Origin of the sequence: Paenisporosarcina macmurdoensis (assembly GCF_042658845.1) — a bacterium.
GTDB classification, from domain to species: domain Bacteria; phylum Bacillota; class Bacilli; order Bacillales_A; family Planococcaceae; genus Paenisporosarcina; species Paenisporosarcina macmurdoensis.
In genome coordinates, this window is the sequence record NZ_JBHSRI010000006.1 from 1 (window position 1) to 57671 (window position 57671).

The following is a 57671-nucleotide window of genomic DNA, read 5'->3' on the forward strand; positions in this document are numbered from 1 at the left end:
TCAAAATGGAGATCTATCTTTTGAACTAAAGGAAGTTATATCTATAGCAAAAGAAACATTAGAAACAATTTCTCCTTTCATAAGGGACTTTAATTTAACTGATTGAAGTGCTTTTCTTATTCAACTAAGAAATATAAGCTTATTTTGCACCTCACTGATCTTCAACTCAAGCACCCGTTAGCCATCCATGTAGCTCAAAAATAATATCTACACCACAGATTATGAAAGAATATTACGTTCTTTCATGGGAGTTGAATAAGCATTAGGAATCTTTTCACAAAAAATAACTTTTATATTAAGCTTTTTCTTGGAGTAAAGCACCTACAAATAAATAGCTTTTCTCATCCAAATTCTAAGTAAATCCCATTTCTTAAATTTTCTTTGCCTTCTTTGAGTATTTCTCTAAGGAAATTATTAAGGTCATCGTATGATTTAATAACTTTTTTTGTTTTAAAATCCATTTCTAATATATTTCCATCAATATCAATAACGTAATATGCATTTTTCACAATGGAATCACCAAAAATAAAATGAGTCTGTGGTGTTCGTTTTCTTCGGTATAAATCTTGCATATTATCAAGTTCTATAGGTGTCATTATTTGTTCTTCTATGCTAAAACCTTTATATGTATCGGGGCTTTTTCCTGCTATCCTTAATAAATCAAATAAATAGCAACCATTGTAAAAGTTTAAAAATTCTTTGTATTGAGGAGGAAACTCTTGCTTTAGCTCTACTTCAAAGTGAGCAATTAATTCTTTGGATAATGGAGGTTGTAAGTGGGTATGCCATCTACCTACACCTAAATCACCCAATAAAATCGTATTAGTACGTAATTTCTTCTTATCATCTCTGTATATTTCACTAAGTTCCTGACCTATAAAATCGAACATTAAAAACACAACCTTCGTTTGTTATTGTGAGATCTTGTTCAAGTAATCAGCCGCGTTAGTTCAACAAGCACAAGGCTTCACCCCTAAATGAAGTAAAGCACCCTTTATTAAAGTTTATCTAAGATGATTTAGGAAAAGAAAGATAAAATAGGGAACAAAACAAGTAATACCACTATACTTAGAATCAAAGTTGATAAAATATCTTTTTTCCAAGTGTTATTTTGTGGATAACGGTTGTTCAATCTTTGGAAACCGAGTAGAAAACCCCACCAAATCAATAAACTTAATAAAAATTGACTAATGTTATCATAAAGCAACAAAACTCTTCCTCCTTTAAAACTAACCTACAATTTTACTTTAATACGTTCGCAAGATAAAACGGTTCCAATTTTATATAAATTTTCCATCCTAAATAAACAAAAATCTATTATGCTTGTACAACTAAACTGCCGCTTTAGTTGAAGAACTCTCAAATTACTTATGTTGTTTAAAGAAAATTATCTCTGGATCTCTTTCGTCTAAATTTTCAACAAATCCACTTTGTATAAATCCATTTGCTTTAAATACTTCTTGCATTCTTTTATTTGATTTATTGGTAGAAGAGAATATTTTCTTAGTTGGCGATATGCTTATAAAAGATTCTATAAGGGAAGTTGCATATCCTTTTCTTCTTTCAGCCGGTTTAACTATTATCAAAGATATAAAGCTACAATCAAAGAAATTAGTATCAAAAATTAAAAATCCTACCAATGTAAACTCATTTTTAAAAGCAATACATCGTCCTTCCTCAATTGCTTTTTTTATGTAATTTCGTCTGCTATCACTACCTATTACTTCTCTATCAATATTCACTAATTCATCTAAATCGTTTAATCGAGATTTAACCATAGATTCCATATTAAAGTGCCCCTTATTGAAAATTCGACTTTATTAAACCATTTTCTTCTTCAACTAACCTGCTTACGTTAGTTCAATAAGAAAAAGAGCTACCTAGGGCAGTTCAATGATCTTCGACTAAAGTACCCGTTTGTCCGTTAGATATAAATCTAACTGGGTAAATACTTCATCTATTTTTTCTTTATTTAATTCTATTCCCTCCACTTTTTTATCCAAGTTTTCAAAAATATCTTCCCAATCCTTTTTTGTCTTTATTTCCACAAATAATTGCCCTCTATCATTTATAAATCTTATCAATCCCTTAGTGTAGTTAAATTTATACAATAACAAGAAATTGCCAAATGCTTTTTCATCATAACTTTCGTCTATTAATACCAGTTCGTATTTTTTCTCGTCCCTAACTTTCTCCTTTATTAACTCATAAAAATCTTTCATTAGCTGACCCCATTTTTATAAATAAAGAATTATGTAAATCTCTTATTGAACTAACCTGCCCCTTTAGTTTCAGAAGAAAAAGAGGCTTATTCTTGAAATAGCATATTACTACGAAGCCTTATTTTTTCCTAGCTTTTGTGCGATATAAATTAGTAAAGTAATAATTGCCACGTTTTGGATACTGACAACAATAATAGCCACCATATCTTCTTCGTTTGTAGTTGCACCAGTTATAAGCCCTACTAAATTAAAAACAATGAATGACAAAATAAAAAGTCCAATAAAGATGCCCGTATATTTCACTCTAATCCCCCCTAATTTAAATTCATAACTAACCTGCTGCGTTACGAGTCCTATTAAAGGCCAACTTCCACCTATTTTATTTTTTGTGATAGCTACACATTAAACGGTTCTTGAATATGCTAGGTAAGAATGTAAATTAATAATCGAAATTGGAAAGAGGTATAGTATGATTCAACTATCGGGGATGCCCTTTCAACAAGGTGACCTGTGGCCGTCTGGTAGTATGGAACGGATGATTATTCAACGGATGATTGAAGATACAGTCGTTTACTCGTATCAATTCAAAGATGAATTATCTTTTGAGCTTAAGTTACGAAAAAATATTATCGTAAGTGCAAGAGCTATGAGTCAAAGCGATGTGCGGTTTGAAAGGTTTTTAAGTTCCCGTTGTAATCCTCAATACTGGCAATTGACGAGTACCGGCGGATTTTTGCTGCGGCAGGGAGTAAAGCCATCTGACGCGATTCAGGATATCTACATGAACAGTTCACAATATGCGTTTGAATGTGCCACTGCAATGCTCATTATCTATTACCATGCGGTCCTAAACGTTTTAGGCGAATCCTTATTTAATCAATATTTTCAAAATATCTATTTATACGGCTGGCATGCTGATCCCGACCTTGGAAAAACCGTCATTTATACAACTCATTTTCTGCCTGGAGATGTCGTCTATTTTGAAAATCCAGACTTCCATCCACAAACCCCTTATTGGAGAGGAGAAAATGCAGTTGTTCTAGGAGATGGTACGTATTTTGGGCATGGGATAGGAATAAAGACGGCTGAACAAATGATTGATACGCTGAATCAAACGAGAATGCCAGGGGCAAATCAATCAGCCTATCTGACAAATACAGTAGCAAGACCGTCATTCAACCATTTGGCGGAACTTTCGCTAGGGCAACTTGGGTATTCGGTTCATCAATACCAATATATCGTCCACCATAACGAAAGTTCGGTTCCAATTGATCGATATGTGTTCTAAATATTTTAACATTAATATCCAATAAATCTTCTTAAAATCAACACTTCTATTAGCATCGAAGTTCACATGCCAAATTTGCACACTGACAATAACTTCTGTCAACCTGTTAAAAGGGGTGCTAATTTACCCTTAATTCGGTTTAAAACCCTTACAAATCAACAAAAAAGGGCAGTCCAATTCAGGTGCGAATTGGGCTGCTAATTGGTGTGATAATTTAGTTTTTGTACTGGAAAACAGACCCCCTTACAAGTTTAGCTGCTTTTTCTTTTGAAATAGTTCTACTAATAATGCGTGTTGAACTTTACATAAAGAGTCTATTTTTAAGTAATGTTATGTTTTACAATGACAATATTATCTCTACTGTAGCGAGGATACTATTAGAAGTTGTGGTCCTGATTAACCTAATAGCTGTCTCCTTAAAGCTTTAATATGATAGGGGACAATGAAGAAAAGAATGAATTAAAAAAGGCATGCCAAATTACTTGGACATGCCTTTTTTGTTTGAAATTACTCAATTTCAAACGTGTACGTTGCTTGGAACTTGAAAGAACCAGTGTAAACTTGACCAAAACCGAAAACTGAAACGCGTGTTACATCGTCATAAATAAACGACAAAGAAGAGTTTGCTAAAATTGTTCGCGTAACGTTGCCAGAACTTCTTTCAAAGATGACGTTAATTCCATCATTGCTGAAGTTTTCAATCGTACCAGCTAAAACAACTGGTATTGAATTTGGTTCTACATCAAAAATAATGTTAGCCACAGTGTTAGACACACCTGCGAAAGGAACACAATTTTCGAAAGTCAATGTTTTCAAGCGATCATTTTCTGGTCTATTTGGGCACTTACATTCACAGCGGCTGATAAAACCTAAAGGTTGAGAGTGGTTATTTTTACAAGACATCTATTTTCACCTCCTTTATTAATAGAGTATGAGATTCGAACAGATATTCTTGGGCTTCTTGTAAAAAATAGAGGAACAAAACTCACAACTAGATTTCAATCTATAAATAAGTAAAGGAATGGTAGTGATGGGCGATTGATACTTTAAAATTTTCCCCAACAAAAAAAGCCCTTTCCAGGACTCTTTATTACTTGGTGAGGCGCTTACACGTTATTAAATTCTTAAATCTCCAATTTTCTCTATAAGTACCCTCCATGTATCTTTTGTTCTTTTACATCTGAGAAACTCATCGATACACCAGAAAAGACTAGAAGAAAGAACGGCGGTAATAAAAAAGATATTGTCTAACAAACTTTTGATGTTAGAAAATAATAGATCGCTTTCCAACTGAGAAAAAAACAAAATTTGCATTAAAACAAATGAAACGGCTAAGAAGAGATGAATGAATAATGTTGACATCCATCTAATCGGCCCTTTTAATTTTTTGGTAACTACATCAGACAGTATTGAAGATGGTAATCCATAAAACAAAAGAATAGGGAGTAAATACATACCCATGAAGAGGACAAAGCCTGATTGTTCAATAGAGAAATAAATGATCATAACAAAGACACAAGACACGATAGCAGAAATGATTTTTCTAATGATCAATAGCCTCGCCCCAATCATTATTTGTTTAACGAACCTTGCCAATTAATGAAAAAGTGATGTCTAAGTAACTTACTAATATCTTGAACTCTAGCAACATTAGGTCTTGGTAATAATTGCACTCACAAAACAAACGTAGATACACTATACCAACATGGATTCACCTGTTATTCTTAGAAAAGATACCATCAAAATTCGGGTCAATTAGACTATTCTTAGATATACTATGAATAAAAGCTAGACTGGATAATGGGTCTTTAAATTTCTTGGAGGTGAAATATGGACACTCTTTACAAAACAGAACTAGAGAAAATCACTAAGGGACATATTTTTTATCGATTCCAGGATGAAGAAGCTTACTTAAAGAACTTAATTTCTTTTATATTGGCTGGTATTGAAAACAAGGAACAAATATTAATTATAGAGAATATGAGAAATCTCCCTAAAATAAAAGATAAGATTGATATGTTGATTAGTGATGAACAACAAACGTCTATCCGCTTAGTAAATAATTTTGAGTATTATTTATCAAAGGGTGATTTTCATACACCCACGATTCTTAATTTTTTCCAAAAAGATCTCTCTGCTCTAAAGAATCTTAATACCTCGATTCGTACATGGGCTCATGTCGAATGGACATCATCTGAGCCAGATACTGAGTTACTAAAGGAATTTGAATCCACAGCAGATAAATTTGTATTAAAAGAAGATATGCTATCAGTTTGTGCATATTCATCTAGTCATCTAACTTCAACTATGAATATCGCTCTTGAACAGCTTCACAAATATGTTCTGACTGATGGCTCACTATCAGTATCGTCTTTGTATAATAGATAAGCTTTCAACATACAATAATATAAAGTCAGGGGGTTAATTTACTTCCTGACTTTTTGGTATGTAGTTGAAGTAATCTTTCAGTCTTGGCGTGGTAATACATCTTCCCAAAAGTCTATTGCTTCCTGGATATCATAGGTTTTTAAAACGATCCCTTTATGGTCAAAGATAATAAAAACAGGCGTTTTTTCAATATCTAATTTCGGATATTTAGTTTGAGTATAGATCAACTCATAATATATATGCTTTTTTGTTATCCTACTATTGTTAAATGATTCCGGCCATTCAATATAATACGATCCGTTTTCTTCTTTTCCTGCATCTTCACCCCATATAAGAAAAAGTGAATACTCACCTTTGTTGTCTGGCAATAGATTATGATAAGTAGCAGATTTGGCAGTGAAAAAAACAATGAGGATTATTGAACAAAAGAACATGACTAATAAAAAAGATTTAGGAATAACAGACACCCCCCAATTATCTATGAATCCATTCATCTTTTAAGACACCAAAAGTGGTTCTATCAAGGTATTCACCATGTAAGATTTCATGGTTTCGTATTCTTCCTTCTTCCTTAAAACCCAATCGTTCAGGAATTGCTTTGCTCTTAATATTAGTAGTCGCCATGTTTATTTCTACTTTATTTAGGTGTAAATCGGTAAGTGCGTGTTCGGTGAATACTTGACATGCCTTAGTCGCTAATCCGTATCCTTCAAAGTCTTTTCCTAGCCAATAGCCAATCTCAGTTTTGTGATTGCCCCGATCAACATACAAATAGCCGATTGAACCTGCAAGTTTCCCTTTATACCAGATGCCTGCCCAAAAACCATTACTAGAAGCAAATCTATTTAGAGACTTTTGAATAAACATTTCTGTATGTTGAACTTCAGTTGTGAATGCAGGGAAGGCAAGCCACTTTCCGATACTCTCTCGATTTGCATCGATTAAGTTAAATAATTCTTCCGCGTGTCTAGTTTCTAAAATAGATACGTAAGTATTTGAATCAATAATAGCTTTAAACATGTTAGCCCCCAGAGTCAACGTAACCTTGCAAGATTTCATTTATTTTTTCTGTGCTTGTTAATATTTCAATAGATGTTTCCTTTTCAACAAATCTATTGGAGCCACCACTATTAACTATTTTTGATAATCTAATTAATTCATTTGATGTTTCTTCGTTTAGGACTAAACCATTTTCACGTATTTCTCTGAGTAATAACTTGACGTTCGAAATGAGTTCCGCAAGTGGATCACGCAATTCTGGATTCAACAAGTTTTCATAGATTTCATCAGTCATATTGGATTTAGTGAAGACAGCTTCACTAGCGGGATTTTGTCTGAGTAGAAAGCCATCGATTCTCCCAGCAACATATTGTTCATTACGTTTCTTGCTATTTATCTCATCTAGAATGGTGGTGAATTCAGACATAAACATGGTCATTTCTGAACGAAAAGCATTATCGTGTGCCGCAGTTAACCAATTTTTATATTCATCGACTGAGTTAGCTTCTTTGGTTTCTTTGTCAAAAGAACACCCCGCTATTAAAATACTTAAAAGGAATATAAGAAGCAATGAACTGATTTTTTTCATATTTTTCACCATCCATTTTAATTAGGATATCATCGATAAAATAGCAACAATCCATTCAGGTGTGTATGGGAAAGTCATGTCTTCCTGAATTGTGTTACTGTGGCTGTTTTGCTACATATAAATAATCAGTTGATGTAAGAATGTCGACCTTCATCCCATTTTTCTCAAATGTGATGGTTGAGTCTGATTCTTGATCGGTCGCATCTTTCCATCCATATAGTCGAATGACAGCCAAATACCTCTTGGGTATGCCATCTTCTTCTGATGCAGCGCTCCAGGTAAACTCTTCTACTTTTGAATTCGCTATATTCTTCGTATGAATTGCATTTCCCGGTACCGGAAAGTTATTGAAATGAATTAATTCTTTGTAAGAATGGACGTAAAAATAACTCGCGACGTATGTAAGAAAGAGGGATCCTATTAGAACACTCCATTTTATTCTTTTTTTCATAGTAGGCAAAACCTCTCTCAGTAAAAATGTCTATACCATATATTCGCTAGTCAACTTGTCGTTCCCTTCAAAAAAAGGGGTTTTGTGTAAAAGAAACGAATAGGTAATATAAGCAGAAATTTGAAATGGGGGATGAGGGTGATAGGAAAAGAGAGCTCTGCATTCGAAATGTTTTCAAGTGCACATTTGGCAGTAATAATAGCGCTATTCTTTGTTATCATTCTCCTATTTCTTTCGAGAAAGAAATGGTCGTTTAAGCCTCAAAACATAAGGCGCACGGAACGCTTATTTGCATGTTCCTTATTAGTTATGGATATTTTTTATCATATTTGGTTGTTTCAAGCAGGACGATGGAGTTTTAGCAATTCGCTGCCGTTGGAATTATGCAGTATTAGTTTAGTGATGACGATCATTCTTCTTTGGACGAGTAATAAACATGTATACGATTTTGTTTTCTATGCGGGAATCGGGGGAGCCATCCAAGCAGTGGCTACACCCGTACTGGATATGGGTTTCCCACACTTCAGGTTTTTCCACTTTTTCTATACGCATATCGGCATTGTCATAACAGCGCTTTATTTTACTTGGGTAAAAGGGTATCGACCTACTTTTAAAGGCATTATCAAAACAATGGTCGCATTAAATGTCTTGTTGCCAATTGTCTTTGCTATCAATATATTCTTTCAAGGAAACTATATGTTTTTACGAACGAAACCAACGAATGGAAGTCTGCTTGATTTCTTAGGTCCGTATCCGTGGTACATCCTATCGCTTGAAGGTGTCACATTCTTTATTTTCGTCGTCTTATGGTTGGTTTTTAGGAAAAAGGTAGTGTCAGCAAATACATAAACGCTCTAATAATTAGGTTTTGTTAAAATATACTGTTGATTTCCGTTGCAGGCGGACGCTTTCCGCGGGCAGTGATTCAATTAAATTCAACTTCAAAATAGAGTTCGTATTTATTAAATAATAATTAAGGAGATACAAAGGATGCGTAAAAAATTGGATTTAGCCATTAATTTACGAAATGCAGGAAGGAAAAAAGAATCAAATGAATTACTTGTGAAATTGGTGGAGAAATTTCCTGGTGATGCATTCATTAACTACCAATGTGCATGGAGTTTTGATCTTTTAGGCGATGAGTCAGCGGCCGTGCCCTTTTATGAAAATGCCATCAATTTGGGTCTCTCTGGAAAAGATCTCGAGGGAGCATTAGTAGGATTAGGAAGCACATATAGAACATTGGGGGAGTATGAGAAATCTAAACAAGTGTTGCTAAAAGGAATGGATTTATTTCCAAACAATAAAGCAATACAAGTATTTTATTCGTTGACTCTATATAATTTGAAAGACCATGATTATGCGATGGAGTTACTACTGACATGTTTAATTGATACGTCTTCAGATAAAGAGATTTTGAGTTATAAAAAAGCACTCAATTTCTATTCAGATAAATTAAATGAAATATGGAATTAGTTGTGGTTTTGGGGAGTGAAAATGGATGGTGGTTACATTAGAAAAGGCTGTAGAAAAAGACGCAAACGCCATTTTTAGTATGCAAGTAAATGCATTTAAGCCACTACTAGAAAAGTATCAGGATTTTAACACAAACCCAGCAAATGAAACCATTGATCGAGTGGTTACCAGAATAAACAACCCATCTGGAGATTTTTATAAAATTCTCGTAGATGAAATTCTGGTAGGAGCTATTTATATATTTTGGAAAGAGCAAACACAGTTTTGGATCAGTCCAATGTTTATCTTGTCTAAATACCAAGGCCAAGGACTAGCTCAGGAAGCCATTACATTAGTAGAAAAATTGTTTCCACATGCAACTAGCTGGGAATTAGCAACGATAATAGAAGAAGAACGTAATTGTTATCTATATGAAAAATCGGGATACATCAAGACCGGTGTAATAAAGAAAATAAATGACAACACAACGCTTGGTTTTTATAAAAAGATCATGCGGAACTAAGTTGTTAACACATAAAGAGGCGTTCATATGGCGATAAACCTACCTAACTTTAAAATAATTGAAGTCTCAAAAAATGAAAAAGGAAGGTATATGAAACTGGAGATTCAACTGCCAGATGGGCTATCAATCATACGTTGGGATTTAGACCAATTTACGTATATACGAATTAAAGAGTTGGTCTCAAAAAAACACTTTGATTCACTTGCGACAGACTATACATACGAGCTGCTATCGTACGCTGGTAGTCATCAAGAGAAGGCAAATTGCATTCCGACGTTTGTTGGAATTATTAGATGCTTACAAGGTAATCGGGCGATACGAATTGAATTTACTTGTTCGGAGAGATTTGCAGGGAATATGGCTTGGTTTCGAAATGAAATTCAAAATAAAGATGATCTAAAACACTTAATATGGCAAGAACTGTCTTAGGGTGAATCACTACTAAATTATTTCATAAAATCATGTTAAAAGTATTCAGAATTTTACATGCATTGAAATAATGGTGTGTTATAATTTGGATATAATAGTTAAGAAGGTGCAAGAATTGAAGAAGTATAAAATTTTTGATATTAGTCTGTTTGCGACAAGCGTAGTTGTGGCCATATTATTTGCACCCTTAGAAGTAGAATGGACAAAATTTTTACTCGTGAGTGCCATTTATGTTGTTTTTTCTACTATCTATTCCAGTCTAAGAATTCAATATGGTAGTGGATCTGGAAGTTATGATTATGGTGTTTCCTATACTCAATCTTTGGCCCTATTCGCCGGACCATTTGGGCTTTTAATTTTTGAAACAGTACATCGTTTTGTTATATTTTTCCAACGAAAATATATGAAAACCGCTGATGAAGATGAATTTACAGATACGTTATATAACATCGGTTCATTCACGTTATACCATACTGTAGGGTATCTCTTCTTCTTTGCGTTATTCCCATATGCAGAAATGGTTCCATTTGGATACTTCCTTCTCTTCTTTGTGAGTGCAGTGATTATAAGCTGGCAATCAGATATTCTTCTTGTAGTCGCTTTTTATATAAGTGGAAATGTCCGTACCTGGTCGGAAGTAGTGAAGTTTTTTAATAAAAGGAGCATTTTAGATACCGGTAAAGTTGCTATAACAAATGGACTATTATTTTATTTCGTTATGGAAAGCCAATGGGAAATGTTAATTGTTTTCTTCATCATGAATTACATTGTGAGCAAGTCATTCCTTTCCAAACATGAAACCATTCAAAATGAGTTAGAGCGGGACCGCTTCCGTGAAATGGCCTATACAGATTTCATGACAGGGTTGTCTAATCGGGCAATGATGGATAAGAAAATGGAGGAGATCAATGGCACGAATGAAGTGCTTGCCATTGTGGTTGCTGACATAGATAAGTTTAAATCGATCAACGATTCATATAATCATGCAATCGGAGATCGTGTGATTCAACACTTTGCTGGAATCTTAAAATCTCATGCTAGTAATGACGATTGCGTGTTTCGAAGTGGTGGAGAAGAATTCACATTGTTCTTGCGAGGTCGTAGTTACGCAGAATGTTTGGAAGTACTTGAATTGGTGAGAAGTTATGTAAGTGCTCATCCCGTTCATGTCGAACATAATGGCGCAGAAACAGCCATCGATTATACCGCGTCATATGGTTTGTATTTCAACAAGATGACCGAAGAATTGCCGATGGAGCGAGCGTATATTTACGCAGATCAGCTATTACTTGAGGCAAAAGATCTCGGGCGTAATCGAGTGAATGTAAGTGATGGCCAACGAATTGTGATCCATAGTTAGAAGTAAGGAACTGTCCCCAAAGTCATAAAATATGACTGAGGGCAGTTCCTTTTTTATATTTAGTTAGAGGTTGATTTCCGTTGCAGCGCACTTCCATACACCTCTTCGCACTCTGCACATCCTCGTTTGACTTTTTTTAGTTTACCCCCTAAACTAAAAAATATCGGTTTAGGGGGTAAACTAGTATGGATAAGAGAATAAAAGAAGCTGTTTCTCTGTTTGAAGAAGTCTTGATTTACGGAACAGAACGGGTGATTCGAAGTGTGGATGATCCACTTTGGAGAGAATATTCACCTGAACAAATTCAAGTGTTGAAACTGATTCACAAAGAAGGCGAGGTCACTTCTGGTAGACTCGCAGTTTTGCAAGGCGTACATAAAAGTGCCATTTCAAACCGACTGAAAAAACTAAAAGAAAAAGAGTTAGTAGACACTAAACCTTCAGGTGATAAACGAGAAAAGATTCTTGTGTTAACTCAACTGGGCGAATCGGTTATTAAAAGATCAGACGAAGTATTGCATGAATACATTGGAAAATTGATGTCTAATCAAGTAGATGATCAAGAAATAGATCAGTTTTTAGTGATGTTTCGCAAGATAAGTAAAATTATGAAAATGAATGGAGTCTAACGAATGAACACGATATTGAGATGGAAATGGCCAATCACCATTGGCATACTAGCAATTACGGTCGTGTTGTTTCTACTTGCACCAAATTTAACGGAGCAAGCTGAAAAAGCGGGATCCTTCCAGTTGTCTAAAGATGCCTCTTCACAACAAGCAGCCCAAATGCTTGAAGAGGCGGGGGAAAGTGACCAAACGATTTCCGTTGTGGTTGAACTTAATGAAGCTTTAACAGATGATATGCGAAGCCAATTGAGCACAATGGCGGACGAAATCGCAGCTCTTGGGGACACGGTGACAAGTGTATTAAACCCCGTTGAAAGCGATGAGCTAGAAAGTCAGCTCGTTTCTGAAAATAAAAAGACTGTGCTTATTCCCATTACGGTCGATGGTACAGATGAAGAAGTGAATCAAGTTGCAGAAGACATTCGGGAGACTGTTATTCCGTCTGACATGACGGCTTATGTAACAGGATTATCGATCATAAATAACGATGTAAATATAAGTTCCCAAGAAGGCTTGAAACGTACAGAAATCATTACGGTCATCTTGATTTTCGGTTTATTACTTGCCGTATTCCGTTCTATTGTCACACCATTCGTTCCTTTAGTGGCAGTCGGGATTACTTATTTATTGAGTCAATCATTGGTCGCATTTTTCATTGATTGGTTTGGCTTCCCTGTTTCGAACTACACTCAAATATTCTTAGTAGCCATTTTATTTGGTATTGGAACGGACTACTGTATTTTACTGTTGAGTCGTTACAAAGAAGAACTATCAGCAGGACACGAAGTGAAACAAGCGATTGTCAATACTTACAAAACTGCGGGACGGACTTTGCTCATTAGTGGAGTAGCTGTCTTTATTGGATTCTTTGCAATTGGCTTTGCAGAATTCCCTATTTTTAAATCAGCAGTAGCTGTAGCGGTGGGAATTGCCGTCTTATTACTCGTGCTATTTACCGTCGTACCAGTGTTAATGTTGGTTTTGAAAGAAAAACTATTTTGGCCATCTAAAAAATCGGCATCTCATAAAGACAGCAAACTTTGGGCAACGATGAGCAAACTATCGGTCAATCGTCCAGTAGTATCTATACTGGTAGTAGCCATTTTAACGGTTCCATTATTACTGACTTACGATAATTCATTATCGTTTAACACAGTGGATGAGATCGGTGATGACTACGAATCAGTCAAAGGATTACGTGCCATTGAAAATGGTTTTGGAAAAGGCGATTCCTTGCCTGTTCAAGTAATCATTGAATCAGATGAAAAGCTTGCAAACGAAGAAATGATTCCATACGTAGAGCGTTTAAGTCAGCGTTTTGAACAAATAGAAGGCGTTGAAAAAATTCGTACCGTGACGCGTCCAACGGGTGAAATGATTGAGGATTTGTATGTGGATCAGCAACTGGGTCTACTAGCAGACGGATTAACTGATGCTCGCGAAGGGTTAAGTGAAATCAGTGAAGGTCTTAGTCAAATTCAAAGTGGATTAGCTGGTGGAGGAAACGACAGTGGGGGACTCGGCGAAGTTGCCAAAGGTATCGCTCAGTTAAATGAGCAATTAACACTGACAACTCAAGGATTGCAGCAAACTGGTAACGTTCAACAAACCGTCGGTGCTTTGACAGCGATAAGTAGTCAACTGGGTCAAATCCAACAAGGACTTGCAAGTGCAGGTGGCGATGGAGCAGGGATGTCTCAGTTAACAGAAGGTCTTGCAGCATCGAACGAAGGCCTTACTCAAATCACAGATGGCTTGACTGAAGTCAGCGGCATGATGAAAGCGATGAGTGAAAGTGATAGTGTGCGTGAAACAGGATTGTACATTCCTGCAGGCACATTGGAAAACGAAGAGTTTGCTCAAGTATTAGAACGTTATACATTTGCAGACGGCAACGGTATTAAAATGGAAGTCGTTCTTTCCGATGATCCATATTCACCGGAAGCAATTGCCACTGTACATCGATTGAAAGAAGCGGTCGCATCTGAAGTAAAAGGGACACCTTTTGAAGATGTCGATATTGCATTTGGTGGAATTTCTAGTGTGAACAGTGATTTAGCGGACATCTCTTCAAGCGATTTCTCAAACACGGTCATCATCATGTTAATTAGTTTGTTTGTGGTGCTATCCATTATGTTCCGTTCAATGATTATGCCATTATTCATGATTGGCTCATTGTTGTTAACGTACTTTACATCCATCGCAATAGCAGAGTTGATTTTTGAGAATATATTAGGCTTTGACGGCATTAGCTGGGCAGTACCATTCTTTGGCTTTGTCATGTTAGTGGCACTCGGGGTCGACTATTCCATCTTCTTACTGGATCGTTTCCGTGAAGAAGCGGAACGTGGCATAACAGTTCGCGAGGCGATGCGCTTATCCATGACGAAGATGGGAACTGTCATTATCACAGCTGCCATTATTTTAGCCGGAACATTTGGAGCGATGATGCCTTCAGGCGTCTTGAGCTTAATGCAAATTGCTTCCATCGTAGTGATTGGATTACTGCTCTATGGCTTAATTGTCTTGCCATTACTAATTCCAGCAATCACGGTATCGTTTGACCGTGGTGTATGGTGGCCATTCGGAATGAAAAAGAAAAAATAATCAAACGGAAAGGAGCTGTCCAAAAAGTCATAGAATATGACTTAGGACAGCTCCTATTTATATTTAGTAGAGGTGCTTTCCGTTGCAGGCGGACGCTTTCCGCGGGCATGGTCTCAGCCTCCTCGACGAGCAAGAAAGAGACTGCTCCTGCATCGCTGCGCTAGCTTCGTCGCAAACGAGTAGTGCAAATTTTTTTGCACTACTCGTTGCCTGCGGGGTCTTCACCTCATGCTAATCCCGCTGGAGTCGCCGCCTTTCACTCCAATCAACTGCAAGTTTATCAGTACAAAACAGATAATTATAACCGTTTACAATGTTTGAATGTAGGTGCAGATAAAAGACTCATTTTTCTCCACTTACTTTATATTAGAGACTTATTAGACAGCCCTTTTCGTTATTCACATAAATTGTTTACAGTCCAAGCGGCAATTGAAACAAAAGATAGTTGCTTGTCCATTCATGACATTTGATTACTATTTTTTCGTCATCTTTTTTAAAGAAATAATTTAATTCGTTTTGCTCGACAAATTCCCAACCGTTCCGAGTCATTCGTTTTTTCAATGATTGCTCCGCCAGATCTTGCGAGTCATCAGTTACAAACCATAAATATCCGTCTTGTTGGGTTATTTTCGAAAGGGGTAAGTCAGACGTTGTGGCTAGATTGGCCACTTCATACTTTGTTTTGTTTTCAAATGGAAGTTCTGGGTAATGGAATTTCGTTGAAAGTAAAGCATTGACGGAAACAATAAGCAATATAACAATCGGCAGTATCCATTTTTTCATATCACGACTCACCCCATTCCGCCCCGATTTTTTAACTTATTCATTAGACTCTTTAAACCTGTGGAAAGTTCCAATATTTCAATGAATTCCCAAAAATAAATTTATTGAAACTTCTTTTCTTGTATTTCGTAATACTGAGCAAGGGAGTGATCAGCATGTGGTCAACATTGCAACAACGACAATCAGAACTTCAACTAATAATTAATGAACAGGAACGGTTACTGCGAAAGCAGGCTTCTCTTCAAGTAGATGTAGTAAAACAAACGCATAAACGCGATGAACTCAAGAGTGAACTAACACAAGAACAGTTGGATGTATCCAAGTTAGATGGTTTTTCTTTTTCCAATATGGTGAGGAAATGGAAAGGTACTCAAGAAGAAATTCGTGACCACGAACAGGCAGAAGCTGCTGCGGTTGAATTGAAATGGAATGAAGCGGTAAAGATGGTGCGTGATTTGGAAGTGGAATTAACGACAGTGCGTAAAGAATTAGTGGATGAAAAATATCATCTTGTGCATGCCCAATGGCAACGTTTAATGAACGAAAAAGAGGGATGGCTACGAGATCATTCACCTGAAAATCAAGCAGTTATGGAAGAGTTGTATTCCCGAAAAACAGTTGTCCAAACGATGTTGAAAGAAATAGAAGAAGCACAGAGCGCTGGCACTACTGCGAAGACACTGTTATCAACTGCCATTAACCAACTCGCTTCTGCAAAAAGTTTCTCCACTTGGGATACGTTTTTAGGTGGCGGCATGATTGTAACTGCCATGAAACATAATAAAATGGATGAATCAGAAGACACCATTCACCAAGCGCAAATGGCGCTCCATCGATTCCAGACCGAAGTAAAAGATGTGCAAGCGTTAGAAATTGGGTCATTTGTTGTCGAGCGTGGTGGCTTTATTAAAATGGCTGATTACTTTTTCGACGATATCTTTAGTGAATGGACCATACACTCACGCATTAAGAAGTCACAAGAGCACTTACAAAACACAATGAACGATGTTGGTAAAGTACTGTATTCATTACAAGGGAAAAAGCATGTGTTAGACGGAGAATTCAAAGATATTGAAGAAAGAAGGAAACGACTAATCGAAGAATGAAGAAGGGATTTCACAACTTCTAGAGAAAGTTACTAAGGACAAATTAAAGGAGGAACATGATGTACCATACAATGGATGAATTTTTAGCTGAATGGACATACGAAAGTGACTCTACCCAAAAAATAGTAGACTTATTAAACGACGATTCATTATCAACACGTGTCAGTGAAGGAGAGCGTTCTTTAGGTTTCTTAGCATGGCATATCGTCCTATCTGTGCATGAAATGATGTCCCGTGTGGGTCTAGAATTCAACGCACCACAGCACGATGCAGCATTACCAGCGACAGCTAGCCAAATCGCTCAAGGCTACCGGCAAGCAAATCAGGCTTTCAAAGAAGCCATTCGAGCGCAATGGACAGATGCTGAGCTTTCTTTAGAACACGATATGTATGGCGAAATGTGGTCAAATGCAACTACGCTCAATGTATTAGTCAAACATCAAATTCATCATCGTGGTCAATTAACGATATTGATGAGACAAGCGGGTCTTTCCATGATCGGCGTATACGGTCCGTCGCGTGAAGAATGGGCTTCCTATGGTGGAGAAGTTCCAGAATAATAACGCTGAAAAACAACTTCAAAAAAGAAGTTGTTTTTTTGTTGCAAAAATTCAAAATATGGCATATAGTACATTACAACAGTAATGCACTAGAAAAAGGTAAAGAAGGGAGGCGCTTATGTGAAGTTCTATGAAGACTCAGATCTCCCCATCTATGTCCAAGTGGCAGAATGGCTTGAAAATGAAATTCTCCGCGGCCAGTTTCAGCCAGATGACAAAATGTATTCTCAATATCAACTCGCAGACGTATTCACGATTAACCCAGCAACTGCTGGAAAAGGTCTTTCAATCTTATTGGACAATGACATTTTATATAAGAAAAGAGGACTGGGCATGTTCGTTACTTCAAATGCGAGAACCATCATTTTAGCCAAGCGAAAAAGCGAAAAATTATCGATTTTGGTAAAAGGCATCGTCGATGAAGCTGATCATTTAGAAGTGCCTTTTGAGGAATTAATCGACATGTTAAAGAGGGAGAAATTGAATAATGAACGGGGGAAAGTTTAGTGATTAAATGCGAGAATTTATCGAAAAAATATCGTTCTACGCATGCGTTGTCGAACTTAAGTTGCGTCATTAAAGAAAATACAATTACAGGTGTAATTGGAAGAAACGGTGCTGGCAAGACGACCTTTCTAAAATTAATTGCCGGATATTTAAAGAAAACGACTGGAGAACTTCGTGTTATGGATGAAAATCCTTTCAACAGTTTAAAAGTATCGGCAAATACGATTTTTATTGATGATCAAATGAACTTGCCTACTTCGCTGGATTTAGAAGAATTGCTCGATTCATTCTCCATGTTTTATCGGAATTGGAATGACTCATTAGCAAAAGAATTAATGGCGTACTTCCAACTGCCGCAAAAGGCGTATGTGCAAAATCTATCAAAAGGTATGTTAAGCACGTTCCATGCCATTATCGGCTTTGCCGCAAGATGTCCGCTGACTATTTACGATGAACCAACAACCGGAATGGATGCAGCTGTTCGAAAAGATTTTTATCGAGCTTTACTAAAAGATTACTTGGCATTCCCGAGAACGATTTTACTATCGAGTCATCACTTAGATGAAATCGAGAACTTACTCGAAGATGTGCTGATTATTCATCAACAACATGCATTTTTGCACACTTCCGTCTCTGAATTAAAAGAAAGTGTGATAGGAGTTAAAGGGGAAAAAGGGGCAGTTGACCGGTTTATATTGATGCATGAAAAACTTTCATATACCGAAACGATGCCTGGGTTTGTGATGGCCGTCGTCAAAATGAGCGGGAATGTTTTCCAAAGTAAACACCCAGACTTAACGTTTACGAATCTTTCAGCAAACGAAGCTTTCGTGTACGTAACTGCTCCAACAGAAGGAGGAATTGATCGTGTCTTTACAGGAAGTTAGGTTGTATGAAGTAGTAAAGAAGCAGGTTATTTATAAAGTTAAATCGTATACGGGCATACTCCAGACGTTAATGGTCCTTCAACTAATCGGTTTATTTATAGCTGCGAGCGGAAGCTCTGGCATGGTGGGTGGAAGTTCAATGTCATTAAACTATTCGTTTACTTTTTTTAGTGGAACAGCACTCGCGGTGATGACCATTTTGTGGATTATAACGAATAGCGTTTTAATCTCAACAACAGCATATAAAAATGATGATTTTACATTCGTGTCTACTAGATGGAGTAGACATTTGGCAAATGGCGTTTATATCGGATTTCTTGCAATCTTAGGAACTTTGACTTCTTATATGGGAATTAATGTATTAAAAATCGTTTACCAAATACTTCAAGTAGAAGCTATTTATGATGTTAATTTATCTTATATGGACCAATTCGCTAGCATAATTAATATATTTGGATATGTTCTATTGTCGGGCATTTTAGCTTACTTTATTGGTTCTGTTCTACAATTTAATAAGTTATTTACTGTCTTCGGAATAATAGCAATCGTAGCTTTCATTGCGGTATTTAATAGTTTCAGTCAAGTGAATCTTTATTATTCTATAGGAAAATTTATATTCGCAGAAGAATCCATTTCTATTTTTATTATAAAAATAATTAGCATTTGTCTACTTGCCTTTAGTGCATCTTGGTTCTTCAATAAAAATCAGGAGGTGCATTCATGATTCTTGTAGCGTTAATGCCGATTTTAATCATAGTATCCATTGTTATCGCCATTCTACGTTTTAATCGTCCAAACGTAAAAACCAGTAAAACTAAACTTTCATCAAGAGTGAATATTCGGTTACTGATGGTTTATGTTGTAGTTTTATTAGCCTCAACAGTTTGGACGTGGGCTTTCCCGGTTTCCTCTGAAAGTGTCACGGCGTTAACGAGCAAAGAAGTGAATGAGAAGAAACAAAACTATCGTTTACTTACTGCAGGTAGTGCTGAAGAAATGGATGATAGCAGTATCATTGAAACATGGTCACATCCAGTAAATGATGGTGTATTTAAAATTACTACAAAAAGTTTTGAAGAAATGCCACTGAGTCTCGTCATTAAAAGAACCGATAATAATGAATCGGTCGTTAAAGCTTCTCTCTATAAAAGCATGGTGCTATATAATCAATATGAAATTGAGACGAACTTAGATCAAGTTAAAATAGAGTGGAAAAATGATACGTTGGAAATAGGAGTTCAGTCATCAGTAACGAACCTTAATCTGTTGTTTTATGATTACGAGCCAATTAATCGTAAATTCCAATTAGAACACAATTACGGCGAGTTTAGTGAATATTTGCCAGTCTTATATGTGGAAGTTCCAAAATCAATCAAACTGTATGTGGATCAAAAGCTTGTGACTAATATTAGTGATTAAATTGCTTTATTGAGACAAGGCGAGTTGTAGAACACTACTTGAAGAATGAACCATCGTTCTATTTATTCGTATTATTCGTATGATAATAATGAATAGAAGCAATGGGAGGAGAATAGTTGAAAGCAATTGTCTACACAAAGTACGGTCCCCCCGACGTTCTGCAACTGAAAGAGGTAGAAAAACCTACTCCTAAGAATAATGAAATACTAATAAAAATAAAAGCGACAACCGTAACAGTAGCAGATATTCGGTCACGAAGTTTTACAGTTCCTCCCGCTTTTTGGCTACCTGCTCGAATCGCACTTGGTTTCAGACAACCCAAAAAAGAGATATTGGGGATGGAGTTAGCTGGTGAAGTGGAGTCTGTAGGTAAAGATGTCAAGCTGTTTAAGAAAGGTGATCAGGTTTATGCTGCTTCCCTAGTGGGTTTTGGTGCCTATGCCGAATATAAGTGTCTGCCTGAAGAAGGACCAGTCAGTCTTAAACCCTCCAATCTCACTTTTGAGGAAGCAGCTGCCATTCCCATCGGCGCACGAACAGCCTTGCATTTTCTTAGAAAAGCTAATATTCAAAGTGGTCAAAAGGTTCTTGTTTATGGAGCTTCAGGAAGTGTTGGAACTTATGCTGTGCAGATTGCAAAGTTCTTCGGAGCAAACGTAACAGGGGTTTGCAGTACCACGAATTTAGAATTGGTAAAATCTCTGGGGGCAGATCGGGTAATTGATTACACGGCAGAAGATTTTTCGAGTACAGGGGAAACGTATGATGTGATTTTTGAAGCGGTAGACAAGAGTTCGTTTACAGCTTGTATGAAATCGCTAAAAAAGGACGGAACCTATATAAATACCACTACACCGTTACCAGATCCTCCAATGCTATGGACGAAATTAACAACTAACAAAAAACTAGTCTTGAGTCAAAATTCACCTGAAAGTTCCGAAGCTCTAAACTTCCTCAAAGAACTTGTTGAGGTGGGGAAGTTAAAAGTGGTTATTGACAGGTGCTATACGTTTGAAGAAATAGTTGAAGCTCATAGATATGTCGAGAAAGGACACAAGAAGGGAAATGTCGTCATAACTGTGGGAACTTAAAAGCATTTGGCAATGTCGTTCAATAAAAGAGGATAACTACTAAATATGACCCGCTTCATGTAAAGAACTCTTTACATGAAGCGGGCTTTTATTTACTATATATGTAAAGAACTCTTTACATAAGGAGGGCGAACTTTGCCAGTAGTAAATCGAATAAAAGACATACGAACTGCCCGTGGAATTACGCAAGTTCAAATGGCGATGGACTTACAAATTACGCGTCAAACTATCACAGCCATTGAAAATAACAAATACAATCCGAGTTTGGAATTGGCACTAAAGCTAGTGAACTACTTTCAAGTATCCATCGATGAAATTTTTGAGTTGAAGGAGGCAGACAAATGAACAACACGAAATTTAAAGTGTGGAGCTTTATTTCAGTAATGGTGGGAGCAGCGATTGGAATTGGCATCACCTATTCGATTCAAGGAATGCCAGTTTTGCCGGTGTTAATTGGTTACATCGTTTATGGTGTCATATTAGCGATTTTCTTATTTTTCTTGGGCCGGTCAAAAATTCCTGATACGGATGAACGAACGAGTGTCAATGTTCGGAATTTCTTTGCCTACGGATCAACCATGTTAATCATTACACTATTTTTCATCATTTTTGTTTATCATATGTTCGGCAACGAATCGATTGAAATCAGCACACTCGTTATCTTTTTCTCTGTTGCTTTTGCGATATTAACACTGGGCTCATTTATTACGAGGAAGCTCTAGAAGGAGTGGATGAATTTGATGAATATCCTAATTCTCACAAAGGTTCCGCTCGAAGGACAAGGATTAAAGTGGATCATCACTTCACAACTCCGAGATATCAAAGTGGAAGTTGTGGAAGATGTGGAACAGTTCTCAAAACATGTGAAAGAATACGCTGTTGATTTCTTAATTGTGGATCTTGATTTGTGGGAATCACAACAACCCTCTTTCTTACCTCCACAAGTGCAGTGGCTTGGGATTTCTTCTGAGCGAACATTCCAAACAGCGTATCGAGCACTTAAACATAAAGCGGAAGATTTGTTATTCCGACCGTTTCAACCCGAACACTTGATTAAACATGTTCAACAAGCCCGTTTTCGTTTGCGCAATGAACGAGAGGTGTCTCCTCAACTTAAATCAGCTTCCGAATTGAACCTGACATATGAGGATTTATTAGTAACTGAAACTTACCCAAATACGCCTGTATTAATGAGTGCGATAGTCCCTTCAACTGTTGAAGTAGGTTCTCAATTAGTAAGAACATTAGAAGGATTTTCGTTTCCTACAACTTTTCATGTTTTCCCGTTCTCGGATTTTATTCTCGTCATCCATCAATTGGTCGAACATGAAGAACTTCAAGATAGCTACCGTGCTTTTTTTGCTTCATGGAAAAGTCAGTCTGAAACGTTACTCTCTATTTATCTGTACGAATCGTCTGAAGGAAAAAGCACGCGTGACTTATACCAAAAAATGCGCCGTTTTCAAGAACGTATTTTTTATGACGGCTACGATATTTTATCAGTAGAGTTGTCCGACTTAAAATGGAGAGACCTTGATCCATTTTTGTCTCCTTTGGAACAGCGAACATGGATTGAGATGCTAGAAAAGAAGAAATTAAAAGCGATTCGTGAGTGGTTAGAGCAAGATTTTCTAACACTTGAATCACCGTATCCAGACCCAGAAATGGTACGTATCCGTTTAACAAGTGTATTGGCACAAATGCGAAGATATATGATTGCAAAGTCGATAAACAATGAAACAATCGAAAAACAATATCATCGTTTATTTCAAGACATTGTTCGGGAGCCTGTTATGTATCACATTATTCAAAAACTAGGCGATTTCATTTCTAAATTAATGAATGAGACAAGTTTCCCTGATGAAGGCATCTCCAATTTCTCTGAAAAGGTTCGCGCGATGATGGAATCAAATTATTGGGATTCAAATTGGAACTTAGCCACTTGTGCAGAGGCACTCCATTTAAATAAAAGTACGTTGAGTCGAAAATTTTCTCAAAGCACCGGAAAGAAATTTCGAGACACGTTGCATGAAATTCGCATAAGAGAAGCCAAACGCTTATTAAAAGAAACGAAAGCACCACTTGAAGAAGTAGCAAGATTAGCTGGTTACACACACCAAACGTATTTCAATGCCAAATTTAAAGCGGCAACCGGCAAAACGCCATCTGCGTATAGATTTGATTAAACAGGGAATCAATAATGATGAGTGATTTTCTATGTGACGAATAAAAGATGATTACTTACATATATTTATTTAAAGTGAGAATGTTTAGAATTATTCATATTGGTTATACAATAGATATACAAATATTGTACGAAAGGAGATAGAACCATGAAAAGTTTAAATTCAATTGCACTATTATTAGTTATTATTGGTGGGTTAAACTGGTTGTTGTTTGGTTTATTCCAATGGGATTTGGTAGGCGGACTATTTGGCGGCATGGATAGTGTCTTCGCACGAGTTGTTTACGTATTAGTTGGTATCGCTGCCCTTTATTGTTTAACATTATTCAAAAAAATAAAGTAAGAATTTTATTTTAATAAGTACCAGGTTTCTTAATAGGAGCAAAAAAATGACTACCAATTCGCATATGAATTGGTAGTCATTTTTAGTTTTATTAAAGCTTTCCTTATATGAATATGTAAGTAAAGGAAAAGATGGAATAATGAAACTTTTCAGTTTTTACAACGTATTACAATGAACAAAGTGATGATTTGAACAAAACACAAATTATCAGGGAGGTTACTATGTATAATAAACAACTAAAAATAGCCGGCATCTTTCTCTTGATTAGCTCTTGTTTTCTTTTTGCGTTCTTTTCGATAGAACAGACTGAACAGCAAAAAGAAGTGGTTGCTTCAACAGCAGATAAAAATAAAGAAGCAGTTCGTGCTGTTGTTGAATCGGAATTAACGGTTCCTAATAAAGAATATATTCTAATCCAAAAAAGCATCGATAAAAAAATGGATGAAATAAGAGAAAGCTTACCAGAAGGAAGTAGCTTCGGAATGCCAGAGGACTCTGCTGAATGGATTGCCTACGAGAAATTAGTGAAAAAAACATATGGACCCTACTTTATGGACTATGCTTATGATGACCTTATTCCTACAAATCAGGCTTTCCAGTTCCACTTTAGAACGGAAGAGGAGCAAGTACGTTATCAAATGAAAGTTAGCGATATACAAGTAACTCAAAGTGAAAACGAGTCATCACCTAAGAATTATGACTTTATCGCTCAGGTAGACTATACAAACAACGATGGGAAAGTTACGCAACACGAAATAAAAGGAATGGCGATTCTTTCAGAAGTAGGAAAAATCGGGAAATATTCAATCCGCGATGTCGGTGGTCTAATGGAGAAAATATCTGAGGACAATGGATCTACAGAATTTAATAATCAACAAACAGTTCGTACTGTTCTTGAATCGGAATTTACAGTTCCTAATGAAGAATACTTGCTCATTGTCAAAAATATCGATAAAAAAATGACTGAAATTCGTCAAAGCTCCCCTGAAGTGGGCTTTCTACTTGAGGACTCACCTGAATGGCTTGCCTACGAGGACTTAGTGAAAAGAACATATGGAACTTACTTCATGGACTATGCTTATGATACCCTTATTTCTAATTCTATTGCTTTTCGTTATCACTATGGATATTTAGGCTATGACGAAAATGATCGGTATGCAATGAAAATTAGTGATATACAAGTGACTCAAAGTGAAAACGAGTCGTCACCTAAGAATTATGACTTTACTGCACAAGTAGACTATACAAACAACGCCGGGAAAGTTTCACAACATGTGATAAAAGGTATGGCAATCCTTTCAGAACCGGGGAAAATTGGGAAGTATGTGCTGCGTGAAGACGGCGGTTTAAGGGACAAAATAGATGAAGACAGAGGAAATAATTAAAATCAATTGGCGCTGCATTCCTGTGGTGCTTTTTTAATTCTTATAAATCGGGTGTGTGCATCGCCACCATATAATGTGTTTTAATGTCATGTTCGCCTACTTTTCCATATACCTAATGTAAGACATTCTTCGGGAGATGGGACCATTACTATTTGGATTGATGTTTCAGTAAGTAAACGTCAGCTTAAGCTTTATGATGCAAGTGTATTATTGAAGATGTATCCGATAGCTATCGGAAAAGTGTTGACACCAACGCCAACTGGTAATTACATGATTGTTAATAAAGAATATAATCCGGGAGGGCCTTTTGGGGTTCTCTGGATGGGTTTGTCTAAGCCGCATTACGGAATTCACGGAACAAACGATCCATCATCAATAGGTAAAGAGGTTTCGCATGGGTGTATAAGAATGTTTAATGATGACGTAACTGAACTCTCATCCTTGGTGACAATAGGAACAAATGTATATATACATCGTTGATCAGTTGAGTTGTACAAGGAGGATTTATAAGTGGGACACCAAAAAAGGAACATATATATAAGAGAATTCACTACAGATGATGCCGAGTCCTTATTAGAATTAAACCTAGCCAATCGAAAGATATTTGAAGCGATTACACCTGTATCAAAAGAGGATACGTTTTATACACTTGATGCTCATTTGAAATTAATTGAAGGTTGGGAGCAGGCAAAGAAACAAGGCAGCCGTTACGACTTTGGCATATTTGAAATCCACACTAACAAGCTCATAGGCATGATCGGTCTGTATAAATTGGGTGCAGCTGAAAAATGTATATTGGGCTATTCATTGGATAAGGCGCATTATGGGAAAGGATATGCTACTGAGGCTGTCAGATTAATACTTGATAAGGCGTTTAAGGAATTAGGATTTCATCGGGTTGAAGCGGGTGTTATGCCAAGAAATATAGGATCAGCACGAGTGTTGGAAAAAGTGGGTTTTGTTCTAGAAGGGCTAGCTAGAGATTATATTAAAATCAATGGAATTTGGGAGGATCACTATATATTCTCGATCCTTGAAAATGATTCTTATTAAATCAAAGACTGTTCAGTAATATGGACGAAGCTCTTAATATAATAAAAAAGCCCTCATAGGTAAATTAACTCCCATGAAAATTCAATTATGTTCCTCATTTTCATACACTGTGGTGTAGCGCTAGTTTTGGCTACATGTATGGCTAACGGGGCAGTTTAGTGAAGAAATAATGGTTTGAGGTGATAATATTGGACAAATTTTTACTTATTTTTGGCATACTTGTTTTTATCTATAGTTTCATATTTTTTGTAATGAATTTTATTGGTGAATTTAATGATACAACAATGATTAGTTCTATATTCGCAATGCTTAATGCAAGTATTGCAATAGGAGTTTCAGAGATATTAAGTAGGACAAAAAACTTAGAATAATTTACCTTTAAAATTTCTTATTCACTAGCTGGTGCTTTAGTTGAAGGTCTTCGGTCTGCTTAAGTAACTCTTTTTCTTATTGAACTAACGATGCAGGTTTGTTGAAGAGAAAAAGGTGCAATTTAGATAAAAATAAAGTTTGAGGTGATCTTATGGAATTCCTAGTAGTTGCAATCTTAGTGGTGTATTTGTTTGACTTCACAAAATTAAGAAGCAAAATCTCACAATAATTGAACAAAATGAAAAGGTCATTAATCTATTGGAAGAAATTAAAAATAAATAGTTTTTTCTTCTTCAACTACGGGTGCTTTTGTGAAAAAGACATGAAAAAATGAGCTTGGAAATGCATTTCCAGGCTCATTTTTCTATAATCAATTGTATTTACATTTCAGCCAAGATTTAAAATTTAAGATTTAGCAAAATAGTTAAGACTTCAGCTAGAGTGCACATGCTCAAACGATTTTCCTCACAAAGAGGGCAACTACATTTGATTTATAACTTCTGTTTTAACTTGTTGATTTTTTTCGGATTGATCGACAACTGCAGCTCCCACCAAATCACCCACCACATTTGAAGCTGTACCAGCCATTCCTATCAGCACATCCACACCTGCAATTAAAGCTACAATTTCCAGGGGAAGATTAAACATGGTTAATACGGCGGTAAGTGTTACGAGCCCTGCTGCGGGTATTCCGGCAGTACCAATTGAAAGTAATGTACCAATGAATACGATGGTTAAAAAATTCCATAGGAGAAAAATTAGCACCAGCAATGTTGGCTGCAAAAACAATAGAGGCGCCCATTCGTAATGCTCCCCCGTCGGAATTAAACACTGCACCTAAAGGTAAACTGAAATTGACCATTTTCTCCGAAATACCGGCTTTTTTCCCATTCTCCATGGCAATAGGAAGTGTCGCAATACTACTTGAAGTGAAAAATGCAGAAGTATAGGCGTCTCTAGTGTTTCTAAAGAAGTTTCGAACGGGAATTTTATAAATTTTAAGGATACCGCAATATACGACGAGCCAAAGGATAGCTACTCCTAGATAAAATACGGCTGTAAACTTTAATAATGAGGTAATGGTATCCCAACCCTGCGTTCCAAAAGAAGTGGCTCCAATGGCGAAAATACCAATTGGGGCATAAAGTAAAATTCCTTTAAGGATGCGGAAGAAGAGTACATTCGCTGCGTCAAGTAAGGATTGCAAATCATTTCCGTATTTTTGAAGCTTTTCATCCGTTGAAAAACGCATTCCTGAAAGAGTAATGCCAATAATAATAGCTAAAAATAGGATGGCCATTAAATTACCTGTAGAAAAGGCTGTAAACAAATTGTCAGGAACGATATTTAAAAGGACATTTGAAAGAGATAAGGTTTCCGGTTGATCCACTTCCACGTTCGGAAGAGATAAGGACTCGCCAGGGTTAATCCATAAAGAAAGACCGAGTCCAATGAAAACTGCTGCAGCGGTGGTTAAAGCATAATAGAGAATTAATTTGCCGCCTGTTCTTCCTAATTGTGAGGGATTCATTTGGATGACTGCAAGGACAACGGTGAGAAATACAACCGGCGTAGCAATGAGGCTAAGCATTTTTATCAATAACGTGCCTAATGGTTTAAATACTTGGGCATCTGGTCCCCATACGACCCCAACTAAAATGCCAAGTATGAAACCAATTGTCATTTTTAAAAAGAATGAAGAATTTTTATATGTAGTCCATATAATCAAGTAAACTACCTCCAATTTTGTAGGTTTTCCTACAAATATATATATTACAGCTATATGGTTATATAGTCTGTATATAATACTCTATAAATTAAGCATCTTTTTATTCAGAGAAACCTTTCACGGAAGACAATTTCTTAGATAATTAATAAAAGCACATCACCTTTGAAGGTTAACGGGTTCTGTTTTCGAGTACAAAAAGTAAATTATCACATCAATTCGCACTCCAATCCAGATGCGAATTGGAGTGTCCTTTTTTTGTTAATTTGTAAGGGTTTTAAACCGAATTGAGGGTAAATTAGCACCCTAATTGGCATCCCTTTTAAAAGGATGACAGAAGTTATTGTCAGTTGAATTTGTATGCTAATAGAGGTTCTAATTTCAAGAAGGTTTATTGGGTATTTATGTTAAAATAAACTTTAAAATTATTAACTAACGAAGCAGTTTAGTACAATAAGATAAAAAATAAATCAATCATTTTGAAAAGGTGAAGAAATTGAAATGTTTAAATTGTGATGGTTTTAATGAGAAAATATCAATAACATCGCTTTACGAATACTTTAATCTTTTAGAACAACTTAAATTGATAATAAGCCAGGGTACACTGGTACTTACCGAAGGGAATTGTGATATAGAAGACTTGAAATCTGGTGGGACTTTCCCAAAGGATTATATTTTCCACGCTTTTAAATGTGTAAAGTGCAGTAGAAAATATCAACTTTCAGTTGAAACTTATCATGGTTCAGGAGGAAAGTGGGATATAAGCGAAAATTTCTAGGTATAGAACGAACGGGTGCTTAGTTACATAAATAGGGAGGATTTATAGTGGAAACTGAAACATATATAAAAGATACTCCAATGTTACTTATGTTTGGACTTATTTTCCTAACTGTTTTTGGATTATGGTTAATAAAAAGAGTTATTTCATACGATTTTAACAATAAAAGCACATTTTCCTTTTTGTGGAATAATTCTGAATTGATTGGCGGCAGCCTTCTCGGAATAGGCTTACTAATTATCGTCGTTTTTTTCTAGAATGTATTGAAGTAACGAGGTGCTTTAGTGAATAACCAATTGCCTTAAAAGGGCAACTTTTCATATGAAATCAATAATTCCTCTCTCGGGGTAATGTTAACGTGATAATCCCATTTACTCAGACATATCATTTTAAAAACACAATAGGAGTTGTCTGTGTGAAGTTGGGGAAAGTTCGTATAATCGGAGTTGGTTTAGTTTTACTAGTCGTAGCATTGTTTATCTATACCCAGGACTCAAGAAAAGAAGAAAAAGCCTATGATGTCTTACTAAAAGAAGTAGATGATATTCAAGAACTCCTTGCTAAAAAAGGTGGGTTCTACGAACAAGTGGCAGAAGATTTGAAAAAAGAAGGATATGACTATTCTATTGCTGGAATGATATATTCTAAAGATGATATTAGACTTAACATTATAGTGCCAAATAACACCGTGGTTACAGAGGTTCTCTAGAGTATAGATAATACTGTTTTTAACTCCCATGAAAATTCAATTATGTTCCTCATTTTCATACTTTGTGGTGTAGCGCTAGTTTTGGCTACATGTATGGCTAACGGGTGCGTTGATCCAAGAAGGATTAACGCATTTCTGGTGGGATTTTGGAAAACCTCAAAATGAACCAGCGATTTTAACGCTCCCCGCAGAAAAAATTGAGATTGATAATTAATTAATTTATATGTACTATCCTCTTCAACAATCGGGCCATATTGAGAGTATTTTGTTGGTGACAAGAAAACAGAATGAGTGACGCAAGGAATAAATGTAATTTACACTTCGCTACGGGGGTACTTATGAAAACTCACTATTATTTAGGTTGGTTTAACAATTTATTTCCAGAGAATCTGGGCAGGGTGTTACAGGAGGATATAACTGATAGAAAATCGCTTGCTATGATTAGCTCGAATCCATCTATTTATGAAGATGATGGTGCTACTGAACGCTCGTGGCTTGACCAGGCAGGCATTATGTTTGATGAATATCATTTAATAAATTATCGCTTACAGAAGGAAGATGCCCGAACGATAATTCAAAATGCTTCAGTCATTTTCTTGTTGGGTGGGAATACTCTTAAACAAAATGTTTTTTTGATGGAATATGAATTATCGGATTCGATTAAAAAAAGCAGCGCTGTTGTGATGGGAGCAAGCGCTGGTGCAATTAACATGTCAGCTAAATGGTTATGCTCGAAAAACTTTGGATATAAAGTTGAAATGAGCTCTGTTTACGACGGAATCGGTCTTGACAATTTTTCCGTCTTGTCTCATTTTGATCTTGAAAATAACTTTGCACTGGTTCAAAGCGAACTATCTCTCCTATCGGAAGAAATAAATATTTATGCGTCGAACAAAGATTGCGCTGTACGTGTAAAGGAAGACAAAATCGACGTTTTTGGCAATGTTTTTTTAATTTCCCACTCAAAGATTCAAAAATTGGATGAGACGCTCTAGTTGTAGTGAATGGATATGGCTTAATTGAATTAATTTCTTTATGCAACGCCTCTATTTTAAATTTAGTGAAGGAGAACTAGGTAAAATAGGAGTGTCCGCAAAGCATAGATGTGCAGATCCGTCTAATGCAATCGGGCGCGAGTGTTGAATATGCCTCTCTTATTTCTTCTTCAACTCCCATGAAAATTCAATTATGTTCTTCATTTTCATACTCTGTGGTGTAGCGCTGGTATTGCGATGCATGGGTGGCTAACGGGGTAGATTAGTGCAAGAGTGAATTGGTAGATGTAAGTTAATTTATAACTGTATATAAAATGGAGGGGTAATGTGAAAGAAAACCAGAACTATCTTATAGGTTCTTTATTAATCTTGTCAGGTACAATTCTGTTAGGCATTATGCACTTATCAATAGCAACTTATATGCCTAATCTGTCAGGATGGAGCACTCCTCCAGGCAAATTCGCCACTGTGCTTAATGATATAAGAGGATGGTTCCCTTATGGTTTAAGCCTTGTCCAAATATTAATTGGAACAACAATACTTCTAAATTACTTCCAAAACAATAAACAGAGTAAATAACTACTTATTGTGCTAACAGATGCTTTACTTCAAGAAGGAGTAAAGCCTTTTTCTTATGGAACTAACGAGGCGGTAGTTCAATAAGAAGGTAGAATCTGAGGGTATATCGAAGTAGTTAAAGGATTGGGAGTGATTTTTTTGAAAAAAGGTTGGATTTCGATAGTTAGTGGCTTAATTATAGGTTTGATTATTTCATACTTTACGCTTGAGTATAACGGGTTGACTATTATTCATCTGAATATAGACGGTGAAGTTAAAAAAACTATAAACGAATTAGATTTTAACCTTATAACAAATTCCTTTTTAATAGTTGTGGCTTCAATTATTGTGATTTCAATACTTCTAAATTTGGTTGATAAGTATAGAAATAATAAAATTCCTTATTAAACTCCCATGAAAATTAATTATGTTCCTCATTTTCATACTCTGTGGTGTAGCGCTAGTTTTGGCTGCATGGATGGCTAACAGGGGCTTTAGTTCAACAAGATCATATAAGTAAAAGGCTTGGAGACATATGTCTCCAAGCCTTTTTTGCGTGCTAATTTACTGTCCAAACAGCTTACGAATCTTAATAAGAATTTGAATGCTAATAGCACTCTTAATTCGATGTTTGTACTTCAAAAGAGAACCCGTTACCTCAATAGGGGCTTTTTGCATCCAGATCAACAGCTAAGTTTATTATGAACTAAACACACTTGCGCTTTTCTTGCCAACAGTGATTTTCCCGTTGTCTGAAGACAGCTGAATCGTGTTGGTTCCATTGCCGAAAGTCGTGCGGGAATTATTCTCTCCAAAAATATCAATTTTTCCATGATCCACTTTTGCACGAATGGTTACATCAGTTGGGTCACTTTCCGTTTCAATCAAAATGCTGCCATTGTCCGTTTCCAAATCAATCATACAGTCGATATGCGTTGTTAGAAGTGTGATTCTGCCATTGTCTGTTTTCCCGACAATTTTTCCGTTTATATATTCCATTACGATGCGTCCGTTGTCTGTTTCTGCATGAACTTGATCGGCATCGATATTACGTAATTCGATTCGGCCATTGTCCGTGTTGGAAGATAGTATGTCGACTTGAACTTTATCGATGTCAATACGACCATTATCGGTTTGGACATCGAGAGTAGAAGCGGCGATTTCTTTTAGTTTTATGCTGCCGTTGTCGGAAGATACTGTCATGGTTTTCCCAAGAATTTTCTCCCCCGAAATGCTGCCGTTATCTGTTTTCATCGAAAGAGCTGTATATGTTTTTATAGGCAGAGCGACATTTACTCTTACATCTTTGCCGAATGAAAGAAAGCTGAAGAAATTAAATTTTGGCCCTTTTAATCGAATCGATAAAGTATCACCGATGACATCTGCAGTTAATACTAGTTTCTCAGGAGCGTTTACAAGCTCTATCGTTGTCGTATCTGTTTCTGAAGGATAAACATGTAAAGAACCATGATTGATATTCATCTCTACTTTTGTAAAGGCGGTATCCGTAATTATAATCAACTTTTTATCTTCTGTATGTGATTTCTCAGGAACATAATTAGTAAGGAGTTCATCTGCAATTTCTTTCGGTGAGCCAAGAGAGCCAGCAATTTCGCTATCTGATTTCCCGTCCTCACGTCCATTCGTAAAATATTCTTTAATATCTTGAAGAATATCGTTTCTTTCATCAGCTGGAAGTCGAGTTAATGCCATTTCAAGTTCATTTAGAAATTGTTGTTCAGTCATTTTTTACACTCTCCTCAATTAATGTATTTACTCCGTAGGTAAAGCTATTCCATTCTTTTAATTGCTCATGTAAATACGTTCTTCCTAAATCCGTCAGCCTATAGTATTTACGAGGTGGACCCTCCGTGGACTCTTGTAAATACGTCGTGAAGTAACCTTCCTTTGTCAAACGTCTTAATAATGGATAGACAGATCCCTCAGAAATCGAAATTTGATCCGATATCTTTTGTACAAGCTCATAACCGTATCGATCTTGCTTATCTAATAAAACAAGCACACACAGATTTAGAACGCCTTTTTTAAATTGAATATTCATCTTTCCGTCCTCCCTTCACTACTAGTTAATGAACAGTACCTTTGATAACACTATATCATGCAGTATTATTCTATGCAAGGTACTGTGGAAAAGTAATTTCAATAATGAAAATTGAAATTTAGTTGATTAATTCGCAATGAATCGTAAATTCTGGATAATAAACTATATTAATAGTTATTTTTTATAAAAAAGTCATTAAATTATAATAAATTATCTGAACTTTCAAGATACAATGAAATTATTGATAAAGGGGGATGACTAATTATGAAGTCAAACACAGAAGGTCGCGTATTCCGATATAGAGGTACAGAGTTACATACAAAAGGGTGGCAGCAAGAGGCGGCACTACGCATGCTTATGAATAATTTAGATCCAGATGTGGCAGAACGTCCTGAGGATTTAGTAGTGTATGGTGGAATCGGCAAAGCAGCACGTAACTGGGAAAGCTTTGATGCAATTGTGCGTTCTTTAAAAGAGTTAGAAAATGATGAGACATTGCTTGTTCAATCTGGGAAACCAGTGGCGATTTTCAAAACACATTTAGATGCACCACGCGTGTTGATTGCCAATTCAAATATTGTTCCTGCTTATGCAAACTGGGAAACGTTCCACGAGTTAGATAAAAAAGGCTTGATGATGTACGGCCAAATGACAGCAGGAAGCTGGATTTACATTGGTTCACAAGGAATTGTCCAAGGAACATATGAAACATTTTCAGAACTTGCGAAACAACATTTCGGAGAGTCATTAAAAGGAACAATTACGTTAACAGCTGGACTTGGTGGTATGGGTGGGGCTCAGCCTTTAGCCGTAACGATGGTTGGCGGAGTGTGTATCGGTATAGAAGTAGATGAAACACGCATTGACCGACGTATTGAAACGCGTTACACAGATGTTAAAACGGATTCATTGGATGAAGCGATTCGCTTGGCTGAAGAAGCAAAAGCTGCTGGCAAAGCGTTATCAATCGGTCTTATTGGCAATGCATCTGATGTCTTACCAGAAATGATTGCTCGTGGATTTATTCCAGACGTCTTAACGGACCAAACTTCAGCACATGATCCGTTAAATGGCTATATTCCATCGGGGATGTCTTTACAAGACGCAGCGAAACTACGTAAAGAAAATCCGGTTGAATATGTCAAGTTATCAAAAGCATCTATGGCAAAACATGTATCTGCAATGGTTGAGATGATGGACAAAGGCGCGGTTACATTTGATTACGGTAACAACATTCGCCAAGTGGCTAAAGATGAAGGCTTTGAACGTGCCTTCGATTTCCCAGGATTTGTACCAGCGTACATTCGCCCTCAATTCTGCGAAGGTAAAGGACCATTCCGTTGGGTAGCACTGTCTGGTGACCCAGAAGATATTCGCAAAACGGACGAAGTGATTTTACGCGAGTTCAGTTACAACACGCATTTATGTAACTGGATCAAAATGGCGCAAGATAAAATTCAATTCCAAGGTCTACCGTCACGTATTTGTTGGTTAGGGTATGGCGAACGTGCGCGTTTCGGGAAAATCATTAACGATATGGTCGCAAGTGGCGAGTTAAGTGCGCCAATCGTCATCGGTCGTGACCACTTAGATTCAGGCTCAGTGGCTTCACCTAACCGTGAAACAGAAGCGATGAAAGACGGTTCGGATGCAGTTGCAGATTGGCCAATTTTAAATGCCATGATTAATGCAGTTGGTGGAGCAACATGGGTTTCTCTTCACCACGGTGGGGGCGTAGGAATGGGTTACTCTATTCACGCGGGAATGGTTATTTTAGCTGATGGTACGAAAGAAGCGGAAGCACGCATTGAACGTGTCTTAACTTCTGATCCAGGTATGGGAATCGTTCGCCACGTTGACGCAGGGTACGATTTAGCTATTGAAACAGCTCGCGAAAAAGGCGTGAATATCCCAATGTTAGAGGGGTCTGGAAAATGACACCTGTATGGATAAAGAATGCCGCACAATTAGTTACCTTAGCCGGTGAAAACGGACCGCGCCGCAAAGAAGGCATGTCTGAACTCAGCATCATTGAAGACGGCAGTGTATTGATGGAAAACGGAGAAATACTTGCAATCGGCTCAACTTCACAACTTGAAGCGTTGTATGGCGAGCGCTCTCATGAAGTGGATGTGATAGATGCTTCAGGTCGATTAGTGACGCCGGGTCTAGTTGACCCCCATACGCACGTAGCTTATGGCGGTAGCCGCGAACGAGAATTTGAAATGCGTCTTGAAGGTTCGACTTATATGGAAATTATGAACGCAGGTGGCGGTATTCACGCAACGACACGTATGACTCGTGAAGCAACAGAAGACGAATTGGTGGCGCAAACAACGCGTCGCCTTGACTCGTTTTTAGCACATGGTGTCACAACGGTTGAAGGGAAAAGTGGCTACGGCTTAGATTTAGAAACAGAATTGAAGCAACTTCGTGCCATGAAGCGATTGAATGAAAGTCATCCAATCGATTTAGTTCCAACGTTTATGGGGGGGCATGCGGTTCCTCAAGAATACAAAGGCCGTGAAGAACAATACATCGATTTATTGGTCAATGACATGTTGCCGAAAGTAGCGGAAGAAGGACTCGCTGTTTTTAATGATGTATTTTGTGAAGTCGGCGTATTCACACCAGAGCAATCCGAACGCATTTTAGAAGCAGGTAAGAAACTTGGATTAATTCCTAAAATCCATGCTGATGAAATTGAATCATATGGTGGCGCTGAACTAGCAGCGAAAGTTGGAGCGATTTCAGCAGAGCATTTATTGAAAGCATCTGACGAGGGTATGCGTTTAATGGCGGAAGCGGGTGTCATCGCTTGTTTATTGCCTGCGACAGCTTTGTACTTACGTGAAGATGCAGCCAAAGGTAGAGCCATGATTGATGCGGGAGTTGCTGTAGCAATTTCGACTGACTGTAATCCAGGGTCTTCACCAACAACTTCGATGCCGCTTGTGATGAATTTGGCGTGTATTTCGATGCGTTTAACACCTGCGGAAGCGCTAGTTGCCGCAACTATGAATGCAGCGTGTGCAATAGGTATGGAAGCGAAAGTTGGATCGCTTGAAGTAGGGAAGCAAGCAGATGTTGTCATGTGGAAAGTTTCCAATTATCAAGAATTACAATATTTATTCGGAGTGAATCATGTCGGCAGTGTGTGGAAAAAAGGCGTTCAGGTGGTGGGTTAAATGAACAATTTACAACCACCAGAATGGTCATGGCGCGATGCTTCTGGAGATTTCGTACATCAGTGGGTAAAGCCGCTAAGTGAAGGTTCTGTGGATATGGTGCTTTACGGAGCGCCTCTTTCACGTTCATCGATCAGCGTTTCAGGTGCTTCGTTATATCCCATGGAATTTCGTAAAATGTGGAAGGGGTTCTCTACATATAATTTTGATGAGGACTTGGATTTATCATCGTATGCAGTGCGTGATGCTGGAGATGTGGTCATGCACACAACAGATATATTGTTGTCGCATGAACGAATTGAAGAAACGACTCGAGAACTGGTGAGCACATATAACGATGCTACGACATGTTTAATCGGTGGGGATCATTCGGTTACCGCTTGTGCAGTAAGAGGGGTCAAACGTGCATTTCCGGACGAGCGAATCGGCATTTTGCAACTCGACACACATTTAGATGTACGCGACCCAGCTGAATTAGGACCGGCGAACGGCACACCGATTCGTCAACTGATTGACGGAGGAATTGTTCGCGGAGAAGACGTTGTTAATATTGGTCTGCACGGGTATTTCAATTCAGCACCATTAGTCGCTTATGCGAAAGAACACGGTATTCGCATGGTAACTTTGCGTAAAGCGCGTGAGCTAGGGGTGGCTCACTGCGTCGAACAACAGGTAGAAGAATTAGTGAAACGAGTAGACCGCGTTTATGTGACCATCGATATGGACGTGCTCGATATCGCAGTAGCACCAGGCGTTCCGGCATCCACACCAGGGGGCATGACCGCGGAAGAACTGTTCATGAGTTTAGTGCGAATTGGTCAACATCACGCTGTTCGTCACATCGATTTCGTTTGCTTAGATCCATCGCGAGACGCCGCAACAAACGCCACGGTGAAAATCGGTGTGTACGCATGGCTAGAGTTCATCACAGGGAGAGTATTAGCACAAAGGAGGAAATAACTATGCAACAAGTGGGAGAGAGTTCGAGCATACGTTCAAGTTCGGGGATGTGGAAGTTTTTCGTCTACAGTTTTATTGGTGCCTTTATGTTTTTTGTTCCCGTAACAATTGGTGAGAAAAATTCGATTATGCTTGATCACATCGTTACGTGGATTCAATCGAACGCCGCAGGAGTATTGCCGTATTATGCACTCATCATTATTTTTGCAGGCGCAGTGTATCCATTTGTTTCAGGAACATGGAAAAAGTCGACAGTGGACGTGGTGTTCTCACTATTTAAAGTAGTGGGGTTATTCGTTGGAATCATGATTGTTTTCGAATTTGGTCCTGCATGGTTATTCCGTCCAGACATGGGTCCATTCTTATTTGGTAAACTCGTAATATCTGTTGGTTTGCTAGTACCTATCGGCGCGGTTTTCCTTGCATTACTCGTGAGCTATGGACTGCTTGAGTTTATTGGTGTTCTTATGCAACCAATTATGCGACCTGTTTGGAGAACACCTGGTCGTTCGGCAATTGACGCTGTAGCTTCTTTTGTAGGTTCTTATTCACTTGGTTTGTTAATTACGAATAGGGTTTATAAAGAAGGGAAATACACGGCGCGTGAAGCAGCGATTATCGCAACTGGCTTCTCTACCGTTTCAGCAACGTTTATGGTCATTGTTGCAAAAACACTGGGGTTAATGGAAATATGGAATACTTTTTTCTGGGTAACATTACTAGTTACCTTTGCTGTGACCGCTATCACTGTTAGGATTTGGCCACTTGGTAGTATGAAAGACGATTACTATAAAGGTTCAACACCGCAACCAGAAGCAAAACCAGAAGGTGGGCGCTTAGCTACAGCATGGCGTGAAGCGAAGGAGACAGTTGCGAACGCACCAAGCTTAGGTGTGAATATATGGGTAAATGTTCGTGATGGTTTGCTGATGGCGATGGCTATTTTGCCTTCTATTCTATCGATTGGTTTACTTGGAATTGTGTTGGCTACATTTACACCAATTTTTGATTGGGTTGGCTATATATTCTACCCATTCACCGCTTTATTACAATTACCTGAACCAATGCTTGTGGCAAAAGCAAGTGCAATTGGTATCGCAGAAATGTTCTTGCCAGCCTTGCTGGTCGTAGAATCTGGGATGGTTGTGAAATTTGTTGTAGCGGTAGTTTCTGTTTCATCTATCATCTTTTTCTCAGCACTTGTGCCATGTATCGTGGCAACAGAAATTCCAATTTCTATTCCGAAGTTAATCGTTATATGGGTTCAACGTGTCATTTTAACTCTACTAATTGTCACGCCAATTGCCTATTTATTATTTTAATAGAAACAGCCATCCTATAGGGTGGCTGTTTTAGGTTTCATTTTTATACAGACAGATAGTCAAGGTTACTTATTGAAATGCTTCACGATCACTTCTCCTTTCAAACAGCAGCGCAGCGAAATCAAAACCATTCAAAAGCCCTTAGATGGGAGCCATTGCGCTAATCGCTACATGGCTCATTTCTGTGGGGGAAGGTGTTTCAACAAGTTAACTAGCATATGGGATGTGTATGAGCGATAAATGCTTCGAAATGAGCGATAAATGTCCCAAGATGAGCAATAAACTCCTCGAAATGAGCGATAAATTTTTCACAATCGAAAATAGTCGCCTCGTTAGCCAAGTCTACTTGCCGTGAATCAAGTATCTTATTTCAAATAGCAGCGCAGCGAAAACAAAACCATTCAGACCCTCATAGAGTAATCAATAGACATTCCTCAATCTTTAATTGGCTCTCATATAGTTGAATATGCTCCTTCAAATCACATTATTTGCACACTTCCTATCCCCCTTATATAATAAAGTCAAAGATAGTCAAAGTCAGGCTTCTGTTAGTAGTTGCTATACTATTTCCCCTGACTCGCACTCAGATCTAATCTATTAGGAGGTGATTGCATGCGGAATATATCAGATATTATTGAAGGGTATTTAAAGAAAGTTATCGAATTAGATGATAAAGGGCATGTTGAGATAAAGCGCAGTGAGATTGCTGAACAATTTCAGTGTGTGCCCTCGCAGATAAATTATGTGATTAATACGCGCTTTACAGCAGATCGTGGTTATCTCGTTGAAAGTAAACGGGGGGGCGGTGGCTATATACGTATTGTTCGCGTACGGTCTCACACGAAGGCGGATTTAATTGAAGTAATCCTAGTGAGTTTAGAGCGTGGAGCTTCTCAAACGATGATGGAAGATATTGTGTTCCGTTTAATCGATGAGGACGTGTTGACGAAGCGTGAGGCGAAGATGATGCTCGCTGCGCTTGATCGCACAACGCTTAACACCCCATTGCCGCATCGTGATGAACTGCGTTCGCGCATACTACAAGCGATGCTCTTAACACTCAAGTATGAACAGTTAAAGTGAGGCGAGAGCGATTATGATTTGTGAAAATTGCAAGCAGCGACCGGCAAAAGTAACGGTAACGCAAGTGCACAATGGAGCACAGGTGCAGCGTCATTATTGTGATGTATGTGCACAAGAGTTCCATCCTTACCATTTAGATTTTCAGCAGGATGCCCTTTCGCTTCATCAGTTATTATCCAATTGGTTCGGCTCTACAGAAACCAAGCAACCGCAAGAGAAACCGCAACCAGAACTAAACACATGTAGTTATTGTGGATGGACGTTTCAACAGTTTTTAAACCAAGGGAAGTTTGGCTGTGCCGAATGTTACGAAAGTTTTCATGGGCAACTGCCAGAAGTTTTTAAGAAATTGCATAATGGCAACGTAAAGCATATTGGGAAAGCGCCAGGATCATTTGGTCAAACCCTACAATTGAAAAAACAAATTGAGTCGATTCGTACAGAGATGCGAACGGCGATAGAGATTGAAAATTTCGAAGAGGCAGCACGTCTTCGTGATGAAGCTCGCGCTTTAGAGGAGCAGCTACAAAGCGGAGGTGAAAACCGCAAATGAATATTGAACGTTTTCTAGAGAACTCCGTAACAAGTTGGATGGCTGGCGAGGGTGAGCACGCAGACATTGTAATGAGTACACGAATCCGGCTAGCTCGAAATTTAACCGGCTACCGTTTTCCGCTTTCTTTTAGTGAAAATGAGGCATTACAAGTAGATCAAGAAGTTTCTGCTGTATTACTTGATGCAGAATCGGAACTTGAATCGACCTTTTCGTATATAGATATAAAAGAGCTTTCTGCGCTTAACCGACAAGTTTTGGTGGAGAAGCATTTAATTAGTCCAAAATTGGCTAATTCAGAAATTGCGGGTTCCGTTTTATTATCAGACGACGAAGCAGTTAGCGTAATGGTCAATGAAGAAGATCACATTCGCATACAATGTATTTTCCCTGGTTTACAATTGCACGAAGCATGGCGACAAGCAAACCATATTGATGACGTTCTTGAAAAAGAATTACCGTATGCATTTGATGAGCAGTTTGGCTATTTAACGAGTTGTCCGACTAATACGGGAACTGGCCTGCGGGCATCGGTGATGATGCATTTACCAGCACTCACGATGACTAATCAAATGAATCGAATTGTCACTGCCATTACACGTCTCGGGATGGTCGTCCGCGGCATTTATGGAGAAGGTAGTGAAGCACTTGCTAATGTGTACCAAGTCTCAAATCAAACCACACTTGGAAAGTCAGAAGAAGATATTTTATCTGATTTGCAAAGTATTACGGAACAAATTATTCAAAAAGAACGTGAATCAAGAACGGCTCTCTTACATACGAGACCGAATGTGTTAGAAGATCGTTTGTACCGTTCGTTAGGTGTTTTAACGTATGCACGACTTTTATCAACAGAAGAAGCGGGCCGCTGTTTATCAAACGTTCGTCTTGGTATTGATTTAGGATTGATTAAAGGTGTCGATGTTTCAATTTTGAATGAATGCATGATTTTTATGCAACCAGGTTTTTTGCAAAAGTATGCAGGTACGTCTCTGAAACCGGAAGAACGTGATGTGTTTCGAGCAAAGTTGTTTAGGGAACGATTGCAAGTAGATACTAATTTAGACAACGAAGGAGAGGAAACTCATGATGTTTAATCGATTTACACAACGCGCACAAAAAGTACTCCAATTGGCTCAGGAAGAAGCGATTCGTATGAAACACGAGTCCATTGGAACTGAACATATATTATTAGGTTTAATTCGCGAAGGCGGCGGAATTGCTGCAAAAGCAATGGAAGCAATTGAAGTGAGTCCTCAAGTGATTGAAGACGGAATTGAAGAATTAGTGGGAATGGGAACTGGTGACGTGGGTCCTATCGTGCATTACACACCACGCGCTAAAAAAGTGATCGAGTTGTCTGTAGACGAATCACGCAAACTGGGCCATTCATATATCGGAACTGAGCATTTATTATTGGCTTTAATTCGCGAAGGTGAAGGCGTAGCTGCTCGTGTCCTTAATAACTCGGGCGTTAGCTTAAACAAAGCTCGTCAACAAGTATTGCAACTTCTAGGAAGCAATGATCACGTTCAAGCAAACGGCAGCTCAAATCCTGCAGCTAGCACACCAACGCTTGATAGCTTAGCTCGTGATTTAACACAAATCGCCCGTGAAGGTAGCTTGGATCCGGTCATTGGCCGTAGCAAAGAAATCACACGTGTTATTGAAGTGTTATCTCGCCGTACTAAAAACAATCCTGTTCTTATTGGAGAACCAGGTGTTGGTAAAACGGCAATTGCTGAAGGATTAGCGCAACAAATTGTTCAAAATGAAGTGCCAGAAATTTTACGCGACAAACGCGTTATGACATTAGATATGGGTACCGTGGTAGCGGGAACTAAATACCGTGGTGAGTTTGAAGATCGCTTGAAAAAAGTAATGGATGAAATTCGCCAAGCAGGCAATGTTATTCTTTTCATCGATGAACTTCATACCTTAATTGGAGCTGGTGGAGCTGAAGGTGCAATTGATGCATCTAATATCTTAAAACCATCTCTTGCTCGTGGAGAACTACAATGTATTGGGGCAACTACAATCGATGAGTACCGCAAATACATCGAAAAAGATGCTGCGTTAGAACGACGTTTCCAACCGATTCAAGTAGATGAGCCATCTGTTGAAGAATCTATTCTGATTATTAAAGGTCTTCGTGATCGCTATGAAGCGCATCACCGTGTGAAAATTACAGATGAAGCGATTATTGCAGCAGCTAAAATGTCTGATCGCTACATTTCTGATCGTTTCTTACCTGATAAAGCGATTGACTTAATTGACGAAGCGGGTTCAAAAGTTCGTTTGCGTTCATATACAACTCCACCGAATTTAAAAGAATTAGAATTACGTTTAGAAGCGATTCGTTCGGAGAAAAACGCGGCAGTTCAAAGTCAAGAGTTTGAAAAAGCAGCATCGTTCCGCGATACAGAACAAAAGCTGAAAGAAGAGCTGGATAGCACGAAGAAGACATGGAAAGAAGAACAAGGCAAAGCGGAATCTGAAGTAACAGTAGAAGATATCGCAGCTGTTGTATCTATGTGGACAGGAATTCCAGTTTCTAAACTTGCACAAACTGAATCTCAAAAATTGTTGAAGTTAGAAGATACATTGCATAAACGTGTTATCGGGCAAGCGGAAGCTGTTACAGCAATTTCTCGTGCAGTACGTAGAGCTCGTGCAGGATTGAAAGATCCAAAACGTCCAATTGGTTCATTCATTTTCTTAGGACCAACGGGTGTTGGTAAAACAGAACTTGCTCGTGCATTAGCTGAAAGTATGTTCGGTGATGAAGATGCGATGATTCGTGTGGATATGTCTGAGTACATGGAAAGACACTCAACTTCACGTTTAGTTGGTTCTCCTCCAGGTTACGTAGGGCATGAAGAAGGCGGTCAATTGACAGAAAAAGTTCGTCGCAAGCCGTACTCTGTTATTCTGTTAGACGAAATAGAAAAAGCACATCCAGATGTTTTCAATATCTTATTGCAAGTATTAGAAGACGGCCGCTTAACTGATTCAAAAGGACGCACAGTAGACTTCCGCAACACGGTTGTTATCATGACTTCAAACGTTGGGGCAGAGGCGCTTAAGAAAAATAAATATGTCGGCTTCAACTTGCAAGACGGCGAACAAAAATACAAAGATATGAAAGGCAGAATGCTCGAAGAACTTAAAAAAGCATTCCGTCCTGAGTTCTTAAACCGTGTGGATGAAATGATCGTGTTCCATTCATTAGAAAAAGAACATTTAAAAGAAATCGTTACATTGATGACTGCTACATTAACAAAACGTTTGAAAGAACAAGAAATCGAGCTAGAGTTAACCGAAGCAGCACAAGAAAAAATTGCTAAAGAAGGCTACGACCCAGAGTACGGCGCACGTCCGCTCCGTCGTGCACTTCAAAAACATATTGAAGATCGCTTGTCTGAAGAGCTGTTAAAAGGTACTGTTTTAACAGGATACAATATTGTGTTTGATGTAGAAAACGATGAATTCGTGATTCGTTCAGAAGCATTAGTCGCTAAATAAAACAATTGGAGCATTCCGGCGAGACTGTTCGGAATGCTCTTTTTCTACATAGGAGGAATTATGGCTAAACGTAAAACGAAATTTATGTGTAACTCATGTGGCTATGAATCCGCAAAATGGATGGGTCGTTGCCCGGGTTGTAACGAATGGAATACGATGGTGGAAGAGATAGAAGTGGTCGTAAAAGGACCTCGTCGAACATTCCAACATTCAGACGGTCCTCAGCACAAAGCAACGCCAATCACAGCAATCGAAACTTCGGACGAACCTCGTGTAGATACTGATTTAGAGGAGTTGAATCGGGTTCTTGGTGGTGGAGTTGTGCCAGGTTCACTGGTACTAATTGGTGGAGATCCAGGTATTGGAAAATCCACTTTATTGCTACAAGTATCTGCGTTACTTGCTAATAAAGGGCATCGCGTCTTATACATGTCCGGTGAAGAGTCTATTCGTCAAACGAAGTTGCGCGCAGAACGTTTAGGTGTGAAATCTGCTGAACTTTATATTTATTCCGAAACAAATTTGGAATTAGTGAATGAAGCCATTGATAGCGTGCAACCAAAATTTGTCGTGATCGACTCCATTCAAACTGTGCATCATCCGGAAGTAACCTCTGCGCCAGGCAGTGTCTCTCAAGTCCGTGAATGTACAGCTGAATTAATGCGCATTGCGAAAACCAAAAACATTGCTATTTTCTTAGTGGGTCATGTCACGAAAGAAGGCCAAATTGCTGGTCCGCGAATACTTGAACATATGGTAGATACCGTGTTGTATTTTGAAGGAGAACGTCATCATACGTATCGTATTTTACGATCTCAAAAAAATAGATTTGGGTCGACCAACGAGATTGCGATATTTGAAATGTTGCAGGGTGGATTGAAAGAAGTACTAAATCCATCCGAGCTATTTTTACAAGAACGTTCACAAGGTGCTGCAGGATCAACAGTAGTTGCTTCTATGGAAGGAACACGCCCAATTTTAGTTGAAATCCAAGCATTAGTGACGCCAACAAGCTTTAACTACCCTAAACGTATGGCCAGTGGAATTGATCAAAATCGAGTCCAGCTATTAATGGCTGTTTTAGAAAAAAGAATGGGGATGCTCCTTCAAACACAAGATGCCTACATTAAGGTAGCTGGTGGAGTGAAGCTTGATGAGCCTGCCATTGACTTAGCTGTATTAACGACGATTGTCTCGAGTTATCGTGATGTAGCAGTTAGTGCGCATGACTGTTTTATTGGTGAAGTTGGCTTAACCGGTGAAGTACGTCGCGTATCGAGAGTTGAACAACGCGTACAAGAAGCGGCTAAACTAGGCTTCAAACGTGCCATCATTCCTGCCTCTAATATCGGCGGATGGGATTTTCCTAAAGGGATAAAAGTAATCGGCGTTGAAAGTATTAATGATGCATTAAAAGAAGCTTTCCCAAACGCTTAGGCGTTTCTGGGAAAGCTTTTTCTCAAGATATGAGTTGTTTCTGAAGTTGATGAGAGCCACAATTTGAATGGCAATTGTGGCTGCGTCTGCCGCCGTTTATTTTTTCTTTAAAGTGATGTCATGAACAAGGAAGTGTCAGACGGAATGCCACCTGACACATTTAGTGATCTCCTCAAGGTTGCTAACCTTCTGTAGAGTAAGTGTCACCACTGACTTTAAAGAATCTGAAATAAAGTGAGCTGGAAGAGGGCCAACTCTTTATTCACCAGATTATAGTGCAGCAGAGAATACGACCGAAGCGCACTGGAAACCTTCATTGGTGTCTCTGGCTAGCACGCCTTTATTGTTTCTTTAGAGTAAGTATCACCAATAGCTTTAAAAAATCGTCTGAAATAAAGTATGAAGGAAGAGACCAAAATATCATTTTCGGTCGAATATCTACATAAAAATAGTGTCTATTCTCTAGTAAACCAAAAGATCTTAACTGTGAGCTCTCAGGTTTTCAGGGAGCGAAGGACGAATCCCCGCCGCAGAATGATCTAAAAAAACAGAGTTGGGCGAGTGACGAAGTCACAAGCCCAACTCTTTATTCACTAGATTATAGTGCAGCAGAGAATACGACCGAAGCGCACTGGAAAATTTACATTAGTAGGATCAGTGACCCTGCCTTTCTTTAGCAAGTCACGAAAAGTCAGCAAAGAGAAGTAAATAGCCAACTATCAAATGCAACTTTCCGCATTCCATATACGTCAAAAAGGTGTTTCCAAGTGAAAACGTGTATAATAAAAACAGGAGGTGGGCTTGTGTTAAAGTGGATTATTCGCATTACATTTATCTTAATTGGTGGAACGCTCGGGTTGCTATTATTACCGCAATTATACGAACTTATTAATTTATCCCGTAACCCGTGGCTGAACAATCCCTATGTTTCTGTAATAATTGGTGCCATTCTTTTGTATGTCATGGCATTATTACTAACTGATTACTTAATTGAATTTTTAAAGTGGATGGAAGATCGATTGCTCGTTGCACCAATCGGAGATTTATTGTCTGGAACGCTTGGCCTGATTATCGGACTTAGTGTGGCATTTCTTTTAAACTTTGCGGTTGATTCCATTCAACTGCCAGTCATAAATGCAGTGTTACCCGTGTTGTTAACCATCATTTTAGGGTATCTTGGATTTCAGGTTGGCTTTAAAAAACGTGATGAGATTGGGCAAATGTTTACTGCCAGCAGATCGACTACACCAAAAAAGAAATTCGATGAAAACAACCCGCAAGCATTACAACAAGCATCATATAAGTTGCTAGATACAAGTGTTATTATTGATGGACGAATTGCGGACATCTCCACAACAGGATTCATGGAAGGTGTGCTTGTCGTTCCTCAATTCGTCTTAACGGAACTTCAGCATATCGCCGATTCTTCTGATACGTTAAAACGTACACGTGGACGTCGAGGATTGGATATTTTGAAGCGACTTCAATCAGAACGAGCTTCTGCCTTATTGATTACAGAAGAAGATTTTGACGATGTTCAAGAAGTGGATATTAAACTAATGCGCCTCGCGAAAAAGATGGACGGCATGGTCGTAACGAACGACTTCAACTTAAACAAAGTGTGTGAGTTACATAAAGTACCAGTGCTTAACATTAACGATCTTGCGAATGCGGTGAAGCCAATCGTTATTCCAGGTGAAGAAATGCATATCGTCGTCATTAAAGATGGAAAAGAACAGAACCAAGGCATCGCCTATTTAGACGATGGTACGATGATTGTCGTTGAAGACGGTCGCTCTAATATTGGTCAAGCAACTGATGTTATTGTCACAAGTGTTCTACAAACATCGGCTGGACGCATGATATTTGCAAAAAGAAAGTAAATCACGATAAGTGAACGTTAAACGATAAGAGGCTGCCCTTTCTGTCATCTACATGTGACAGCTGAGGCGGCCTCCTTTTCCATAATGAAAGAGGCGATACATCACATGAACTATATCGTTGTATTACCGGCAGCAGGTAGCGGTAAAAGAATGAAGGCTGAGCGCAATAAATTATTTCTCACCTTACGGGGTAAGCCAATTCTGATGCATACACTTGATGTCTTTGAACAAGATCCGGATTGCGTGGGTATCTGGCTAGCAGTTAAGCCTGAAGAACGTATGATCATTCAAGAAATGTTGGAGCAGTATAACGTCACGAAAGTAAAAGGGATGCCTTCAGGTGGCGCTGAACGCCAACATAGTGTGTATGCTTGCGTGAAAGAAGTTGGCAATGACGCGGAATTGATTCTCGTTCACGATGCTGCTAGGCCTTTCATTGAACCATCCGTTATTAAACAATTGACGCAAAAAGCATATGAAACAGGTGCGGCAATCGCTGGTGTGAAAGCGAAAGACACTATGAAGCGAGTGCGTAATCATATTATTGAAGAAACAGTAGATCGTGAACAATTGTGGATGATCCAAACGCCGCAAGCTTTCCATACCCAAATTTTGACAAAAGCACAGCATCAAGCGGAACAAGATGATTTTCTTGGCACAGATGAATCCATGCTCGTGGAGCGGCTTAATATTGACGTGCATGTGGTTGAAAGTACGTATGATAATGTGAAAATGACAACACAAGAGGATTTACTAATTGGTGAAGCCATCTTACAAAAACGACAGCAGGAGGGAAACTAAATGTTTAGAGTTGGACAAGGATTTGATGTACATGAATTTGCAGAAAATCGCCCCCTTATAATAGGTGGCGTAATGATTCCTTATGAAAAAGGTTTAATCGGTCATTCAGATGCCGATGTTTTATTACATACAGTAACGGATGCCGCACTGGGCGCTATTGGTGAAGGGGACATTGGTCGCCATTTCCCTGATACAGATCCTGAATTTAAAGACGCGGATTCCGCGAAACTACTTGCTTACATTTGGAACATTGTTGAAGAAAAAGGCTACAAATTAGGCAATGTTGACTGTACGATTATTGCTCAAGCACCAAAAATGGCACCGTACATTACACAAATGCGTGATCGCATCGCAGAACTACTAAATGCTGAACCTTCTCAAGTGAATGTAAAAGCGACAACCACTGAAAAACTCGGTTTTACTGGCCGTGGCGAAGGCATTGCAGCGCAAGCAACGATTTTACTCATTCAAAAATAGGCATGACCTGTGTTAAACTGAACAAAGTTTAGCACGTATTCGAGGAGGAACCACATATGACACAAGAAGTTCGCGTACGCTACGCACCAAGTCCAACAGGTAATCTACATATTGGTGGAGCAAGAACCGCATTATTTAACTATTTATTTGCACGTCATCACGGCGGTAAATTCATCGTACGTATTGAAGATACGGACATTGAACGTAACATCGAAGGTGGCGAACTATCCCAACTAGAGAATTTGAAATGGCTAGGAATTGACTATGATGAGTCTGTTGATATCGGTGGACCATATGCACCTTACCGTCAAATGGAACGTCTTGATATTTATAAAAAACACGCTGAAGAAATGCTTGAAAATGGCCATGCGTATAAATGTTTCTGTTCAACTGAAAAGTTAGATGAGGAACGTGAAATGCAAAAAGCTAAAGGAATCGCTGCGCCCATGTATGTGGGGACATGCCGTAACTTAACTAAAGAAGAAGTGGCAGAGAAAGAAGCTGCAGGAATTCCGTATACAATTCGTATGCGTGTGCCAGCTGACGTTACGTATACATTTAAAGATTTAGTTCGTGGTTCAGTTACATTTGAATCAAAAGACGTAGGCGATTGGGTTCTTATTAAAACAAACGGTATCCCAACATATAACTACGCGGTTGTATTAGATGACCATTTCATGAAAATCTCACACGTTTTCCGTGGAGAAGAGCATTTATCAAATACACCAAAACAAATCATGGTATTCCAAGCATTTGGTTGGGAAGCACCTCACTATGGCCATATGACATTAATCATTAACGAAGACCGTAAAAAATTATCAAAACGTGATGAATCGATTATTCAATTCGTTGCCCAATACAAAGATTTGGGATACCTTCCTGAAGCCATGTTCAACTTCTTTGCACTTCTTGGCTGGTCGCCTGAAGGAGAAGACGAGATCTTCTCGAAAGAAGAACTTATTCGTTTGTATGACGTCAATCGTTTATCTAAATCACCATCCATGTTTGATAAACAAAAATTAACGTGGACGAATAATCAATATGTGAAACAACTTTCATTAGACCAAGTGGTCGATCTTGCATTGCCTCATTTACAACAAGCGGGTCGCTTACCTGAAACATTGACAGCTGAAGAAAAACAATGGGCTACAGGCGTTATCGCTCTTTATCATGAGCAAATGAGTTTCGGTTCAGAAATTACTGAGCTAACTGACCTATTCTTTAAAGATGAACTAACATATGATGAAGAAGCATCTGCTGTATTAGCTGGTGAACAAGTGCCTGAAGTAATGGCGTCATTCAAAACGCAGCTAGAGCAACTAGAAGCATTTGAACCAGATGCAATTAAAGCAGCCATTAAAGCCGTACAAAAAGAAACAGGGCATAAAGGCAAAAACTTATTTATGCCAATTCGTGTTGTAACCACTGGTCAAACTCATGGTCCAGAATTACCAAGTGCCATTTCGTTGATTGGCAAAGAAAAAGTCATTGCACGCGTAGAGAAATACGCGAAACAATAATATTGACTTTCACTCCAGTTGGTGTGAGAATGAAGCTATCTTTTAAGCATATATTATGTGAAAGCTTTGAAGAGGAGAAGTACATAAGGCACGCTCTTTAGAGAGGACCACCACCGGCTGAAAGTGGTCTGAGCAAAGGCACTATGGAAATGCACCTCTGAGTGCTCAGCTGAAATTTTTAGTAAGCGAGCCGTATCGTCTACGTTACAGACGCCAAGTGGGAAGGCATGCATCTTATCCTTCCAATCAGAGTGGAACCGCGCAATTACAGCGCCTCTGTCAGTTACTGACAGAGGCGCTTTTTATTTTGGGCAAGAAAAGCAGAAAGAGGTCTCGCCAAGTTAACTTGGCAGCGAGACGTGTGTGAGCGATAAATCATTCAAAGTGAGTGATAAACACGCTGAAATGAGCGTTAAATAGTTCACAATCGAAAGAAATCATCAAAAAGTGTCCCATTAACCAAGTTAACTAGTTATTGAAACGCACGATAAACGATTCTTTCTTTCAAACAGCAGCGTAGCGAAAAAAACCAGCTAAATTCGTTTCAACCTTTATGGTGAAACCCTGAATGGGAGCCCTTTCGCTATTCGCTGCAGGCTCATTTCTGAAGGGAAAGGTTACCCAAGTTAACGATGTATTGAAATGCACGTAAGATAATTAATTAGAGGAGGACTGATGATGTTCGGTCGAATGAAAGAAGATGTTGAAGTCGTTTTCGAACAAGATCCCGCAGCAAGACGCGTACTTGAAGTAGTACTTACCTATGCTGGTTTACATGCAGTGTGGTCACATCGTGTCGCACATGCACTTTTTCTACGGAAATTCTTTTTCCTGGCAAGAGTCGTGTCCCAAGTGAGTCGTTTTTTCACTGGAATCGAAATTCACCCAGGAGCTAAAATTGGTCGTCGCTTCTTTATCGATCACGGTATGGGTGTGGTCATTGGGGAAACCTGTGAAATAGGCAATAATGTAACGATTTTCCAAGGAGTTACGCTTGGGGGGACTGGTAAGCAACGAGGGAAACGCCATCCCACTTTACATGACAATGTGTTAGTTGCCACAGGCGCAAAAGTGCTTGGGTCAATTACCATTGGTGAAAACAGCAAAGTAGGTGCTGGGTCAGTTGTCTTAAAAAATGTTCCACCCAACTCTACTGTTGTAGGTATTCCAGGAACAATCGTTGTACAAGATGGAGTAAAAGTAAAACGAAACTTGGATCATCAAGATATGCCAGATCCAGTTGCCGATAAATGTAATATGCTAGAAGAAAAAATTGCCGTCTTGCATAAACAAATTGAACACGTGAGTCAACAAGTTGAAAAGGAGCGAAACGTTAAATGAGCATTCATATTTACAATACTTTAACACGTCAAAAAGATCCCTTTGTACCACTAGAAGAGGGCAAGGTGAAGATGTATGTATGTGGACCAACAGTTTACAACTACATCCACATTGGTAATTCACGTCCCGTCATCGTTTATGATACCGTCCGTCGTTACCTAACGTACAGTGGCTATGATGTCAATTTCGTTTCAAACTTTACAGATGTTGACGACAAAATTATTAATACAGCTAAAGCACTGGGTGAAGATGTGTCGGAATTAACGGAACGTTTTATTGCGGCCTACTTTGAAGATGTCAGTGCACTTGGTTGCCAGAAAGCAGACGCCCATCCGCGTGTAACAGAACATATGGATGACATTATTGATTTCATAAAAGTGCTAATCGAAAAAGGCTATGCCTATGAGTCAAAAGGCGATGTCTATTACAGAACGCGCAAGTTTGAAGGCTACGGTAAATTGTCTCATCAATCAGTAGATGATTTAAAAATTGGAGCACGAATTGAAACGGGCGACAAGAAAGACGATGCTCTTGATTTTGCTTTATGGAAAGACGCTAAGCCAGGTGAAATTTCCTGGGAAAGTCCTTGGGGCAAGGGGCGTCCAGGTTGGCATATCGAATGTTCAGTGATGGCTCGTGAACTATTAGGGGACACCATCGACATTCATGCTGGCGGTCAAGATTTAACATTCCCACATCATGAGAACGAGATAGCTCAATCCGAAGCCTATACAGGTAAACCATTTGCTCGTTACTGGATGCATAATGGCTATATCAATATTGATAATGAAAAAATGTCGAAGTCTCTTGGAAACTTTGTATTAGTGAATGACATTCGTAAACAAATTGATCCGCAAGTGTTGAGATTCTTTATGTTGTCTGTTCATTACCGCCATCCAATCAATTTCTCTCAAGAGCTTGTTGAAAATGCGGAAAATGGTTTAGCGCGCATTCGTACGTCGTATGCTAATTTAGCTCATCGACTTGAAGCATCTCCTGAGCTTGGTGATTATAAAGATATTTGGTTAAACAAAATCGAAGAAGTCCGTACGCAATTCACGACAGCGATGGACGATGATTTTAATACAGCCAATGGAATTGCTGCATTATTTGAGCTAGCAAGTTTAGCGAATCTGTACTTAATCGAAAAACATACGGAAGCACATGTGCTTTCTGCATTCATGGACACATTAAAAGAACTGGCACTTGTCTTAGGTATTGAAGTAGAAGTGCAAAGTGAAGTACTAGATGAAGAAATCGACGCGTTAATTGAAGCGAGAATCCAAGCACGTAAAGACAAAGACTTTGCTCGAGCAGATGCGATTCGAGATCAATTAAAAGAATTGAATATTATTTTAGAAGACACGGCACAAGGCATACGTTGGAAACGCGGATGAATAAAGAATATACACTGCGATCTATGGATGTGTTGCAATTAAATTCGCTCGCCCTTGCGTATATGGGCGACGCGGTTCTGGAACAAGCCATCCGTGAACATTTAATTCGTTCTGGGCGTGTCAGACCCAACACTTTGCATAAAGAGGGCACTAAATATGTATCGGCGAAAGCACAAGCGTTAGTCGTTCGTGTGATGTTGACAGAAAAGTTTTTGACAGAAGAAGAAGAAGCGGTGCTTAGAAGAGGGCGTAATGCCAAGTCTGGTAGCATTCCAAAAAACACAGATGTGCAAACGTATAAATATAGTACTGCATTTGAAGCGGTCCTCGGCAGTTTATACTTGCTGGGGAACTTCAATCGCGTGCAAGAAATTATCGAAAAAGCCATAACTATTATAGAAGAACCGAAAGGAGAGACCCCATCGTGACTGAACAAACTAATGAAAATGAAATTTTATCAGGTAAAAATCCAGTACTAGAAGCACTTCGAGCGGGACGCGAGATGAATAAGGTATGGATTGCAGAAGGTGTTAAAAAAGCGGGGATTACTGAAATCATGGAACTGGCAAAAGCAGCGGGAATAATTGTCCAGTTTGTACCGAAAAACAAGGTTGAACAATTAACGGACGGAGCCAATCATCAAGGAATTGCTGCGTCGGTTGCTGCTTACAAGTACGCAGAAATTGACGAACTCTTCGAACTTGCAGCTTCACGCAACGAAGATCCGTTCTTCTTGATATTAGATGAGTTAGAAGATCCTCATAACTTAGGTTCGATATTACGTACAGCAGATGCTACCGGAGTACACGGAGTCATTATCCCTAAACGCCGTGCAGTAGGACTGACGGGTGTTGTAGCGAAGACTTCTACAGGTGCAATTGAGCATGTGCCAGTAGCGCGCGTCACAAATTTAGCGCAAACTGTGGAAGATTTGAAAAAACGAGGCTTGTGGATTGCAGGAACAGATGCAAAAGGATCATCTGACTATCGTCGTATGGATGCTAAATTACCGCTTGCCATTATCATTGGTAGTGAAGGTAAAGGAATGAGTCGCTTACTTAAAGAGAAATGCGATTTCCTTTATCACATGCCGATGGTTGGGCAAGTAACGTCGTTAAATGCATCTGTTGCAGCTGCTATCTTGATGTATGAAGTGTTACGGAACCGCCAACCGGTTAACTGAGATGGACATCTTACTCGTCGATGGCTACAACATGATCGGCGCATGGAAAGAATTACGTGCGTTAAAAGCGGACAAGCTTATTGATGCTAGAGACCGTCTAATTGAAATGATGGCGGAATATAAAGCATTTTCTGGTTGGAGAGTCATCGTGGTCTTTGATGCACATCTTGTGCCGGGTATTGAAAAAAAGAAAAAACAATATGATGTTGAAGTTATATTTACACGAGAAAATGAAACGGCCGACGAGCGCATTGAAAAGCTAACCATCCAGTTAATGACACGACGTGACCAAGTACATGTTGCGACGTCAGATTTAACCGAACAATGGGTCGTCTTTGCGCAAGGGGCTCTAAGGATATCTGCTCGTGAACTAGAAATTGAAATGGAATTAGTGCAAGATAATATCACGAAGAAAGTCAAGGCGATTCAAGAACAAAGACCTTTCTCGAAAATTCAACTACCCAATGAAGTGGCAGAAATTTTTGAAAAATGGCGCAGAGGGATGAAATGAGCCGTTGACGCTCGATTTCCACTTCCTGTATACTAGTGTCAAACTATGCGAACTAGTCGAGGTGATATTGTTGACAAAAAGTGACCATGTACACGTTAAGCTTCACCGATTTGAAGACTTGCTAGATGACGAGCTTGTGGCACTGGTCCACAATGGGGATACAGACGCGTTGGATTTTTTAATTACCAAGTACCGTTCATTCGTACGAATGAAAGCAAGATCGTATTTCTTGATTGGAGCCGACAAAGAAGACATCATTCAAGAAGGTATGATTGGCCTCTACAAATCAATTCGTGATTTTAGAGGAGACAAGCTGTCATCATTTCGTGCATTTGCAGAACTTTGCATCACTCGCCAAATTATTACCGCTATCAAAACGGCTACACGTCAAAAACATATTCCGTTGAATTCATATGTTTCTTTAGATAAGCCGATATTTGATGAAGAATCAGATCGGACTTTAATGGATGTAATCTCAGGCTCTGTCATTGATGATCCAGAAGAATTAATGATTCATCGTGAAGATTTCGATTATATGGAAGAAAAAATGAGTGAAATTTTGAGTGAATTGGAACGACAAGTATTGGCATTGTATTTAGATGGACAGTCGTACCACGAAATTTCTGAAGAATTAAATCGCCATGTGAAATCGATAGATAATGCCTTGCAACGAGTGAAGCGGAAGTTGGAACGTCATATTGAAATTAGTGGAGTTCGGTAAACGCATCCTCTGAGCGGTTGTTGACAGTCTAAACAGTAGGTGATAGTCTTTAAAAAGACAAATGCTGACTTTAAAAAGTAATAATATGCCTAAAAAGTCTTCTTAAGCTGTGTGCAATATGGTTCACTTACCTATACAGTTCCTACTTCGAAAGAAGAATAAGAGAGTGTTTGATATACAAACACTGTAAGAATAAATATAGATATTTTTAATTCGGGGGTTTAATTAGAATGGCTAATATTAGCGGTTTCTTTGGTAATGTCGTCTCGGAAATGAGAAAAGTTAGCTGGCCAAAACGTAAAGAATTGACTCGCTACACGGTGATCGTTCTTTCAACAGTTGTTGTTATGGCTATATTTTTCTCGATAATTGACTTGGGAATTTCAGAAGCAGTACGCTGGTTCCTTGCACTGTAATTTGATAACAGATTATAATTGTGAAAATAGCCCGTTATAAACAGAGAACGGGTTTTTTCATTTGTCTAAGAAATGGAGGGACGGACGAACAGTCCTGCTACTTATGGAAAAGAATTGGTATGTTGTTCACACGTATTCTGGATACGAAAACAAAGTAAAAGCAAATCTTGAGAAGCGTGTCGAAACAATGGGCATGTCAGATTTAATCTTCCGAGTAATTATCCCGGAAGAACAAGAAACAGATTTTAAAGATGGTAAAAAACGAGTTGTTATGCGTAAAACATTCCCTGGATATGTTTTAGTAGAACTTATAATGACGGATGATTCTTGGTATGTTGTACGTAACACGCCGGGTGTAACTGGATTTATTGGTTCATCAGGTGGCGGTGCGAAACCAACGCCATTGTTAGATGAAGAAGTTACTTTCATCTTGAAACAAATGGGCATGACAGAACGTAGACTTGAAGCACTATATACTATTGGTGAAATGGTAGAAGTGCTTGAAGGACCATTTGCAAACTTCCAAGGTAAAGTGGAAGAAATCGATGACGCTAAAGGCAAGTTGAAGGTTTCTGTCGACATGTTTGGACGCGAAACGAAAATGGAACTTGACTACGATCAAGTTATCAAAATGTAATTAGAAAAGTGGAAAGCGCCACTTTAGCTCGACACCGGCGCTGGAAGAATCGATGCGGAAGCTTGCTTTCGCCTGAGGGTCTGAAGCTTAGGTGCGAGCTGGCGCTTGCAACTAGACATGGTAAATCTTTAATGGAAAACGATCCATCAATAATTAAATCTTAGTACCTTTTTCAAAAGTCACTTGCTTAAGTTTTAGAAAAATGGTATTATTTCAAAGGTCAGACTGATTTTGTTATTAGTCTGCAAAAATTTTAGCTTATGCTCAGCTAGTAGCTGACAGACAGATATTGAGTGGGAGGGGCAACCCTATTACCACATCACGGACTTAAGGAGGTGTGTCTCGTGGCTAAAAAAGTTGTTAAAGTAGTAAAGTTACAAATTCCTGCTGGTAAAGCAAATCCAGCACCGCCGGTTGGTCCAGCATTGGGTCAAGCAGGTGTTAATATTATGGGATTCTGTAAAGAATTCAACGCACGTACGGCAGATCAAGCTGGATTAATTATCCCTGTTGAAATTTCTGTATTTGAAGATCGTTCATTTACATTCATTACAAAAACTCCACCTGCAGCAGTATTACTTAAAGTGGCGGCTGGAATTCAGTCAGGTTCTGGTGAACCAAACCGCAAAAAAGTTGCAACGGTGAAGCGTGATAAAGTTCGCGAAATCGCTGAACAAAAAATGCCAGACCTAAACGCAGCATCAGTTGAAGCAGCGATGTTGATGGTTGAAGGTACTGCGCGTAGCATGGGAATTGTCATCGAAGACTAATCCCTGCAACTTGATGATGCATTAGTTTTTGGAGGGTTGCGAATGTCTTCAGGACACGCAACCCTTATTCGTGGGAGGTTTAACCCGTTAAAACCACAATCAAGGAGGAATTTTCAAAATGGCTAAAAAAGGTAAAAAGTTACAAGAATCAGCTAAATTAGTTGACCGTACTAAAGTGTACGCAGCTAAAGAAGCAATCGAACTTGCTAAAAAAACTAGCACAGTTAACTTTGACGCAACAGTTGAAGTAGCATTCAAATTAGGTATCGACACACGTAAAAATGACCAACAAATCCGTGGAGCAGTAGTACTTCCAAACGGAACTGGTAAAACTCAACGTGTTTTAGTTTTCGCTAAAGGCGAAAAAATTAAAGAAGCAGAAGCTGCTGGCGCTGACTTTGTTGGCGATACAGAGTTCATCAACAAAATCCAACAAGGATGGTTTGACTTCGATGTAATCGTAGCTACTCCTGATATGATGGGTGAA

General features: G+C 38.5%; 66 protein-coding genes and 1 other annotated feature (1 of these 67 running past the window's edge). Of the genes, 51 read left to right on the forward strand and 15 right to left on the reverse strand.

The window, feature by feature from the left end; translation table 11 throughout:
- Positions 1 to 341: 341 nt before the first annotated feature.
- From ACFPYN_RS05835 to ACFPYN_RS05850, 4 genes are all read right to left on the reverse strand, one after another.
- Positions 342 to 890, reverse strand: a complete 549-nt coding sequence (locus ACFPYN_RS05835; protein ID WP_377733075.1) for an SMI1/KNR4 family protein — start codon at positions 888 to 890, stop codon at positions 342 to 344.
- Between the two features lie 474 nt (positions 891 to 1364).
- Positions 1365 to 1787 (reverse strand): GNAT family N-acetyltransferase, encoded by a 423-nt coding sequence (locus tag ACFPYN_RS05840; protein WP_377733076.1) that lies wholly within the window; start codon positions 1785 to 1787, stop codon positions 1365 to 1367.
- Positions 1788 to 1904: 117 nt separating this feature from the next.
- Positions 1905 to 2222 (reverse strand): hypothetical protein, encoded by a 318-nt coding sequence (locus tag ACFPYN_RS05845; protein ID WP_377733077.1) that lies wholly within the window; start codon positions 2220 to 2222, stop codon positions 1905 to 1907.
- 108 nt (positions 2223 to 2330) lie between these two features.
- Entirely contained in the window at positions 2331 to 2525 is a 195-nt protein-coding gene (locus ACFPYN_RS05850; protein WP_377733078.1) for a hypothetical protein, read from the reverse strand.
- A gap of 166 nt (positions 2526 to 2691) precedes the next feature.
- Here ACFPYN_RS05850 and ACFPYN_RS05855 point away from each other — a divergent pair, with 166 nt between their 5' ends.
- On the forward strand, positions 2692 to 3510 hold the full coding sequence (locus ACFPYN_RS05855) for a protein-glutamine gamma-glutamyltransferase (protein WP_377733079.1): 819 nt from the start codon (positions 2692 to 2694) through the stop codon (positions 3508 to 3510).
- 507 nt (positions 3511 to 4017) lie between these two features.
- Here ACFPYN_RS05855 and ACFPYN_RS05860 read toward each other — a convergent pair.
- Together ACFPYN_RS05860 and ACFPYN_RS05865 are read right to left on the reverse strand one after the other, a co-directional pair.
- On the reverse strand, positions 4018 to 4413 hold the full coding sequence (locus tag ACFPYN_RS05860) for a hypothetical protein (protein ID WP_377733080.1): 396 nt from the start codon (positions 4411 to 4413) through the stop codon (positions 4018 to 4020).
- Positions 4414 to 4626: 213 nt separating this feature from the next.
- On the reverse strand, positions 4627 to 5064 hold the full coding sequence (locus ACFPYN_RS05865) for a hypothetical protein (RefSeq protein WP_377733081.1): 438 nt from the start codon (positions 5062 to 5064) through the stop codon (positions 4627 to 4629).
- 276 nt (positions 5065 to 5340) lie between these two features.
- On the opposite strand from ACFPYN_RS05865, the gene ACFPYN_RS05870 reads away from it, so the two are divergent.
- Positions 5341 to 5898, forward strand: a complete 558-nt coding sequence (locus ACFPYN_RS05870; protein ID WP_377733082.1) for an MEDS domain-containing protein — start codon at positions 5341 to 5343, stop codon at positions 5896 to 5898.
- Between the two features lie 77 nt (positions 5899 to 5975).
- On the opposite strand, the gene ACFPYN_RS05875 is transcribed toward ACFPYN_RS05870, so the two are convergent.
- The 4 genes from ACFPYN_RS05875 to ACFPYN_RS05890 all read right to left on the reverse strand — a co-directional run bounded on the left by ACFPYN_RS05875 (position 5976) and on the right by ACFPYN_RS05890 (position 7937).
- Positions 5976 to 6392: a hypothetical protein gene (locus ACFPYN_RS05875; protein ID WP_377733083.1), complete on the reverse strand. Its 417-nt coding sequence runs from the start codon at positions 6390 to 6392 to the stop codon at positions 5976 to 5978.
- A complete protein-coding gene (locus tag ACFPYN_RS05880; protein ID WP_377733084.1) occupies positions 6373 to 6918 on the reverse strand; it encodes a GNAT family N-acetyltransferase in 546 nt (181 codons plus the stop codon). The genes ACFPYN_RS05875 and ACFPYN_RS05880 overlap by 20 nt, the downstream gene beginning before the upstream one ends.
- 1 nt (position 6919) lies before the next feature.
- Positions 6920 to 7486: a hypothetical protein gene (locus ACFPYN_RS05885; RefSeq protein WP_377733085.1), complete on the reverse strand. Its 567-nt coding sequence runs from the start codon at positions 7484 to 7486 to the stop codon at positions 6920 to 6922.
- Positions 7487 to 7580: 94 nt separating this feature from the next.
- On the reverse strand, positions 7581 to 7937 hold the full coding sequence (locus tag ACFPYN_RS05890; RefSeq protein WP_377733086.1) for a hypothetical protein: 357 nt from the start codon (positions 7935 to 7937) through the stop codon (positions 7581 to 7583).
- Positions 7938 to 8075: 138 nt separating this feature from the next.
- Here ACFPYN_RS05890 and ACFPYN_RS05895 point away from each other — a divergent pair, with 138 nt between their 5' ends.
- The 7 genes from ACFPYN_RS05895 (at position 8076) to ACFPYN_RS05925 (ending at position 14940) form a co-directional block, all read left to right on the forward strand.
- Positions 8076 to 8786: a YwaF family protein gene (locus ACFPYN_RS05895; protein WP_377733087.1), complete on the forward strand. Its 711-nt coding sequence runs from the start codon at positions 8076 to 8078 to the stop codon at positions 8784 to 8786.
- A gap of 141 nt (positions 8787 to 8927) precedes the next feature.
- Positions 8928 to 9413 carry a tetratricopeptide repeat protein gene (locus tag ACFPYN_RS05900; RefSeq protein WP_377733088.1) on the forward strand — a complete coding sequence of 162 codons (486 nt, stop codon included), beginning with the start codon at positions 8928 to 8930 and terminating at the stop codon, positions 9411 to 9413.
- A gap of 25 nt (positions 9414 to 9438) precedes the next feature.
- Positions 9439 to 9915 carry a GNAT family N-acetyltransferase gene (locus ACFPYN_RS05905; RefSeq protein ID WP_377733089.1) on the forward strand — a complete coding sequence of 159 codons (477 nt, stop codon included), beginning with the start codon at positions 9439 to 9441 and terminating at the stop codon, positions 9913 to 9915.
- A gap of 27 nt (positions 9916 to 9942) precedes the next feature.
- On the forward strand, positions 9943 to 10344 hold the full coding sequence (locus ACFPYN_RS05910) for a hypothetical protein (RefSeq protein ID WP_377733090.1): 402 nt from the start codon (positions 9943 to 9945) through the stop codon (positions 10342 to 10344).
- A 106-nt stretch (positions 10345 to 10450) separates the two neighbouring features.
- Positions 10451 to 11704, forward strand: a complete 1254-nt coding sequence (locus tag ACFPYN_RS05915) for a GGDEF domain-containing protein (RefSeq protein ID WP_377733178.1) — start codon at positions 10451 to 10453, stop codon at positions 11702 to 11704.
- A 185-nt stretch (positions 11705 to 11889) separates the two neighbouring features.
- Positions 11890 to 12333 (forward strand): MarR family winged helix-turn-helix transcriptional regulator, encoded by a 444-nt coding sequence (locus tag ACFPYN_RS05920; protein WP_377733091.1) that lies wholly within the window; start codon positions 11890 to 11892, stop codon positions 12331 to 12333.
- A 3-nt stretch (positions 12334 to 12336) separates the two neighbouring features.
- Positions 12337 to 14940: an MMPL family transporter gene (locus ACFPYN_RS05925; RefSeq protein ID WP_377733092.1), complete on the forward strand. Its 2604-nt coding sequence runs from the start codon at positions 12337 to 12339 to the stop codon at positions 14938 to 14940.
- 411 nt (positions 14941 to 15351) lie between these two features.
- Here the strand turns inward: ACFPYN_RS05925 and ACFPYN_RS05930 are convergent, their stop codons facing one another.
- A complete protein-coding gene (locus tag ACFPYN_RS05930) occupies positions 15352 to 15723 on the reverse strand; it encodes a hypothetical protein (RefSeq protein WP_377733093.1) in 372 nt (123 codons plus the stop codon).
- A gap of 155 nt (positions 15724 to 15878) precedes the next feature.
- Here ACFPYN_RS05930 and ACFPYN_RS05935 point away from each other — a divergent pair, with 155 nt between their 5' ends.
- From ACFPYN_RS05935 to ACFPYN_RS06000, 14 genes are all read left to right on the forward strand, one after another.
- Positions 15879 to 16829, forward strand: coding sequence for a hypothetical protein (locus tag ACFPYN_RS05935; protein ID WP_377733094.1), 951 nt, complete (start codon positions 15879 to 15881; stop codon positions 16827 to 16829).
- A gap of 59 nt (positions 16830 to 16888) precedes the next feature.
- The gene (locus ACFPYN_RS05940; RefSeq protein WP_377733095.1) at positions 16889 to 17389 is read left to right on the forward strand and encodes a DinB family protein; all 501 of its coding nucleotides are present in this window, start codon (positions 16889 to 16891) and stop codon (positions 17387 to 17389) included.
- Between the two features lie 120 nt (positions 17390 to 17509).
- On the forward strand, positions 17510 to 17896 hold the full coding sequence (locus tag ACFPYN_RS05945) for a GntR family transcriptional regulator (RefSeq protein WP_377733096.1): 387 nt from the start codon (positions 17510 to 17512) through the stop codon (positions 17894 to 17896).
- Positions 17896 to 18783 carry an ATP-binding cassette domain-containing protein gene (locus ACFPYN_RS05950; RefSeq protein ID WP_377733097.1) on the forward strand — a complete coding sequence of 296 codons (888 nt, stop codon included), beginning with the start codon at positions 17896 to 17898 and terminating at the stop codon, positions 18781 to 18783. The genes ACFPYN_RS05945 and ACFPYN_RS05950 overlap by 1 nt, the downstream gene beginning before the upstream one ends.
- Positions 18764 to 19507, forward strand: a complete 744-nt coding sequence (locus tag ACFPYN_RS05955) for a hypothetical protein (protein WP_377733098.1) — start codon at positions 18764 to 18766, stop codon at positions 19505 to 19507. Before ACFPYN_RS05950 ends, ACFPYN_RS05955 begins: the two co-directional genes overlap by 20 nt.
- The gene (locus ACFPYN_RS05960; protein ID WP_377733099.1) at positions 19504 to 20202 is read left to right on the forward strand and encodes a hypothetical protein; all 699 of its coding nucleotides are present in this window, start codon (positions 19504 to 19506) and stop codon (positions 20200 to 20202) included. The genes ACFPYN_RS05955 and ACFPYN_RS05960 overlap by 4 nt, the downstream gene beginning before the upstream one ends.
- A 116-nt stretch (positions 20203 to 20318) precedes the next feature.
- Positions 20319 to 21293 (forward strand): NAD(P)-dependent alcohol dehydrogenase, encoded by a 975-nt coding sequence (locus ACFPYN_RS05965; protein WP_377733100.1) that lies wholly within the window; start codon positions 20319 to 20321, stop codon positions 21291 to 21293.
- Positions 21294 to 21428: 135 nt separating this feature from the next.
- On the forward strand, positions 21429 to 21638 hold the full coding sequence (locus tag ACFPYN_RS05970) for a helix-turn-helix transcriptional regulator (protein ID WP_377733101.1): 210 nt from the start codon (positions 21429 to 21431) through the stop codon (positions 21636 to 21638).
- Entirely contained in the window at positions 21635 to 22015 is a 381-nt protein-coding gene (locus tag ACFPYN_RS05975; RefSeq protein WP_377733102.1) for a hypothetical protein, read from the forward strand. Before ACFPYN_RS05970 ends, ACFPYN_RS05975 begins: the two co-directional genes overlap by 4 nt.
- An 18-nt stretch (positions 22016 to 22033) precedes the next feature.
- The gene (locus ACFPYN_RS05980; RefSeq protein ID WP_377733179.1) at positions 22034 to 23479 is read left to right on the forward strand and encodes a response regulator transcription factor; all 1446 of its coding nucleotides are present in this window, start codon (positions 22034 to 22036) and stop codon (positions 23477 to 23479) included.
- 147 nt (positions 23480 to 23626) lie between these two features.
- Positions 23627 to 23821 carry a DUF378 domain-containing protein gene (locus ACFPYN_RS05985; protein ID WP_377733103.1) on the forward strand — a complete coding sequence of 65 codons (195 nt, stop codon included), beginning with the start codon at positions 23627 to 23629 and terminating at the stop codon, positions 23819 to 23821.
- A gap of 221 nt (positions 23822 to 24042) precedes the next feature.
- The gene (locus tag ACFPYN_RS05990; protein WP_377733104.1) at positions 24043 to 25206 is read left to right on the forward strand and encodes a hypothetical protein; all 1164 of its coding nucleotides are present in this window, start codon (positions 24043 to 24045) and stop codon (positions 25204 to 25206) included.
- A 144-nt stretch (positions 25207 to 25350) separates the two neighbouring features.
- Entirely contained in the window at positions 25351 to 25686 is a 336-nt protein-coding gene (locus ACFPYN_RS05995; protein ID WP_377733180.1) for a L,D-transpeptidase, read from the forward strand.
- 30 nt (positions 25687 to 25716) lie between these two features.
- The gene (locus tag ACFPYN_RS06000; RefSeq protein ID WP_377733105.1) at positions 25717 to 26259 is read left to right on the forward strand and encodes a GNAT family N-acetyltransferase; all 543 of its coding nucleotides are present in this window, start codon (positions 25717 to 25719) and stop codon (positions 26257 to 26259) included.
- Positions 26260 to 27111: 852 nt separating this feature from the next.
- Here the strand turns inward: ACFPYN_RS06000 and ACFPYN_RS06005 are convergent.
- Both ACFPYN_RS06005 and ACFPYN_RS06010 read right to left on the reverse strand, forming a co-directional pair.
- Positions 27112 to 27390, reverse strand: coding sequence for a cation:dicarboxylate symporter family transporter (locus tag ACFPYN_RS06005; protein WP_377733181.1), 279 nt, complete (start codon positions 27388 to 27390; stop codon positions 27112 to 27114).
- The gene (locus ACFPYN_RS06010) at positions 27272 to 28360 is read right to left on the reverse strand and encodes a dicarboxylate/amino acid:cation symporter (protein WP_377733106.1); all 1089 of its coding nucleotides are present in this window, start codon (positions 28358 to 28360) and stop codon (positions 27272 to 27274) included. Before ACFPYN_RS06010 ends, ACFPYN_RS06005 begins: the two co-directional genes overlap by 119 nt.
- A gap of 822 nt (positions 28361 to 29182) precedes the next feature.
- Here ACFPYN_RS06010 and ACFPYN_RS06015 point away from each other — a divergent pair.
- The 5 genes from ACFPYN_RS06015 to ACFPYN_RS06035 all read left to right on the forward strand — a co-directional run bounded on the left by ACFPYN_RS06015 (position 29183) and on the right by ACFPYN_RS06035 (position 31805).
- Positions 29183 to 29392, forward strand: coding sequence for a hypothetical protein (locus ACFPYN_RS06015; protein WP_377733107.1), 210 nt, complete (start codon positions 29183 to 29185; stop codon positions 29390 to 29392).
- Between the two features lie 158 nt (positions 29393 to 29550).
- Positions 29551 to 29844 carry a hypothetical protein gene (locus tag ACFPYN_RS06020; RefSeq protein WP_377733108.1) on the forward strand — a complete coding sequence of 98 codons (294 nt, stop codon included), beginning with the start codon at positions 29551 to 29553 and terminating at the stop codon, positions 29842 to 29844.
- Between the two features lie 338 nt (positions 29845 to 30182).
- Complete coding sequence (locus tag ACFPYN_RS06025; RefSeq protein WP_377733109.1) at positions 30183 to 30839, forward strand: Type 1 glutamine amidotransferase-like domain-containing protein; 657 nt, start codon at positions 30183 to 30185, stop codon at positions 30837 to 30839.
- 327 nt (positions 30840 to 31166) lie between these two features.
- Positions 31167 to 31418 (forward strand): hypothetical protein, encoded by a 252-nt coding sequence (locus tag ACFPYN_RS06030; protein WP_377733110.1) that lies wholly within the window; start codon positions 31167 to 31169, stop codon positions 31416 to 31418.
- 138 nt (positions 31419 to 31556) lie between these two features.
- A complete protein-coding gene (locus ACFPYN_RS06035) occupies positions 31557 to 31805 on the forward strand; it encodes a hypothetical protein (protein WP_377733111.1) in 249 nt (82 codons plus the stop codon).
- Positions 31806 to 32096: 291 nt separating this feature from the next.
- Here ACFPYN_RS06035 and ACFPYN_RS06040 read toward each other — a convergent pair whose 3' ends face one another.
- Both ACFPYN_RS06040 and ACFPYN_RS06045 read right to left on the reverse strand, forming a co-directional pair.
- Positions 32097 to 33143 carry a DUF4097 family beta strand repeat-containing protein gene (locus ACFPYN_RS06040; RefSeq protein WP_377733112.1) on the reverse strand — a complete coding sequence of 349 codons (1047 nt, stop codon included), beginning with the start codon at positions 33141 to 33143 and terminating at the stop codon, positions 32097 to 32099.
- Positions 33136 to 33459 carry a PadR family transcriptional regulator gene (locus tag ACFPYN_RS06045; protein WP_377733113.1) on the reverse strand — a complete coding sequence of 108 codons (324 nt, stop codon included), beginning with the start codon at positions 33457 to 33459 and terminating at the stop codon, positions 33136 to 33138. Before ACFPYN_RS06045 ends, ACFPYN_RS06040 begins: the two co-directional genes overlap by 8 nt.
- 264 nt (positions 33460 to 33723) lie before the next feature.
- On the opposite strand from ACFPYN_RS06045, the gene hutU reads away from it, so the two are divergent.
- The 23 genes from hutU to rplA form a co-directional block, all read left to right on the forward strand.
- On the forward strand, positions 33724 to 35397 hold the full coding sequence (gene hutU, locus ACFPYN_RS06050; protein ID WP_377733114.1) for a urocanate hydratase: 1674 nt from the start codon (positions 33724 to 33726) through the stop codon (positions 35395 to 35397).
- Positions 35394 to 36647 (forward strand): imidazolonepropionase, encoded by a 1254-nt coding sequence (hutI, locus tag ACFPYN_RS06055; protein ID WP_377733115.1) that lies wholly within the window; start codon positions 35394 to 35396, stop codon positions 36645 to 36647. The genes hutU and hutI overlap by 4 nt, the downstream gene beginning before the upstream one ends.
- On the forward strand, positions 36648 to 37607 hold the full coding sequence (locus ACFPYN_RS06060) for an agmatinase family protein (protein WP_377733116.1): 960 nt from the start codon (positions 36648 to 36650) through the stop codon (positions 37605 to 37607).
- 2 nt (positions 37608 to 37609) lie between these two features.
- Positions 37610 to 38929, forward strand: a complete 1320-nt coding sequence (locus ACFPYN_RS06065; RefSeq protein ID WP_377733117.1) for a YjiH family protein — start codon at positions 37610 to 37612, stop codon at positions 38927 to 38929.
- A 612-nt stretch (positions 38930 to 39541) separates the two neighbouring features.
- Complete coding sequence (locus ACFPYN_RS06070; RefSeq protein ID WP_377733118.1) at positions 39542 to 40012, forward strand: CtsR family transcriptional regulator; 471 nt, start codon at positions 39542 to 39544, stop codon at positions 40010 to 40012.
- Between the two features lie 13 nt (positions 40013 to 40025).
- Positions 40026 to 40565 (forward strand): UvrB/UvrC motif-containing protein, encoded by a 540-nt coding sequence (locus ACFPYN_RS06075; RefSeq protein ID WP_377733119.1) that lies wholly within the window; start codon positions 40026 to 40028, stop codon positions 40563 to 40565.
- Positions 40562 to 41662, forward strand: coding sequence for a protein arginine kinase (locus tag ACFPYN_RS06080; protein ID WP_377733120.1), 1101 nt, complete (start codon positions 40562 to 40564; stop codon positions 41660 to 41662). Before ACFPYN_RS06075 ends, ACFPYN_RS06080 begins: the two co-directional genes overlap by 4 nt.
- Positions 41652 to 44090, forward strand: a complete 2439-nt coding sequence (locus ACFPYN_RS06085) for an ATP-dependent Clp protease ATP-binding subunit (RefSeq protein WP_377733121.1) — start codon at positions 41652 to 41654, stop codon at positions 44088 to 44090. Before ACFPYN_RS06080 ends, ACFPYN_RS06085 begins: the two co-directional genes overlap by 11 nt.
- Before the next feature lie 60 nt (positions 44091 to 44150).
- Complete coding sequence (radA, locus tag ACFPYN_RS06090) at positions 44151 to 45527, forward strand: DNA repair protein RadA (RefSeq protein WP_377733122.1); 1377 nt, start codon at positions 44151 to 44153, stop codon at positions 45525 to 45527.
- An 803-nt stretch (positions 45528 to 46330) separates the two neighbouring features.
- The gene (locus ACFPYN_RS06095) at positions 46331 to 47410 is read left to right on the forward strand and encodes a PIN/TRAM domain-containing protein (RefSeq protein ID WP_377733123.1); all 1080 of its coding nucleotides are present in this window, start codon (positions 46331 to 46333) and stop codon (positions 47408 to 47410) included.
- A 105-nt stretch (positions 47411 to 47515) separates the two neighbouring features.
- Complete coding sequence (gene ispD / locus ACFPYN_RS06100) at positions 47516 to 48211, forward strand: 2-C-methyl-D-erythritol 4-phosphate cytidylyltransferase (RefSeq protein WP_377733124.1); 696 nt, start codon at positions 47516 to 47518, stop codon at positions 48209 to 48211.
- Positions 48212 to 48688 (forward strand): 2-C-methyl-D-erythritol 2,4-cyclodiphosphate synthase, encoded by a 477-nt coding sequence (gene ispF, locus ACFPYN_RS06105; RefSeq protein WP_377733125.1) that lies wholly within the window; start codon positions 48212 to 48214, stop codon positions 48686 to 48688.
- A 56-nt stretch (positions 48689 to 48744) separates the two neighbouring features.
- Positions 48745 to 50208, forward strand: coding sequence for a glutamate--tRNA ligase (gltX, locus tag ACFPYN_RS06110; RefSeq protein WP_377733126.1), 1464 nt, complete (start codon positions 48745 to 48747; stop codon positions 50206 to 50208).
- 57 nt (positions 50209 to 50265) lie between these two features.
- Positions 50266 to 50489: a binding site (T-box leader), on the forward strand.
- Between the two features lie 397 nt (positions 50490 to 50886).
- On the forward strand, positions 50887 to 51549 hold the full coding sequence (gene cysE / locus ACFPYN_RS06115) for a serine O-acetyltransferase (protein WP_377733127.1): 663 nt from the start codon (positions 50887 to 50889) through the stop codon (positions 51547 to 51549).
- Complete coding sequence (cysS, locus tag ACFPYN_RS06120; protein WP_377733128.1) at positions 51546 to 52946, forward strand: cysteine--tRNA ligase; 1401 nt, start codon at positions 51546 to 51548, stop codon at positions 52944 to 52946. Before cysE ends, cysS begins: the two co-directional genes overlap by 4 nt.
- Complete coding sequence (locus ACFPYN_RS06125; protein ID WP_377733182.1) at positions 52943 to 53374, forward strand: Mini-ribonuclease 3; 432 nt, start codon at positions 52943 to 52945, stop codon at positions 53372 to 53374. Before cysS ends, ACFPYN_RS06125 begins: the two co-directional genes overlap by 4 nt.
- On the forward strand, positions 53371 to 54129 hold the full coding sequence (rlmB, locus tag ACFPYN_RS06130) for a 23S rRNA (guanosine(2251)-2'-O)-methyltransferase RlmB (protein WP_377733129.1): 759 nt from the start codon (positions 53371 to 53373) through the stop codon (positions 54127 to 54129). The genes ACFPYN_RS06125 and rlmB overlap by 4 nt, the downstream gene beginning before the upstream one ends.
- Position 54130: 1 nt before the next feature.
- On the forward strand, positions 54131 to 54640 hold the full coding sequence (locus ACFPYN_RS06135) for an NYN domain-containing protein (protein WP_377733130.1): 510 nt from the start codon (positions 54131 to 54133) through the stop codon (positions 54638 to 54640).
- Between the two features lie 70 nt (positions 54641 to 54710).
- Entirely contained in the window at positions 54711 to 55361 is a 651-nt protein-coding gene (gene sigH, locus ACFPYN_RS06140; RefSeq protein ID WP_377733131.1) for an RNA polymerase sporulation sigma factor SigH, read from the forward strand.
- Positions 55362 to 55591: 230 nt separating this feature from the next.
- Positions 55592 to 55777, forward strand: a complete 186-nt coding sequence (secE, locus tag ACFPYN_RS06145) for a preprotein translocase subunit SecE (protein WP_377733132.1) — start codon at positions 55592 to 55594, stop codon at positions 55775 to 55777.
- Between the two features lie 103 nt (positions 55778 to 55880).
- Positions 55881 to 56414, forward strand: coding sequence for a transcription termination/antitermination protein NusG (nusG, locus tag ACFPYN_RS06150; protein ID WP_377733183.1), 534 nt, complete (start codon positions 55881 to 55883; stop codon positions 56412 to 56414).
- 344 nt (positions 56415 to 56758) lie between these two features.
- Entirely contained in the window at positions 56759 to 57184 is a 426-nt protein-coding gene (rplK, locus tag ACFPYN_RS06155) for a 50S ribosomal protein L11 (RefSeq protein ID WP_016429869.1), read from the forward strand.
- 118 nt (positions 57185 to 57302) lie between these two features.
- Positions 57303 to 57671, forward strand: the 5' portion of a protein-coding gene (gene rplA, locus ACFPYN_RS06160; RefSeq protein ID WP_377733133.1) for a 50S ribosomal protein L1. Its footprint extends 333 nt past the window's final position; only the first 369 of its 702 coding nucleotides appear in the window; the start codon lies at positions 57303 to 57305; its stop codon lies beyond the right edge, outside the window.

Bases quoted from the DNA above. Each gene is read 5' to 3' on its own strand.
- ACFPYN_RS05835 (WP_377733075.1), bottom strand. From the start codon at position 890: ATGTTCGATTTTATAGGTCAGGAACTTAGTGAAATATACAGAGATGAT.
- ACFPYN_RS05840 (WP_377733076.1), bottom strand. From the start codon at position 1,787: ATGGAATCTATGGTTAAATCTCGATTAAACGATTTAGATGAATTAGTG.
- ACFPYN_RS05845 (WP_377733077.1), bottom strand. From the start codon at position 2,222: ATGAAAGATTTTTATGAGTTAATAAAGGAGAAAGTTAGGGACGAGAAA.
- ACFPYN_RS05855 (WP_377733079.1), top strand. From the start codon at position 2,692: ATGATTCAACTATCGGGGATGCCCTTTCAACAAGGTGACCTGTGGCCG.
- ACFPYN_RS05860 (WP_377733080.1), bottom strand. From the start codon at position 4,413: ATGTCTTGTAAAAATAACCACTCTCAACCTTTAGGTTTTATCAGCCGC.
- ACFPYN_RS05870 (WP_377733082.1), top strand. From the start codon at position 5,341: ATGGACACTCTTTACAAAACAGAACTAGAGAAAATCACTAAGGGACAT.
- ACFPYN_RS05875 (WP_377733083.1), bottom strand. From the start codon at position 6,392: ATGAATGGATTCATAGATAATTGGGGGGTGTCTGTTATTCCTAAATCT.
- ACFPYN_RS05880 (WP_377733084.1), bottom strand. From the start codon at position 6,918: ATGTTTAAAGCTATTATTGATTCAAATACTTACGTATCTATTTTAGAA.
- ACFPYN_RS05885 (WP_377733085.1), bottom strand. From the start codon at position 7,486: ATGAAAAAAATCAGTTCATTGCTTCTTATATTCCTTTTAAGTATTTTA.
- ACFPYN_RS05890 (WP_377733086.1), bottom strand. From the start codon at position 7,937: ATGAAAAAAAGAATAAAATGGAGTGTTCTAATAGGATCCCTCTTTCTT.
- ACFPYN_RS05900 (WP_377733088.1), top strand. From the start codon at position 8,928: ATGCGTAAAAAATTGGATTTAGCCATTAATTTACGAAATGCAGGAAGG.
- ACFPYN_RS05905 (WP_377733089.1), top strand. From the start codon at position 9,439: ATGGTGGTTACATTAGAAAAGGCTGTAGAAAAAGACGCAAACGCCATT.
- ACFPYN_RS05910 (WP_377733090.1), top strand. From the start codon at position 9,943: ATGGCGATAAACCTACCTAACTTTAAAATAATTGAAGTCTCAAAAAAT.
- ACFPYN_RS05920 (WP_377733091.1), top strand. From the start codon at position 11,890: ATGGATAAGAGAATAAAAGAAGCTGTTTCTCTGTTTGAAGAAGTCTTG.
- ACFPYN_RS05925 (WP_377733092.1), top strand. From the start codon at position 12,337: ATGAACACGATATTGAGATGGAAATGGCCAATCACCATTGGCATACTA.
- ACFPYN_RS05930 (WP_377733093.1), bottom strand. From the start codon at position 15,723: ATGAAAAAATGGATACTGCCGATTGTTATATTGCTTATTGTTTCCGTC.
- ACFPYN_RS05935 (WP_377733094.1), top strand. From the start codon at position 15,879: ATGTGGTCAACATTGCAACAACGACAATCAGAACTTCAACTAATAATT.
- ACFPYN_RS05940 (WP_377733095.1), top strand. From the start codon at position 16,889: ATGTACCATACAATGGATGAATTTTTAGCTGAATGGACATACGAAAGT.
- ACFPYN_RS05960 (WP_377733099.1), top strand. From the start codon at position 19,504: ATGATTCTTGTAGCGTTAATGCCGATTTTAATCATAGTATCCATTGTT.
- ACFPYN_RS05975 (WP_377733102.1), top strand. From the start codon at position 21,635: ATGAACAACACGAAATTTAAAGTGTGGAGCTTTATTTCAGTAATGGTG.
- ACFPYN_RS05980 (WP_377733179.1), top strand. From the start codon at position 22,034: ATGAATATCCTAATTCTCACAAAGGTTCCGCTCGAAGGACAAGGATTA.
- ACFPYN_RS05985 (WP_377733103.1), top strand. From the start codon at position 23,627: ATGAAAAGTTTAAATTCAATTGCACTATTATTAGTTATTATTGGTGGG.
- ACFPYN_RS05990 (WP_377733104.1), top strand. From the start codon at position 24,043: ATGTATAATAAACAACTAAAAATAGCCGGCATCTTTCTCTTGATTAGC.
- ACFPYN_RS06025 (WP_377733109.1), top strand. From the start codon at position 30,183: ATGAAAACTCACTATTATTTAGGTTGGTTTAACAATTTATTTCCAGAG.
- ACFPYN_RS06040 (WP_377733112.1), bottom strand. From the start codon at position 33,143: ATGACTGAACAACAATTTCTAAATGAACTTGAAATGGCATTAACTCGA.
- ACFPYN_RS06045 (WP_377733113.1), bottom strand. From the start codon at position 33,459: ATGAATATTCAATTTAAAAAAGGCGTTCTAAATCTGTGTGTGCTTGTT.
- hutU (WP_377733114.1), top strand. From the start codon at position 33,724: ATGAAGTCAAACACAGAAGGTCGCGTATTCCGATATAGAGGTACAGAG.
- hutI (WP_377733115.1), top strand. From the start codon at position 35,394: ATGACACCTGTATGGATAAAGAATGCCGCACAATTAGTTACCTTAGCC.
- ACFPYN_RS06060 (WP_377733116.1), top strand. From the start codon at position 36,648: ATGAACAATTTACAACCACCAGAATGGTCATGGCGCGATGCTTCTGGA.
- ACFPYN_RS06065 (WP_377733117.1), top strand. From the start codon at position 37,610: ATGCAACAAGTGGGAGAGAGTTCGAGCATACGTTCAAGTTCGGGGATG.
- ACFPYN_RS06070 (WP_377733118.1), top strand. From the start codon at position 39,542: ATGCGGAATATATCAGATATTATTGAAGGGTATTTAAAGAAAGTTATC.
- ACFPYN_RS06075 (WP_377733119.1), top strand. From the start codon at position 40,026: ATGATTTGTGAAAATTGCAAGCAGCGACCGGCAAAAGTAACGGTAACG.
- ACFPYN_RS06080 (WP_377733120.1), top strand. From the start codon at position 40,562: ATGAATATTGAACGTTTTCTAGAGAACTCCGTAACAAGTTGGATGGCT.
- ACFPYN_RS06085 (WP_377733121.1), top strand. From the start codon at position 41,652: ATGATGTTTAATCGATTTACACAACGCGCACAAAAAGTACTCCAATTG.
- radA (WP_377733122.1), top strand. From the start codon at position 44,151: ATGGCTAAACGTAAAACGAAATTTATGTGTAACTCATGTGGCTATGAA.
- ispD (WP_377733124.1), top strand. From the start codon at position 47,516: ATGAACTATATCGTTGTATTACCGGCAGCAGGTAGCGGTAAAAGAATG.
- ispF (WP_377733125.1), top strand. From the start codon at position 48,212: ATGTTTAGAGTTGGACAAGGATTTGATGTACATGAATTTGCAGAAAAT.
- gltX (WP_377733126.1), top strand. From the start codon at position 48,745: ATGACACAAGAAGTTCGCGTACGCTACGCACCAAGTCCAACAGGTAAT.
- cysE (WP_377733127.1), top strand. From the start codon at position 50,887: ATGTTCGGTCGAATGAAAGAAGATGTTGAAGTCGTTTTCGAACAAGAT.
- cysS (WP_377733128.1), top strand. From the start codon at position 51,546: ATGAGCATTCATATTTACAATACTTTAACACGTCAAAAAGATCCCTTT.
- ACFPYN_RS06125 (WP_377733182.1), top strand. From the start codon at position 52,943: ATGAATAAAGAATATACACTGCGATCTATGGATGTGTTGCAATTAAAT.
- ACFPYN_RS06135 (WP_377733130.1), top strand. From the start codon at position 54,131: ATGGACATCTTACTCGTCGATGGCTACAACATGATCGGCGCATGGAAA.
- secE (WP_377733132.1), top strand. From the start codon at position 55,592: ATGGCTAATATTAGCGGTTTCTTTGGTAATGTCGTCTCGGAAATGAGA.
- nusG (WP_377733183.1), top strand. From the start codon at position 55,881: ATGGAAAAGAATTGGTATGTTGTTCACACGTATTCTGGATACGAAAAC.